Genomic DNA, 56,203 nt, shown 5'->3' on the forward strand with positions numbered 1-56,203 from the left:
AGATGCTGGCAGTCTCCTGCCAAATGACCGTTTACACAAAACTAATTACACCCCCTCTCCGACTTACGATCGTTGTTGTTATCTGCAGCGCGCGCGTCAATCGTTCACACACGAACACGCTTCCGGCACGCCCGACCTTTGCCCTCGGACGTACCGCTTTGTCGTAGCTGCTCAATTTTTCGGCTCAAGGCAACACGATACGTCTTTGCCCGCGGCCGCTGTGCGGGCGGAAGCGCGAGCACGCGTGCAGCCTTTGCAGCGGCTGCACGAACAGGGCCCAAGTAATTCGCACAACGCTTGAGATTTTCAACTACGCGGATTGGCCAGGCGCTAGCAACAAACAAAAGCCCCCTCGGAAATAGTCGTGACGAAACCTCCTATATCGATACGCTTGTCAACCCCGGGTCCTCACCTGGAATTGTTTGTCGTATGCTTAGGTCCTTTCCGTCGGGAGCAGTCTTGTGAAGGATCCCATGGTTCTTGGATTCGTGCTGGTCGTGGTGGACGTCGTGCTCTGGCGCGCCGCGTTTCCTCGCCACGACACCGTTCGTCTGCTGCTCAGATTGGTGATCTTCGCGCTGCTTAGCGCATTGTTGTTCGGGTCAGCGTTGAGTCCTTTCACGCCGGCGCCGTGGCCTGAATCTCCGGGCCGCCATCTCGCCGCTCAGATCCTCGAGGTTTCGTGGTGGCTCATCGGGGCGCGGCTCCTTACCCTGTCGCTGGATGCAGCGTTCCGATCGCGTCACTGGCACAGGGAGCGCCTTTTCCAGGACGTGCTGGGCGCGCTGGTCTTTCTCGCCGCCGTAGTTGCTTCGCTTGCATTCGTGCTGGGGCTACCGGTGACGGGACTGGTTGCGACGTCGGGCGCGCTCGCCATTGTCCTGGGCCTTGCAATACAGAGCACGCTTAGCGACGTGTTCGCCGGGATCGTGCTGAATACGACCGAGCCTTATCACATCGGGGACTGGGTATCGGTGGATGGCGTGGACGGCAAGGTACTGGAAATGAACTGGCGCGCAACGCACCTGCTCACTTCCCAAGGCAATATCGTCATTGTTCCAAACGCTGTCGCGGCCAAAACGAAAATCACGAACAGCAGTCGTCCCGTGGCGCTCCACGGCGTGTCCATCGCACTGCAGATATCGCCGGAAGAACGCCCGGCTACCGTGCTTGGCGCGTTGGAACGCGCGGTGACGGGAAGCAGCATGATGCTGCAAACCCCGGCCCCCAATATTCTCATCAAGAAGGCTTCGATCAATTCGATTGAATACGAAGTCACGGTTTATATCGACGACATGAGCAAGACAATTGCCGTCACGAACCAGCTTTACGATCTATGCCACCGTCATCTTGCTGCGGCCGGAATCGAGCTCTGGCCATTGGGTGTCCCGCGGCCGCCACGTCGCGACGCTGCCGACAACCGGCGACGGCTTCTGTCACAAGTCGATCTTTTCCGCGCCTTGCAAGGCGAAGAACTTGAAGCATTGTCCGGGAGACTGTCTCGTCATGAATACGAGGCCGATCAAGTGGTGGTCGAGTCCGATACGGTGACCGACTACCTGATGATCGTCGAGTCAGGTGTCGTCTCGGTGGTGGTTGCCGGACCCTCCCGTCCGGTCGAATCCGCGCGCTTGGGACCGGGGGATTCCATCGGTGAAGCAGGCGTGCTTGCGGGGCTGCCTGTTGAAGCACAAATCATCGCGTTGACACGTGCCGTGATTTACCGTCTCGATAAAGCGGACCTGACGCCTTTGTTGAAGAGCCGGCCGGAGATCGGCCAACAGATGTGCCAGCTTCTGTCGCAACAGCAAGACACCCTGCGCAAGCTGAGCGCCGAAGTACCTGTGCCTGCAGGCACAGAGCACACGGTGCTGGACTGGTTGCGCGAAGGCATGCGCAAGCTGCACGATTTGACCACCTAGCGTTTCTATTAAGTCTTGCCTTAAGAACAATTCAGGTCCTGCGCGCGTACGTCGCGCTGCCCGGAAAAAAACTAGAATCTCCACAGAGAACAGATGTTCGAACCAATCGATCAGGAGACAGCGTGGACCTTTTCATATCGATGGAAGCGTTCGTGCGCGCAGCCGAAGCGCAGAGCTTCGCTAACGCGGCACGCCAGCTTGGCGTCGCGAAATCGGTGGTGACGTCGCGCGTCAAGCAGCTTGAAGAGCATTTCAACGTCGCGCTCTTTCACCGCTCGACGCGCGCCGTGCGTCTGTCCGAAGTGGGTGAATCGTATTATCGCGACTGCGCCCAGCTCGTCAATAAAGTCCACGAACTGTCCGGCCGCACGAGCGCCGAAACGCATTCGCTCAGCGGCACGCTCAACGTTCACGTGCTGCCTGGTTTCGCGCTGGGTCATTTTTCGCACGCGCTGATTGCCTTTCGCGAGGCGCACCCGCGTATCGAGTTCGTGGTCACGGTTAACGATCGCGTGATCGATCCGGTGCAGGAAGGATTCGATCTGGCGCTGCAAATTTATCCGCCAGCGTCGAACCTGCTGGTCGAGCGCAAGCTCTTTCCGGTGCGCGGCGTCCTGTGCGCGGCGCCTGGTTACCTCAAGGAGGAACCTGTCATAGAAACGCCGCTGGACCTGGTGCGGCACGACTTCGCGCGTTATTCGTATTACCCGTGGGGCGACAAGTGGCCGCTCATGAAAGGCAACGAATGCTTCGAGATCGCGCTCAATCCAGTGCTTAAAACGAACAGCGTGCACCTGCTGCTCGAATTCGCGCGAGCCGGCGCCGGCGTCGCGTATCTGCCCACCATGGTCGCTGCCGCCGATCTGCTCGAACGGCGCCTCGAACGGGTGCTGCCCGAGTATGCTGCACCGCCGCTATGGCTCTCGGCGGTCTATCCGGCGTCCCACAGGTCGACCACAAAAGTGAAGGCCTTCGTCGATTTCCTGCGTGCGCGATATCTGCGCGAGCCGCAGTGGGACCGGGCGCTCGGCATCTCGCCGCCAGACGACGAAACCAGGAACGTCGACGACGAACTTGGCGATGCGTGAACCGCATAACCGGCTAACCGGCACGCGGCAACCGTCTCAGTACTTTCCCTAGCGTCTTTTGCGAGCACGCATGGTTCGCCAAACGCGAACCTCGATCCATTGCCGTGTTGCGCGCGCCGCCCTAATCTTCGTTCCAAGGCAACGCGATCACACACCGTATTTCACGGAGCAATGGAGACAGATATGCAAGAGACCTATCTCGGCAGCCTCGGCAATTACCGCAAGGGCTCCATCGAAATCATCAAGGGCAAACCCGGACATTACGCCATGTCCAATGTATTCGAGGTAGCGAGCCATGCTGCGCCGTACGAAAAAGTGGTGGTCGGCAAGAACCTCAAATATGTGATCGAGACGCTCCGGGCGGAAGGGTCATCGCCATGGTTCAGCGCATCGCACGACGAGTTCGCGGTGGTGCTCGACGGCGAGATCGACGTGCATTTCATCAAGCTATCTGACGGTTCGCTCGTCAATGCCAATACAGAGGGCAGCGTGCGTCTCGAAGGCGAACCCGCGGGCCAGCCGATGGGTTACGTGCGGCTGCGTCGCGGCCATCAGGCGCTGCTGCCCGCCGGCGCTGCGTATAAATTCGAGGCTCGTGAAACAGGCGTCCTGCTGATCCAGACCATCCTGGGTCCGTGTTCCATCGAGAAGTGGGCCGAGATCTGCATTCAGTGAGTGAGGCGCGAGCCGCCCTATCGACCCGATCAACCTTCCAGGAGTAAGTCATGGACCAGACAGCAGTGCTTCAAAGCGTCACCGCAACCGACCCGGACAAGACGAGTGGTTACCGCACGTTCACGCTAGGCGATTTCGAATTCAGCCGCGACGCTTATTTCGTTACGGTCAAATGGCCGTCAAAGGGCGAGAGCCGTTCCCACCAGATGCACGCCGACGACTTCCTGCGCGCCATGATGCGCGACGTGGCGTGGGGGTTTTTCTACGGCTGGGTCAACTTCGACGAAGTGATCGGCACGCGCAATCACTACGGTCGCGTGGACATGTATGCGGGTTCGTATAACGCGAGCTTCAAGGAAGCCGGCGTCGACTACACGCAGCAGTTCGAAACGCCGCTGATCATGGCGACTTTCAAGGCGATCCTGAAGGACTGGGTCAACGAAGGTTTTGATCCGTTCGCCGCTCCCGAAGAAACGGGCTCGGCATTCGGTATCAAGCACGGCGACAACATCGGTGCAATTGAGCGTACCCGCATTGCAACGAAGCGCATGCCGGGGATCGAAGGAGATTCGCCGTTACGCGATGACCTTCCTGTCAACCGTCAGTTCGCCGATGTCGCGCAGGACGAGCCGGAGATCCACGCCGAACCGGGTTTCGAACATGATCTGCATGCGTTCAGTCTCTTCAAGTACCTGTCGCGTTCGGACGTGACGTGGAATCCGTCGGTGACGTCCGTGTGCAAGCAAAGCCTCTTTTGCCCGACGACCGAGGAATTCGTGCTGCCGGTCTTTCACGGCAACGATCGTGTGGAGTGGTTCTTGCAACTCTCCGACCAGATCATCTGGGACGTCGGCGATAAAGACACCGGCGAACCGCGCGCCCGCATCACGATGAACGCTGGTGACATTGCGGCCATGCCCGCCGATATTCGCCACAAGGGATATTCGCAAAAACGCTCGATGCTGCTCGTCTGGGAGAACGCGACGCCTGATCTGCCCAAGCGTTATGAAAGCGGTGAACTGTCGCCGTATCCCGTGCCGCTCTAAATCCTCTTTCGCTTCTCTGAGCCCCTAGTGACGCCAGTCTCGCTGGCATCGCGGGCAGGGCTGTGTCTTCAGATTCTTTCAGGTAGGACCACCATGCAAACGCAACTGTTCATCAATGGCCGCTTCGTTCCCGCCGAGAGCGGCGAGACGCTGGCCTCGCTCAACCCGCACGACAACTCCGTGATCGCCAATGTATCGATGGCCGGGCACGCCGATATCGACCGCGCTGTGGCAGCGGCAAAAGCCGCGTTTCCGAAGTGGAGCAACATGGCGGCGATGGATCGAGGCCGTCTGCTGCTCAAGCTCGCCGATGCAATCGAAGCGAATGCGGATGAACTGGCCCGACTCGAGTCGCTGGATACGGGGCATCCGATTCGCGATACCCGCAATCTCGATGTGCCGCGCACGGCCGTCACGTTCCGCTATTTCGGCGGTATGGCCGACAAGTTCCAAGGTTCGGTGGTTCCGGTTGAAGCGGGTTTTCTAAACTATGTGACGCGCGAACCGGTCGGTGTTGTCGGCCAGGTGGTGCCATGGAATTTTCCGCTGATGTTCACGAGTTGGAAGATGGCGCCCGCGCTTGCCGCCGGCAATTGCGTGATCATGAAACCCGCCGAACTCACGCCGCTCTCCAGTCTTGCGATTGCCGAACTGATGGCCGAGGTCGGTTTTCCTGCAGGTGTGGTCAACATCGTGCCGGGTCTCGGTCAGGTGGCGGGGCAATATATCGCCGAGCATCCGGAGATCAGCAAGGTGGCGTTTACCGGATCGACAGCGGTCGGGCGCAAGGTCGTGCAGGCCTCGGCCGGTAATCTCAAGAAGGTGCAACTCGAACTGGGCGGCAAGGGCGCGAACGTCGTATTCGCCGACGCCAATCTCGACGCCGTTGTGCAAGGCTCCGCGTTTGGCATCTTTCATAACCAGGGGCAGGCGTGCATTGCGGCATCGCGGCTGATCGTGCATGAAGCGATAGCCGACGAACTGCTCGAACGTTTTATCACGCTTGCACGCTCCATCAAGATAGGAGATCCGCTCGATCCGGCGACGGAGATGGGACCGCTGACGTCGCGTCATCATCGTGACCGCGTGCTCTCCTATGTCGATGTCGCACGCGAGCAGGGTGGTCGCATTTTGTCGGGCGGCAAGGCGCCGGATATCGCTGCGCTTGCCGGCGGTTGTTACGTTGAACCCACCATTGTTGCGGCCAAACCGGGCGATCGCGTGTCGCAGGAAGAGGTGTTCGGGCCGTTCGTAACGGTGAGCACGTTCGGGAGCGACGAAGAAGCATTGGCGATTGCCAACGGCACGGAATACGGCCTCGGCGCGGGCATGTGGACACGCGATCTGCAGCGCGCGCATCTCTTTGCGCGTCAGTTGAAAAGCGGCATGGTCTGGATCAATTGCTACAAGCGCGTCAGTCCGGCGTCGCCGTTCGGCGGGGTAGGTTCAAGCGGTTATGGTCGCGAGATGGGCTTTGAAGTGATGCGCGAATACACGCAGGCGAAGTCGGTCTGGGTGAATGTCGACGCGAACATTCCGCCTTATTACCCGCGTTGATCATGGACGCATTCATCTACCAGGGCTTGCCCTCGCGCGTGGTGTTCGGTGCAGGCGGCATCGACCATCTCGAACGGGAAATCGATCTGCTCGGCGCGAAACGGGTCATTGTGCTGTCCACGCCTCAGCAGCGCGAGCAGGCCAAAGCGATAGCCGAGCGACTCGGGATGCGTGCCGTCGGCGTATTTGCCAAGGCGGTCATGCATGTGCCTGTCGAGACCGCGCAGGAGGCTCGTGACTACGCTGCGAGGCTCGGCGCCGACTGCGCAGTGGCAATCGGCGGCGGTTCCACGACCGGCCTTGGCAAGGCCATTGCACTGACTTCATCGCTGCCTGTCGTCGCGATTCCGACCACCTACGCAGGCTCGGAAATGACGCCTATCTACGGCCTCACCGACGCGGGTTTGAAGAAGACCGGCCGTGATCTGCGCGTGTTGCCGAGGACCGTGATCTACGATCCCGCGCTGACGCTGTCGCTGCCTGTCTCGCTATCCGTCACAAGTGGCATCAACGCGATTGCGCACGCGGCGGAAGGACTATACGCGCAGGACGCGAATCCGATTATCGGGCTGATGGCGGAGGAAGGCATTCGCGCGTTGGGACAGGGAATCGGACGCGTGGTCGCGCGCCCCGACGATATAGATGCGCGCGGCGATTGTCTCTACGGCGCATGGTTGTGCGGCGCGGTGCTCGGCAGTGTCGGCATGGCGTTGCATCACAAGCTGTGCCACACGCTCGGTGGCACCTTCAACTTGCCGCACGCCGAGACACATACGATCGTGTTGCCCCATGCACTTGCGTACAACCGCGAAGCCGCGCCGCATGCCATGCAGCGCATCGCACGTGCACTCGGGACGACAGACGCCGCGCAAGGGGTGTTCGATCTCGCCCGTGACAACGGCGCACCGACGGCGTTGAAGGATATCGGGCTGAAGGAACCGGACATCGACATTGCGCTGGATATTGCATTGAAGAACCCGTACTGGAATCCAAGGCCGCTTGAACGCGCGGCATTGCGGGCTTTGCTGGTGGCCGCTTACGAAGGGCGACGACCGGACTGAATACCTCTGAGCCAGGCACGCAAGAAGGCCGGCGCAGCACGATAAGAGACTGAAGGAGACAAGCATGGACGATCATTCCATCGACGGCGCTCGCCGTCATTTCGTGAGGCTCGCAGCGGGCGGTGCGCTTGTTGCAGCTTCACCTTTGCTCGCGCGCATCGCAAATGCTGCGGGCACACGCACGCTGAAGATCGGTTACGTGTCGCCGCAAACGGGGCCGCTCGCGCCGTTTGGCGAAGCCGATCGCTTTATCATCGAACAGATGCAGACCGCGCTTAAGGCCGGGATTGCGATCAACGGCAAGCAGTACGCCGTCGCGATAGTGGTCAAGGACAGCCAGTCGAATCCGAACCGCGCCGGCGAGGTAGCGAACGACCTGATCCTGAAGGACAAGGTCGACATCATGCTGGTTTCGGGCACGCCCGAAACGGCCAATCCCGTGAGCGACGCATGCGAGATCAACGAGATGCCGTGCGTCTCGACCGTCGTGCCGTGGCAACCGTGGTTCTTCGGCAGGAAGGGCGATCCGAAGAAGGGTTTTCGCTTCACGTATCACTTCTTCTGGGGCCTTGAAGACGTGATCGCCGTCTACACCGGCATGTGGCAGTCGGTGCAGACCAACAAGTCGGTAGGCGGACTCTTTCCAAACGACGGCGACGGCAACGCGTGGGGCGACGGCAAGCTCGGCTTTCCGCCGGTGCTCGCGCAAAAGGGTTTTACGCTGAAGGACCCCGGCCGTTTTCAGTCCATGACTCAGGACTTCTCCGCACAGATCGCCGCGTTCAAGCAGGGCGGCGCGCAGATCGTGACGGGCGTCGTGATTCCTCCTGACGCGAAGAACTTTCTGGTCCAGGCGCGCCAGCAGGGTTTCAAACCGAAGGTCATTTCTATCGGCAAGGCACTGCTGTTCCCGACTTCGATCGAAGCGCTGGGCGATCTCGGCGATGGCCTCTCGACGGAAGTGTGGTGGTCGCCCTCGCACCCGTTCAAGTCGTCGCTGACGGGGCAGTCGGCACGTCAATTGGCCGACGCCTACGAGAAGGCGACATCCAAGCAATGGACCCAGCCCATCGGCTTCGCGCATGCGCTTTTCGAGATTGCTGTCGATGCGCTCAAGCGCAGCAAGGACGTCGATTCAAACGAAGCGATTCGCGACGCAGTGGCTTCGACGAAGCTGGACACGGTCGTCGGTCACGTCGCGTGGGGCAGCGGACCGGTGAAGAACGTCGCAAAGACGCCGCTCGTTGGTGGTCAGTGGGTCAAAGGGCAGACGCATCGCTTCGACCTCGCGATCGTGAACAACCAGCTCGCGCCGAACGTGCCGTTGTCCGGCCCGCTCAAACTGATCGGGTAGAGGAGGCACGAGAATGAGCTGCGTTCTTAGATTGATGGGCGTGTCGAAGCGCTACGGCGCGCTGAAGGTCACCGACAACATCAGCTTCGCGATCGAGCAAGGCGAAACCTATGGGATCCTCGGACCGAACGGCGCGGGCAAGACCACGCTTTTCAACCTCATCAGCGGCGATACACGCCCGGACGCCGGTGCGATCGAATTCGACGGTGCGGATATCGCCGCGCTGGCGCCGCATCGCCGATGTATTGCGGGCATCGGCCGGTCGTATCAGGTGCCGCGTCCCTTCGGCGGGATGACGGTGTTCGAGAACCTCCTGGTCGGCGCGACTTTCGGCGGCGCGCTGAAGGAGCGCGAAGCCGCCGGGCTGTGCATCGACGTGCTGGAGCGCACCGGCCTTAAGCGCCGCGCGAACCAGTTGGCGAGCACACTCACGCTGCTCGACCGCAAGCGCCTCGAACTTGCTCGGGCGATGGCGACGCGGCCGAAACTCCTGCTGCTCGATGAAATCGCGGGCGGTCTCACGGAGCCGGAGACACACGAACTCGTCGATGAAATCCGGCGCGTCAAGGAGCAAGGCGTGACGATCGTATGGATCGAGCATGTGGTGCATGCATTGCTTGCTGTCGCCGACCGGCTGCTCGTCATTCACTTCGGCAAGCACCTCGCGGAAGGCTTACCTGCTGCCGTGATGGACAACCCTGAAGTCAAGCGAGTCTATCTCGGCCTGGAGGCTTGATCATGCCGGTCATTCTTGAAACTCACGGCCTGACTGCTTTTTACGGCGACTTCCAGGCGTTGTTCGGCATCGACGTAACAGTCAACCGTGGTGAAGTGATTGCGTTGATCGGTTCTAACGGGGCGGGTAAGTCAACCTTTCTGAAGGCGCTGGCGGGACTCTTGCGCGCGCCCGCGCAGCAGATTGTCTACAAGGGTGAGCCGGTCGGCGGCATGGCGGCTGCACGCATCGTTGGCAAGGGCATTGCACTCGTGCCGGAAGGGCGGCGGCTTTTCGCGAGTTTGTCGGTGGAAGAAAACCTGATGCTCGGCGCGTATTGTTCGCGGCCCGGTCGCTGGAGTCTCGATACCGTATACGCGCTTTTCCCTGTGCTGAAGGAGCGGCGGCATCATCCGGCAACTGCGCTGTCCGGTGGGCAGCAGCAGATGGTCGCACTTGGCCGTGCGTTGATGAGTAATCCGGAACTTCTCATGTGCGACGAACTTTCTCTCGGCCTCGCACCTGTGATTGTCAGGGAAATCTATGCCGCCCTGCCGTCGATTGTCGCCGACGGCATGAGCGCGATCGTCGTCGAGCAGGACGTGCAACTCGCGCGGCGCGTGTCGAAGCGCTTCTATTGCTTTCAGGAGGGTCGCGTGTCGTTGTCGGGTGCATCGGCCGAGGTCTCCGACGAGGCCATCACGCAAGCCTATTTCGGAGCGGTCTCATGAGTTCACTGATCAACATCCTCTTGCAGGGCGTCTTGCTCGGCGCGCTTTATGCGCTCTTCGCAATGGGCCAGTCACTGGTGTTCGGTGTCATGCGCCTGACCAATACCGCGCACGGCGACTTCATCGTGCTGCTGGTGTTCGTCCTGTTCGTCCTCACGAACTGGGCTCACATACCGCTTTGGGCCGCTGTGCCGCTGCTGATCGCAATCGCGTTCGGTGCGGGTTACGCGGTGCAATACACCATCCTCAATCGCGTAAGCGGCCGCGACCCCTTGCCATCTCTCGTGGTCACGTTCGGCCTCTCCATCGTGATCCAGAATGTGCTGCAAGAAGTGTTTTCCGCCGACCCGCGCTCGCTTGCGACAGGCGGTTTCGAATCGATGAGCATTGCGTTGCCAGGCGGCATCGCGCTCGGACTCCTGCCACTGCTGACGCTTGCCATCACGGTGGCGGCCACGCTCGGGCTGCAGTGGCTGTTCGGCCACACGCCGCTCGGTCGGGCCTTCCGCGCCACCTCCGACGACCGCGAGATCGTGCAACTGATGGGTGTCTCGCCGCGCAGGACCTTCGCCCTCGCGATGAGCATCGCCTTCGTGCTGATCGCGCTTGCCGCTACGCTTTATGCCATGCGTACCGCTGTCTCTCCCTCTGACGGCCCGGCATTGCTGCTGTATGCGTTCGAGGCGGTGATCATCGGCGGGATGGGGTCGTTCTGGGGCACGTTCCTAGGCGGAATCGCGCTTGGCATCGCTCAGCAGATCGGCTTCTATTTCGATCCTGGTTGGGGCATCTGGCTAGGTCATGTGCTGTTTCTTGCGCTGCTGACGGTACGGCCTCAGGGCCTGTTGCCCAAGACTGCGTGACACCCGCTGCGAGGTGAGCCAAATGAACGTGATGAATGTGATGAATGTGAGTAAGCGAAGTTTCGAAATCCGGCGGGCGACGCGTGCAAGCAGAGTGGCGGTGTTGGTCCTCTTGATCGTCGCTGTGCTGGTCGCAAGTTTCCCCTACTGGGCGGGTCGAGACACCTTGCGCGACTTCACTCAGATCGCCGCCTATCTGGTCTTCGCGATGATGTGGAACCTGCTCGCGGGTTACGGCGGTCTGGTGTCGATCGGACAGCAGGCGTATTTCGGCATTGGCGGGTACGCGATGCTGGTGCTCGCCAACTATGGCGGCGTATCGCCCTTTGTCGCTGTGCCGATTGCCGGCGCTATCGCCGTGCTGATCGCGGTGCCCGTATCGCTCATTGCGTTCCGGCTGGAAGGCGGGTACTTCGCCATAGGCACATGGGTGATCGCCGAGGTGTTCCGCTTGACGGTCGCGAACGTGTCCTGGCTTGGCGGCGGTTCAGGCACGAGCCTGACCGCGTTACAGGACGTGCCGCGCTCGCTGCGCGAATCGCTGACGTTGTGGCTGGCGCTTGCCATTGTCGCGGCTTCTATCGGCTTGCTGTACGTGTTCCTGCGCTCTAAACGCGGTCTTGCGCTTACCGCGATGCGCGACAACGCGGTGGCGGCGAACAGCCAGGGTGTCGATGTAAAACGTGCAAGACTCGGGGTTTATCTTGTGTCGGCAGGTGGCGCCGCGCTCGCGGGCGGGCTCTATTTCGTGGGCAATCTGCGTATTTCGCCCGACGCCGCGTTCTCCGTGAACTGGACTGCCTTCGCGATTTTCATCGTGATGATCGGCGGGCTGGGTACGCTCGAAGGGCCGATCATCGGTACCCTGATATTCTTCCTGCTGAACAAGTTCTTGTCGGATTTCGGCACCTGGTATCTGATCGGACTGGGCACGCTCGCGATCGTCGTCACGATGTTTTTCCCGCAGGGATTGTGGGGTTACGTATCGCGACGGTTCGGCCTGCAACTTTTTCCCGTCGGCCGGCGTGTCGTGTTCCTCGACACCGGACCCTCGGTTTCAGCCGCGCCTAAAGAATCCGCGGAATCCGCGGAATCCGCGGACCCCCTGCATGCTGCACCTTGAGGTAAGACGATGAAAGACCAGAACAGCGAGACCATCACCGAAACCGTGCTGCAGTCGTTCAGCGGCTGCACCAATCCTCGTACCAGGGAGATCATGACTGCGCTCGTGCGGCATCTGCACAACTTCGCTCGTGAAGTGCGGTTGACGCAAACGGAGTGGCGGCAAGGCATCGAATTCCTGACCGCGACAGGTAAGAAGTGCGATGGCATTCGCCAGGAGTTCATTCTGCTATCCGACACGCTCGGGCTGTCGATTCTGCTCGACGCCATTAACAACCGCCGTGAAGGGGAGTCGACGGAGAACAGCTTGCTCGGACCGTTCTATCGTGAAGGAGCGAAGGACGCCGCCTTCGGTGCGAACATTGCGCAAACCGAGGGTGAACCCGCGTTGTTTCATGGACGTCTTGTCGACATGCATGGAAAGCCGGTAGCCGGCGCACTCATCGAGGTATGGCAGACGGCTGCCAACGGCATGTACGAAGGGCAGGACCCCGAGCAGCCGGAGAGCAACCTGCGCGGCCGGTTCCACTCGAACGCGCAAGGCGAATATGCTTTTCGCGCGATCAAGCCCACCAGCTATCCGATACCCGACGACGGTCCGGTCGGCAAGATGCTCGCGGCTACCGGCCGCCATCCGATGCGCCCGGCGCATGTGCATTTCCTGATCGAAGCGCCGGGTTACGAGACCGTGACGACAGCCTTGTTCTCATCCGATGACAAGTACGTTGAATCGGATGCGGTCTTTGGTGTGAAGTCGTCGCTGGTCGTGGAGTACGTGCTCAGGGAAAACAAGGGAGCGGAGCCGTACTACGAGGTGGAGCGCGACTTCGTGCTGATCGCGAAGGAGTGAGAAACCATGGGCGATCGAGTAAGCGACAGCGCTCATCTCTGCACCCTCGACGACGTGCCGGACGGCGGAGGTTTTGAGGCGCGGGCTGAAGTGCTCGTGCTGCGCAGAGGAGACAGCGCATGGGCCTATCGCAATGTATGCCCGCACTTTTCGATCCCGTTGAACTACGAACCGAACACATTCTGCGCCTATGGCGGCGAGCTTCTCATGTGCGCCCATCACAGTGCGATGTTTCGGTTCGAGGACGGCGTGTGCGTGGATGGTCCGTGCCTTGGCGCGAGCCTGACACCCGTGCCGATCCGCATCGAGGACAGAAAAATATTGGTCGACGAACAAGGTCCTTGTTAGCCTTAAACAGAAAACCGTTCGTTACTCGAGCGAACTCAACGCTTCCTTGCGCTTAACGGCCTCGATGTCCCGATACCTCGCACCCGGATGCTCGGCCGGCAACAAACGCCCTCTGCCGAACAGCTTTTCGCGCAACGTGCCAGACGTATATTCCTTGCGATAGACGCCACGCCGCTGCAACTCCGGCACCAGATAATTGACGATGTCCTCGAAGGTCTCGTGCGCGACCGCATAAGCGAGATTGAAACCGTCGACACCGGTCTCTTCCACCCAGGTTTGCAGAATATCGGCAACAGTTGCCGCGGAACCGACGAAGACCGGCCCCATGCCGCCGATACCGCCCCATGCCGCGAGTTCGTCGATCGTCCACGACTTCGCGCCCCCCGCCAGATGTTCAATGGCCGAGACAATGGCGTTGGTCTCCACCTTCCTGACCAGATCGGTCGGCGCGTACTGGCCGAAGTCGACGCCGGTCCAACCCGACATGAACACGAGCGAGCCATCGTACGAGGTGTAGCGGCGGTACTCTTCGAACTTCGCCTGCGCCTTGGCATCCGTCTCGTCGACAATGACCGTGACCAGGTTATAGATCAGCAATCCGGCGGCGTCACGCCCGGCCCCCGCGGCCTGGTGGCGAACGTCTGCGACATAACTCTTCAACACCTCCTTCGTCGGGGCGGCGACGAATACGCACTCGGCGTGCTGAGCCGCGAACGCTTTACCCGAACCAGACGCGCCAGCCTGATAGAGCACCGGCGTGCGCTGAGGTGAGGGTTCGCAAAGATGGTAGCCGGGCACGTCGAAGTATTTTCCGTGGTGACCTATCTCATGGACCTTCTCGGGATGCGTAAAAACCCGGTTGTGACGGTCCCGGACCACGGCGTCCTCCTCCCAGCTTCCCTCGAAAAGCTTGTACAGCACCTCGATATATTCCGCCGCCACTTCATAGCGGTTCGCGTGCTTGCGCAAGCCGCCTTCGCTGATATTCTTCGCGCCGCTTTCCAGATACGACGTCACGATATTCCATCCAACGCGGCCTTTCGTATGGTGATCGGCAGTCGAGAGGCGGCGTGCGAATGTGTAAGGATGCTCGAAGGTCGTCGACGCCGTGATGCCGATGCCCAGGTGCTCGGTCACCATTGCGATGGGCGCCGCGAGTTGCAGCGGATCGTTGACCGGGATCTGCGCCGCCTGATGGATCGCGTGGTAGTTGCTGCCTTTGTAGACGTCGTAATAACCGATTACGTCGGCTATGAAGATGCCGTCGAAGAAACCCTTCTCGAGAATTTTTGCAAGATCGGTCCAGTATTTGAGGTCCTTGTATTGCGATGACCGGTCGCGTGGATGAGACCACAAGCCCGGCGACTGATGACCGACGCAGTTCATCTCGAACGCGTTGAAATGGATGGTTTTGCTCATGGCTGTCGATTGCTCGATTTTCTCTTTAATTTCTCTCTAAGAACCAGACAATGTAGTCGCCGAATCGATCGACCGCTCTAACGATTTCAGCTTTGCATATGTGCGTGGCTGTAAAGACGAGTGCATCGAGCGAACCCTTGCCGCAGATCATCGGTGCTTGCCCTTGAGCCGTTCATATCGAAAGAAAAACTTGTTCTTTGCCTGACACGATAGCTATCCGTATAAAGCTTCTTTGCCGTGGAACCCCATCAAGCAAGGAGGCGCATCTTGAGCACCGTCGACATTGAAACCGTCTTGCCTGCGTCATTGCCGATTGGATCGGCCAGTGACGTATCGCGCCTGATCAACAACAGCCGGTCGAAGAACACTCACGCTCGCGTGATTGTTATGCTCGCGTTAGGCGGTGTGTTTCTCGACGCTTACGATCTCACGACACTTTCATACGGCATTCAGGACGTCACGCGCGAATTCAATTTGACCCCTGCGCTAAGCGGGTTTGTCAGCTCATCGATCATGATCGGAACCATACTCGGCAGTCTTGCCGGAGGGTGGCTTACTGACAAAATCGGCCGCTACCAGGTCTTCATGGCCGACATGCTGTTCTTCGTTGTCGCAGCCATTGCAGCGGGGCTTGCGCCGAATGTCTGGGTACTGATTGCGGCACGCTTCGTGATGGGATTGGGCGTTGGCATCGACTTACCGGTGGCGATGGCGTTCCTTTCTGAATTCTCCAAGTTCAACGGGCGCGGGAACAAGGCGTCGCGGCTCGCGGCGTGGTGCCCGATGTGGTACGCGGCGTCGTCAGCGTGTTTTCTGATTGTGTTCGCGTTGTACTTTTTTCTGCCTGCTCAGCATGCAGACTGGCTCTGGCGGGCATCGCTCATCTTCGGGGCGGTGCCCGCGCTGGTCATCATCATGGTCCGCAGCAAGTTCATGAACGAGTCGCCGTTGTGGGCTGCGAACCAGGGCAATCTGAAAGAAGCGGTGCGTATCCTGCGCGAGTCGTACGGCATTCACGCACATGCCGTGGACGACGCGCAGGAACAGAAAGTGTCGAAGCAGCCGCCGGTCAAATTCCGCGTGTTGTTCCAGCGGCCTTATTTGCAACGCACGCTGGTCGCCAGCGTGATGAATCTCTGCATCCCGTTTGAATACACCGCGATCGCCTTTTTCCTGCCGTCGATACTGTCGCAATTCCTCGGCGCGGGTGTGTTCGAAACAATCGCAGCGTCGCTTGGGCTTAACCTGCTGTTTGCACTGACAGGTGGTTTGCTCGGCATGCGTCTCGCCTATAAATTCCCATCGCGGCATGTTGCAATAGCAGGCTTTGCGTTGCAATTCGTTTCGCTGATCGCGCTGGCGCTGATCGGACATCCGCAGGCGGCGCTGGGTATCGGACTCGCCGTCCTGATGTTGGGCACATGGTTGTTTGCTGAAGGTTTTGGCCCCGGCGCGCAAATGATGATTTATCCGGCGTTGTCTTATCCGACTTCGATTCGCGGCACGGGTGTAGGTTTCGGCCGGTCGCTTGCCGGTATCGGCAGTGCGTTGGCGTTGTTCGTATTGCCCATCCTCAAGGCGCGTTTTAGCACCGACATGTTCTGGATCGTAGCGTTGGCAGCCGTAATTCCGATCGTGTTCCTCGTGTTGATCCGCTATGAGCCGACCGCACATGATATCGACGACGAAGATGCGCCCACGCCAGGGACAACGGCCACGACCTCACGGCCGGCCTGCCAGTGTTAGTCGCGCGCTCGGTGTCGAAACGCTTCGGCCCGACCGTTGCGCTCGATCGATTCGATCTTTCGATAGCGGCAGGCGAAGTCGTCGCGTTGATGGGCGCTAACGGGGCGGGCAAGTCGACCATCGTCAAGATACTGAGTGGCGTGTATCCCGGTGACAGCGGCTCGCTTGAACTGGACGGCAAACCGTACGCACCGGCCTCACCGCAGGAAGCGAAGGCGCTGGGCGTAGCGACGATGCACCAATCGATCGCTGATACGGTCGTGCCGGCTCTGTCGGTTGCGGACAACCTCTTGCTCGATCGTTTCAACAACGCGGCCACGCCATGGTTCGTCGGGCCTACGGCGCGGCTGGAAGAGGCGCGTTCCATCGCCGCGCATGTTGGCCTCGATGTCGATCTGCGCGCGCCGCTCTATACGCTGTCGCTTGCGACGAGGCAGCTTGTCACGCTGGCCCGCGCCCTCGCAGACAAGCCGGCAGTCCTGATACTCGATGAACCGACGGCAAGTCTTTCATCTGCCGAAGCCGAACGTCTTTTTACGGCTCTCGATGCGTTGCGCAAGCGTGGTGTCGCGATGCTGCTGGTGTCGCATCGGCTCAGCGATCTGAGGCGAATGGCGGACCGCGTGGTGATCGTCCGGGATGGCCGCCTTGTCGCGAACCTTAAGCCTCCACTCGATTTCGATGGCGCCATCGAAACGATGATTGGCCGCGCGTTGCCGAAGACGCGAGAGCGTCGAACTGTACCCTCGACTGCGAATCAAGGGCTTCAGGTTCGAGGCTTGAAATTGTTCCCGGGTACGGATGGCCCGTCGATAGACTTCGATGCTGCCCGCGGCGAGATTGTCGCGTTCGCGGGGCCGGTGGGCGGCGGCAAGTCGCGGCTTGCCCGAACGCTCTTTGGTATCGAACCGGTTGTAGCCGGCACGATGACACTCGATGGCAAGCCATGGCAACCAAGCTCCGCCGGCGGGGCGATTCGCTCGGGCGTCTTCCTTGTTGGCGAGGACCGCTGGCATACGTCGCTCTTTCCTGACAGCGTGCCATTTGCATCGATTGAGGGCACGTTGAGTTTCCCGTTCCTGTCGCGCTGGTTCAAGGCCGGATGGATAAACAGGTCGCGCGAACGCCGGCAGGCCGAATCCGCAATCAAGCGCTTTTCCATTCGATGCAACGGCCCCGAGGATCGCGTGGTCAATCTCTCGGGCGGCAATCAGCAAAAGGTCGTGCTGGCGCGTTCGCATGCGGAACCCGCCCGCGTACTGCTGCTCGACGAGCCGTTCCAGGGTGTGGATGCTGGCGCTCGCGCGGACATCGGACGCGTTGCGCGCGAGTGCAGCGGGGCGGGTGACGCTGGTATTCGTCAGCGCCATCGAGGAGGCGTTCGAAGTGGCAGACCGTGTGCTGCGCTTCGATCGTTCGATTATTGAAACAAGCATTGAAGATCTTGCCGGAGCCTGACGTATGAAACTTGGCGCTTCTACCGAAGCAACATCCGCTGTTGGAACGGAGTTCAGGCGCACCAGCATCAGGACTCAGCTCGAACGCAGCGGGATCCTGTTGCTGCTCGTGATTTTGGGCACCGTGTTCACGTGGCGAGAGCCGGCATTCCTGAGCGTAGACAATCTGTTCAGCATCTTGCAGGCTGCATCGATAGTCGCGCTTCTGGCGGTCGGCGTCACCATAACGCTGGCGGTCGGCGGTTTCGATTTGTCCGTCGGCAGCACGGCCGCGACCGCCCAGATGGCCGCGAGCTACGTGCTGGTCGTGTGGCACGGCAACGCGTTCACAGCTATTGCGGCGTGTCTCGCACTAGGCGTCGGTGCAGGACTTTTTAACGGCTTGCTGATCACGCGTCTTCGTGTCCCCGATCAGCTCGCAACGCTCGGCACACTGTTCCTGCTGGCTGGACTGCAACTGATTCCAACGGGCGGGCGCTCGCTGGCTACAGGCACGATTCTGCCGGACGGCACGGAGACCACGGGATCGTTTCCCGCGGCCTTCCTGGCGCTCGGACGGGCTCGCTGGCTCGATGTCGTACCCGTGCCGGTGATCGCGCTCGCGGTGGTCACGCTGATTGCCGTTCTGGTCATGGAATTCACGCGATGGGGCCGCGTGGTCTATGCAACCGGCGGTAACGAAACGGCCGCGCGGCTAGCGGGTGCTCCAACCGCGCGTTATCGCGTAGCGGCGTATGTTGCATCGGGCGTGATCGCTTCGCTTGGCGGCGCGTTGATTGCCGCGCGCGTCGGGCGCGGCGACGTCGGTGCGGGCAATTCGCTTCTTCTGGATGCGGTAGCCGCCGCGCTGATCGGTTATGCGGTGTGGGGCGCCAAGCGTCCCAACGTGCTGGGCTCGGTTGTCGGCGCCGTGTTTGTCGGTGTGTTGCTTAACGGACTGACCATGCTCAATGCGCCTTACTACATGCAGGATTTTATCAAAGGCGCGCTGCTCGTAGGGGCGCTGGCATTTACGTTCAGCATCGGCAGGCAGGCTGCGCGTTGAATTTTCGCTAAGAAGAAATGGAGCTAAGCGTAGCAGCGTTGCGTTGATGTCCTTAGCGTTATCGTTCGGTTTGAACCCGGTTGAGGCGCTGCTAGATTGATGGCGGTCCTATACATAAAAGGGTAAGCATGTCAGCCATTCCGGAAGACACAGCAACGCGTCCTGCGAAGATTGATTCAGTACCAGTCCGCATCATCCGCGACGATGCCGAGGCCATTGTTGTCGCCCATGAAGTCGCGGCTCGTCTTGCTGAGCAGGCTAGTGAGCGCGATCGCGATCGCCGTTTGCCGCACGAGGAAATCGACTGGTTTTCGCAAGCCGGTTTGTGGGCAATCACGGTGCCGAAAGAATACGGCGGTGCCGGTGTGTCGTATGTGACGCTGACCGAAGTCATCGAGATCATTGCCGCCGCCGATCCGTCGCTTGCGCAATTGCCCCAGAATCATCTGGGACTTGTGGACATCATTGCGCTAACGGGAAGCGAGCCGCAAAAGCAATTTTTCTTCGGCGAGATACTGCGGGGCAAGCGCTTCGGCAACGGTTTTTCGGAGAAGGGCACGAAACACGTCCTCGACTTGAAGACACGCGTTACGGCCAAGGGTGACGAGTACGTCGTCCACGGCACGAAGTTCTATTCGACCGGTGCGTTGTTCGCGGACTACGTACCTATTTTGGGTCTCGACGACGAGCGCCGTGGTTGGCTTGCCTATATTCCCAAGGGTACGCAAGGGCTTCAGGTCATCGATGACTGGTCGGGTTTCGGCCAGCGCACGACGGCGAGCGGCACGGTTATCGCAGAGCAGGTGCGGGTGCAGGCATCTCACGTATTTCCCGCGCACCGGGTAACGGACTCGCCGACGCTCAATGGCCCGATCTCCCAGATCATCCAGGCTGCTATCGACGCGGGTATCGGGCGGGCGGCGGTGGATGACACGCTGAAATTCGTACGCGAACGCTCGCGGCCGTGGATCGATAGCGGCGTGGAGCGCGCAAGCGACGATCCGCTTGTCGTGCGCGAGGTGGGCCATCTTCACATCCAGTTGCACGCGGCCGAGGCGTTGCTCGAACGTGCGGCGCGGACGCTGGACGCAATCGCGGCGCAAGCAGAAGCGCCGAGCGAGGACGATATAGCCCGCGCGTCAGTAGCGGTCGGCGAAGCAAAAGTATTGACCACGGAGATTGCCTTGCTTGCCAGCGAAAAGCTGTTCGAATTGGCGGGTACTCAATCGACGTTAGCCGTGCACAACCTCGATCGCCACTGGCGCAATGCGCGCACGCATACGCTGCACGATCCGGTGCGCTGGAAATATCACCTCGTGGGCAACTACTACTTGAACGGCATCAAGCCGGCACGCCATCCGTGGAACTAAAGCCCGGTTTGTAATGAATAAAGCGGCTGCGCATATCCAGCCAAGTCGTGGCGCGCCATGTCGCTTCGATACTCTCACTCCACGGAAACTACCCTATATGTTTAAACCCATCGGCCGCGTATTTATCGCTGCATTGCTTGCCGGCAGCATCACCGCTTACGCGGCAGGCGGCTTGCCCAATGCGCCCGCACCGTTCAATAAGGGCGGCGTCAAGATCGCACTGGTCAACTATCTTTCTACTGGCGATTTTTTTCAGGCTTACGAGGCGGGCGCGCAAAAGCAGGCTAAGGCGCTGGGTGTCGACTTGCGTATTTACGAGGGCCGTCAAGATGCGGCTCAGCAACGTGACCAGATCCAGCAGGCGATCAATCTTGGCGTGTCGGCGATCATTGTGAATCATGGTTTGCCGGAGTCCTTGAAAGACGTAGTGCAGGCAGCACTGGATAAAGGCATCAAGGTGGTGGCTTTTGACGTCGATCTTGGCAATCCGAGGATTCCGCAGATCGAGCAGAGTGACCATGATCTTGCGACGTTATTGCTCGATCAGGCGGTTAAAGATAACGGCGATGCGTTCGCGGCCGCGTATGTCTATGTGCCCGGGTTTGCTCCGCTGGACCGGCGCGACGCGGTCTGGAAGGCTTTCAAGACCGCGCATCCGAAGATTACGGAAGCGGCGCGGTTTGGTACCGTGGACAATCCGATTGCGCAGTCGGTGGCGAACCAGGCTGCTGCGGCGTATCGGGCGCATCCTGACGTGCGCGTGGTCTTCGCTCCATACGACGAGTTCGCTCGAGGCGCGAAGCTTGCCGCGGACGAGGCGGGCATTGCTTCGAAGGTGCGGATCTACAGCGCCGACATATCGACGGCGGATATCGAGGCGATCCGGGCACCGGGAAGTCCGTGGGTCGCGACAGCTGCGACCAATCCGGCGGTGGTGGGTGCGGTTTCGGTGCGAGCGGCGGCGTTGCTCGTGGCGGGCCAGGACCCGGGGCATCGGATTGAAATCAAACCCGCATTGATCACGCGCAATGACCTGGTCAAGAACGATATCCGCACGATTGCGGATCTTGAGTCGAAGTTTGTGGATTTTCGACGGGCGGATGTGGCTAAGGCAGGGTGGATTCCCGAGGTTCGTGACTAGAGCGGCGGTCGCTTACTTGGTGCCGGCCTGGCCCAGTGTCTTCTGCGCTTCCGTTGCGTTGTCCTTGCTGACGAGAATCGACGGTACGTAAGTGGCCGGCGGCAACGTTCGATCGCCCGCCAGATAGCGTGCGGCATTGTCCACAGCGGTCTTTCCAATCAGGTAGGGCTGCTGTGCGACCACCGCCGCGGCGCTGGATTGCGGGTTCTTGACGAGTGCTACGAAGTCCGGGCTGCCATCGACTGCGTAGGTTTTGATCTCGGAACGATGTGCGGCGTCGACCGCTTGCGTCGCGCCGATCTGCGGCACGTCCCACGCGGCCCAGATGGCCTGCACGGTGCCCTTGGGATACTTGTCGAGCAACTTGCTGACCTGCGAGTAAGCATCCTGCACGGTGTTCGGAATGACGTCGCGCAACTCGGGCTGAATGATCTTGATCTTTGGATACCACTTCAGCACCGCACGCAACAGGTCGTAGCGGATCGCGATGACCGGCACGCCGTAGAAGCCGTTGAAGACAAGGATATTGCCTTCGCCATGCAGATCGTTCACGAGCTTCAACGCTAGTTGCTCGCCGATGTAGAAGTTATCGGAAGTCGTTACGTTGATGCTCGATGGGCTGGTGGTATCGACGGTGAAAAGCGGGATGCCTGCTTCGCGGATCTTCTGGAGCCACGGTTCGAGCACCGACGCCGTGCCAAGCTGTTCAATGATGGCATCAGGCTTTTGCGCGATCAGCGTCTGGAGTTGCGCGATCTGCTGACTATCTTTCCGGCCGCCGTCCAGCGCGATTGCAATTCCACCCAGCCGCTTCACTTCATCTATTTGTCCCTGATAGGCCCTCTGGTCCCAGTAATGCTCCGTGCCGGCGACGGATATGCCAATACGCTTGCCCGTGAGCGACGGCGTGTCGGCCGCTGCAGGAGCAGAAAACGCGGCAGTCGCGAGCAACGCGGCCAACACTGCAACTACGCGCGCGATAAGCGGCGTACGACCTTTTAGCAAAGCATGAGTCCGTTCGGTATTTTTCTTCCGATGCATATCGAATGAGAGTTTGGCGCAGTTAATGAAGGAATGAAGGGCGTAAAAACTAGCATGAATCTCGATTCGATCATTCTGTTTTCAGATTTCGCTTCGACACTGGAATGTACCAGCCCGGCGTCAAGACAGACTTGGCGTTGCCTTGGAAAGGCTTAGGGAAATATGCGTATCGAGCATGACAGATCGCGAGTTTCTGAACTATTGGTGTTGAAGCTTAGGGCTAATCAGGATCCCTTACATTGGTGAAAATTTAGAACCCGCTAAAGAAAAATCCCGCGCAAGGCTTGCCTTGCGCAGGATTTTGGTCAGGCGAATTGCGGCGTACCGTCGCCCGGTACGATCAGACCGTTGGCCCGGCGCGCCCGCGGCTAAAGAGCCGCAGAATGACTAGCAGGATCACGGCGCCGATCAGCGCGGTAATCAGCGAACCAATGATGCCGCCGCCTAGATGGATGCCGAGAACGCCACCCAGCCATCCACCGATGAACGCGCCGACAATGCCCACGATGATGTCAACAATGATGCCAAAGCCGCCGCCATCGACAATCCGGCCAGCGAGCGCGCCGGCAATTCCGCCAATGATCAGCCAGAAAATGATTCCGTGTGAAACAGGTTCCATAGCGTTCTCCGTCGGGTGAAATCCGCGTAGCGGGTTACCAGCATGGTGGTGACGATACTTCCGGGAGGCATCATTCGTGATGTGATTTCCATGGTCCCCCTGAATCAATGCGCTTACCGGTTGGAGCAAGCCATGTGCCTGAAAGGGGCAATGTGGCAAGAACGACCGATTCACCCAGCTTGCCGCTTAACGTTGTCAGCCGTCACCCGGCTATACCCGAACCCGAGTAGTCCCTCTAGGGACTTCCGATCCACTTTTGCTATCGGACCATCGAATAGTCGGATTGTTTTGCTATGAGAGCGCCCCTATAGTTCGTTCATTAGCGGCATTAAGCAGGCGCCGAATCAACAATCATCCTAAAAGACAAGGAGACACGATGAACCAGATCGATCTGGCCGGACGGACCGTGGTGATCACCGGCGGCGCGCGCGGCATTGGTTATGCGGTTGCGCAACGAGCGCTGGCGTCAGGGGCTGAAGTCGCGCTTTGGGACATCGATGCAGAACGCCTCGAGCGCGCGCGCGGCGAACTCGCGAAGGCTGGCAAGGTCAGCGTCGCCGTAGTCGAGCTGACCGAGGAAGCGTCGGTTGAACAGGCGGTGCGCTCGGCGCTGGAAGCTCATCGAAAGATTGACGTGCTGATCAACTGTGCGGGTATCACCGGCGGCAACGGCACGACCTGGGAACTGGCGCCGGACGTATGGCGCCGCGTGATCGACGTGAACCTGATCGGGCCATATCTTACGTGCCGTGCCGTGGTGCCGCATATGCTGAAGGAAGGTTACGGACGGATCGTGAATATTGCTTCGGTGGCGGGCAAGGAAGGCAATCCGAATGCGTCGCACTATAGCGCCTCGAAAGCCGGCCTGATCGGCCTCACGAAGTCATTGGGCAAGGAGCTCGCGACGCGTGGCATCTTGGTCAATGCAGTGACGCCGGCTGCAGCGAAGACCGAGATTTTCGATTCCATGTCGCAGCAGCATATTGACTACATGCTCTCCAAGATTCCGATGAACCGCTTCCTTCTGCCGGAAGAAGCAGCGTCGCTGATCCTGTGGCTCAGCTCGGAAGATTGCGCGTTCAGCACGGCATCCGTGTTCGATCTGTCCGGTGGCCGCGCGACGTACTGAAGCTGCCTGCTGAAACGATTCCGCGGGTCACACCCGCGACATAAGAATATCCGGAGACACGCATGAGCGATCACGCTACTGCGGAGGACACCGTCACCGCTCGAGTGATGCGTCGTCTGCTGCCGTTCCTGCTGTTGATGTACATGCTGGCATTTCTCGACCGAGCCAATATTGGCTTTGCTCAGAAAGCGTTACAGCACGATACGGGCTTGTCGAATGCCGCTTTTGCGTTCGGCGCGGGCGTATTTTTCGTGGGCTATGCGCTCTTCGAAGTGCCGAGCAACTTGCTGCTGCATCGCGTGGGTGCGAAGCTCTGGATGTGCCGGATCATGGTGACGTGGGGGCTCGTATCGGCGGCGATGGCGTTCGCGCACACGGCCACCACGTTCTACGCGTTGCGCTTCGCACTCGGCGTGGCCGAAGCAGGGTTCTTTCCCGGCATCGTCTATTACCTTACGCGATGGTTTCCACAATCGGCGCGGGCGAGAGCGCTGGGTGTGTTCTATTTCGGCGCGCCACTAGCGTTCATCTTCGGCAGTCCGCTGTCCGGCGCGTTGCTCGACCTGCATGGCGCGCTCGGTTTCGCGGGCTGGCAATGGCTCTTCCTGCTGGAAGGTTGTTTCGCTTCCGTAGTCGGCGTATGGGCGTTCTGGTATCTCGACAATGACCCCTCCAAAGCACGCTGGCTCGATGCCACACAACGTGACCTGCTGCTCTCGCGGCTGGCTCAGGACGCACACGTTGCGTCGGCGCATGGACCGCGTGGCGTGCTGGCCGTGTTGATCGATCCGCGTGTGCTGATCTTGTCGGCGGTGTATTTCCTGATCCAGATGTCCGTGTACGGCGTGATCTTTTATTTGCCGCAGCAAGTGGCTGCCTTGCTTGGGGAAAACGTGGGTGTGAAGGTCGGTTTCGTCACGGCCATCCCTTGGTTATGCGCGGTGCTTGTCACATGGACGGTGCCGCGTTATGCGGATCGTTTTGGTCAGCATCGATGGCTCGCCGTGGCGATGCTGGTCGTAGCCGGCGGGGGGATCGCGGTGTCAGGGCTCGCGGGTCAACCGATCGTCTCGCTGATCGCGCTGTGCTTCGCGGCTAGCGGTCTGATCGCAGCGCAACCGCTGTTCTGGACCTTTCCCACCCAATACCTCACCGGTGCAGCCGCGGCCGGAGCCATCGCACTGATCAATTCGCTGGGCAGTCTCGGCGGTTTCGTGGCGCCGATGGTGCGCACGAGCGCGGAGCGTTTCTATGCATCGACGAGTGCCGGCCTTGTGTTGCTCGGACTCGTTGCCGCGCTCGCCGCGATCGCAATCATCATGTTCGTGCGGCCTGAGCGGATATCCGCTTATACGCATGGCGAGCGCGCCAAAACGTCCTGAACATTAGAACCACCAGAACCATTACGGAGTCCGATCATGTCCATGCCCACCATTCGTCACGTTCGTGCGTTCACCGTTCGCGGCGGCGGTGCCGATTATCACGACCAGGGCGCCGATCACTGGATCGACGACCATATCTCCACGCCAATGGCGCGTTACCCTGAGTATCGGCAAAGCCGCCAGTCGTTCGGCATCAATGTCCTCGGTTCGCTCGTCGTTGAAATTGAAGCGAGTGACGGGACGGTCGGCTTCGCGGTGACCACGGGCGGCGAGATTGGCGCTTTTATAGTGGAGAAACATCTGGCGCGGTTTCTCGAAGGGCAGCGTGTGACCGACATCGAGAAGATGTGGGACCAGATGTATTTCGCCACGCTCTATTACGGGCGCAAAGGTATCGTGCTGAATGCGATTTCGGGCGTCGATCTTGCGCTATGGGACCTGCTCGCAAAGGTTCGTAAAGAGCCGGTGTTCCATCTGTTAGGCGGCCCTGTACGCGACGAGCTGCAGTTCTACGCGACCGGTGCACGCCCCGATCTGGCGAAGGAGATGGGTTTTATCGGTGGCAAGATGCCGTTGCAGCACGGACCGGCTGAAGGCGAGGAAGGGCTCGCGAAGAACATCGCGAAGCTCGCCGATATGCGCGCCAAGGTAGGCGACGATTTCTGGCTAATGTTCGACTGCTGGATGAGCCTCGACCTGAACTACGCAACGCGTCTCGCGCATGCGGCGAAGGAGCATGGTCTGAAGTGGCTTGAAGAGGCGTTGCCGCCCGATGACTATTGGGGTTACGCCGAACTGCGACGCTCGGTGCCGCGCGGCATGATGGTGACGACCGGCGAACATGAAGCCACGCGCTGGGGTTTCCGCATGCTGTTCGAAATGGGCTGCGCTGATCTGGTCCAGCCGGATGTGGGCTGGTGCGGCGGCATCACGGAACTGATCAAGATATCCGCGCTCGCCGACGCCCATAACGTGCTCGTCGTGCCACATGGTTCATCGGTTTATAGCTATCACTTTGTGGTGACACGGCACAACTCGCCGTTCGCGGAATTCCTGATGATGGCGCCGAAAGCCGACGAAGTCGTGCCGATGTTCAACCCGCTGCTGCTCGACGAACCCGTGCCGGTGAACGGACGAATGAAGGTGCCCGAGACGCCGGGCTTCGGCGTGCGGCTCAATCCTGAATGCACCCTTGTGCGTCCCTATACACACTGAAACATTGAGGTTTATCGTGCTGCTCGACAACAAAGTGGTGATCGTCACCGGCGGATCGCGAGGCATTGGCCGCGCGATTGCCGTGGCTTGTGCGAAGGAAGGTGCGGACGTCGTGCTCAACTATTGGGGCGACAACGACCGCTCGTATGGACGCTTGTCGGCGGTGCAGGAAGTGGTTGGCGAGATAGAAACACTCGGCCGGCGCGTGATCGCCGTCGAAGGAAACGTGGCGCAGCGCGAGACGGGACTGGAACTCGTGAAGCAGGCTGTCGACGCGTTCGGTCATGTCGATGTCCTCGCCAGCAATGCCGGCATCTGTCCATTCCATACATTTCTCGACATGCCGGCGTCGGTGTACGAAGCCACCGTCGGCGTGAATCTGAACGGCGCGTTTTATGTGACCCAGGCCGTCGCGAACCAGATGAAATCGCAGGGAACCGGCGGTGCGATTGTCGCGACGAGTTCGATCAGCGCACTCGTCGGCGGCGCCATGCAGACGCATTACACGCCGACCAAAGCGGGCGTTCATTCGCTGATGCAGTCGTGCGCGATCGCTCTGGGACCTTACGGCATCCGTTGCAATTCGGTGATGCCTGGCACCATCGCGACGGACCTGAACGCGGAAGATCTCGCCGACACCGAAAAGCGCGCGTACTTCGAAAAACGCATTCCGCTGGGACGCCTGGGCGAACCCGACGACGTCGCGCAGTGCGTGACGTTCCTTGCATCGGATCGGGCGCGATATGTGACGGGCGCGTCGCTCCTGGTGGATGGCGGCCTGTTCGTCAACCTTCAGTGAATGAGCCGGCCGAGTATTTGCGCAGCAACGCGATGCAGTATTCGGCGGGTTCGCTGAGCGTTTCATGTTTGCGCCGCAGCAAGCCGAAACCCGAGAGGCTTTTGCCGATCTCGATGGGCAGTTCGATCAGCAATTGCGCGCGCAGATAATCGCGCACGACGGATTCCGGCAGCATGGCGACCGCGTCGCTGTTTTGAAGAAGCTGAAGCGTGGCGAAGATCGACGCGCATTCGACCACGTTGGACGGCGAAGCGAGTCCTGCCCGAGCGAGCTCGTCTTCGAACAACGCGCGCGCCGGGCTGGTGATCGGTTGCAGGATCCAGGGCCAGGAGATCAGCGCGTCGAGTGAGAGCGAGGTTTCATGGGCGAGCGGATGCGCAGCGCGCACGACCAGCCGCATGGCCTCGCGCGAAAGCGGTTCGAAGTCGAAGTCGTTGTGCTGGAGCGGCGTGGTGAGACGGCCGAGCGCGAGATCCACTTCCCGGCGATGCAGCAATTGCACTACCTGGTCGCTGGTCTCGCCAAGAATGCGCACGTTGAGCAATGGCCGCTCGCTTTTGAGTTCGGCGATGGCCATGGCGAGCACATCGGGCGCGGCGCCCATGATCGCGCCGACGGTCAGTTGGCCATGACCGCCGCGCCGCTTGCTTTCGAGATCGGCGGCGAAGCGGGTCAGGTCGGCCAGCGACCGCCGCGCATAGGCGAGCGTGGCGACGCCGAGCGGCGTGGGCTGCATGCCGCGCGCGTTGCGCTCGAACAGCAGGAAGCCGAACGCTTCCTCTATGTCGCTGAGCATCCGGCTGGCGCTGGGCTGCGCGACATTGATGGTCTCGGCGGCCTGGTGCAGGTTGCGGGCGTCGTCGAGGGCGACAAGCAGCGCCAGATGCTTGAATTTCAGGCGGTTGACGAGGGCAATCTGGGAGACGTTCTGGTTCATCGGGCGTCCTCTTGTGTCCACTAAGCGATTCGGTTTTGCGATCGGCTGATCCTCACTTCGGATTGTCATGTTATCAGTAGACGAACTATAGTCGTAGCGCAAAAGCCGCAAGTCAGACTATGACTCAACCGGTTTCAACACCTATAAAAGGCAAGCCGCAATGGAGACGATTGCGTTCAGGATGACCCTTAAACCGGGCCAGCGCGATGAATACGAGCGGCGTCATCGCGATCTCTGGCCTGAGCTGGCCGAGGCGTTACGCAAGGCCGGGATTCGCGATTACTGGATTTTCCTCGACGAAACCAGCGGGCACCTGTTCGCCACGCTCAAGCGTGAGCGCAACCACACCATGGACGCCTTGCCCGATCTGCCCATCATGCGCAAATGGTGGGACAGCATGGCCGACCTGATGGAAACGAACCCTGACCGCTCACCGATGCAATACGCGCTCGCGCCGGTTTTCCATCTTCCCTGACGCGCTTTTCGCGAGTTTTAGCGGCACGAGGACATATCCATGCAGGTTGTCGATCCGCACATTCATCTTTGGGATTTGAAGACGCATCACTATCCGTGGCTGGCGAACCCGGGTACGTCGTTTGTCGGCGATGCACGCGATCTGAAACATGACTATCTGATCACTGATTTGCTGCGCGATGCCGAGCCGGTGCAGGTGTTGAAGCTCGTGCATGTGGACGCCAATCACGATCCCGCGGATCCGGTGGAAGAAACTCGCTGGCTGCAACATGTCGCCGATAACGAAGGCCACGGTATGCCGAATGCGATCGTGGCGGGCGCGGATTTATCGGCATCGGCGGAAAAGGTGCATGAAGTGCTTGAAGGGCATGCTGCGTTCGCCAACACGCGAGGCATCCGGCAAATCCTCAATGTGCATGCCAATCCGCTCTATGACTACGTGGGCCGGCACTACATGCGTGAACCGCAATGGCGCAAGAACTTTGCGTTGCTGAAGAAGTATTCGCTCTCGTTCGATCTTCAACTTTACCCGTCGCAGATGAGTGAGGCGGTTGCACTTGCACAGGAGCATCCCGACACGCAGTTCATCGTGAATCATGCGGGGATGTTTGTGGACCGTTCGTCGGTCGAGGGTTTTCGTGCATGGCGCGACGGTTTGCGAGCACTCGCTGCGTGTCCGAATGTGGCGGTGAAGATCAGCGGCCTTGCCATGTTCGATCACCAGTGGAGCGTTGAAAGCTTTCGTCCGTATGTGCTGGAGACCATCGATGCGTTCGGCTGCGACCGCGCCATGTTTGCATCGAACTTTCCGGTCGACCGGTTGTTCGCGACCTATGAAGGATTGTGGAACGCGTACGCGTCCATCGTAGAAGACTTGAGCGGTACAGAAAAAGATGCGCTTTTCATAAGCAACGCAGAGCGGATCTATCGCATCTGAAGGAGACAGGAATGGGCATTAACAATCCGCCTCGGCTGGAGCTAAGGCACGCGAGCAAATCGTTCGGCCGCGTGCGTGCGCTCGGTGACGGCAGCCTCGCGTTGTGGCCGGGTGAAGTGCATGCGTTGCTAGGCGAAAACGGCGCGGGCAAGTCGACTCTGGTCAAGCTGCTTGCGGGTGTCTATCAACCGGACTCGGGCGAATTGCTCGTCGATGGACGGGCTCGCAGATTTGCGAATCCTGCTGAGGCACGCGACGCCGGGCTCGCCGTGATCTATCAGGAACCCACGTTGTTCGCGGATCTGTCCATCGCGGAAAACATCTACATGGGACGTCAGCCGCGCGATCGGCTAGGCCGGATTCGCTACGACGAAATGAATCGCGAAGTGGATACGCTGCTGCAGTCGCTGGGTGTCAATTTGCGCGCGGAGCGCCTGGTGCGCGGCTTGTCCATCGCGGATCAGCAAGTGGTCGAGATTGCCAAAGCGCTGTCGCTGAACGCGAACGTGCTGATCATGGATGAGCCGACGGCGGCGTTGTCGCTGACCGAAGTCGAACGCCTGTTCGCGATCGTGCGCTCATTGCGTGAACGCAATGCCGCCATTCTCTTCATCACGCACCGGCTGGACGAAGTGTTCGCGCTGACGCAACGTTTGACGATCATGCGCGATGGCCTGAAGGTCTTCGACGCAATGACCGCTGACATGACCATCGATTCGATCGTGAGCAAGATGGTCGGGCGCGATCTCGATACCTTCTATCCGAAAGCGGATGTTGCGCCCGGCGAGGTACGTCTTTCAGTCCGTGGCCTGACGCGCGATGGTGTGTTCAAGAACGTCTCGTTCGAGGTCCGCGCGGGCGAGATCGTGGCGTTGGCGGGGCTCGTTGGCGCGGGCCGCAGTGAAGTGGCGCGTGCGATCTTCGGCATTGATCCTGTGGATGCGGGTGAAGTCAGGATCGCGGACAAGCCTTTGCAACTCGGCCGGCCGCAAGCGGCAGTTCGCGCGGGCCTCGCGCTGGTGCCCGAGGACCGGCGTGCGCAAGGTCTTGCGCTGGAACTGAGCATTGCGCGCAATGCGTCGATGACGGTGCTCGGACGCCTCGTTAAACATGGGTTGATATCGTCACGCAGCGAAAACACGCTTGCCGCCGACTGGGGCCGCCGTCTGCGACTCAAAGCGAGCGATCTCGATGCGCCCGTAGGCACACTGTCGGGCGGCAATCAGCAGAAGGTCGTGCTCGGAAAGTGGCTTGCCACAGGGCCTAAGGTGCTCATCATCGACGAACCGACGCGCGGTATCGACGTCGGCGCCAAGGCGGAGGTGTATCGAACGCTCGCGGAACTGGTGCGTGAAGGCATGGCGGTCCTGATGATTTCCAGCGAGCTGCCCGAAGTGCTCGGCATGGCCGATCGCATTCTTGTCATGCACGAAGGCCGCATCAGCGCGGACATCGCGCGCGCCGATGCAAACGAAGAGCGCGTGATGAGCGCGGCTCTCGGTGCATCGCCGTCAACGCTGGGGAAGGCCGCATGATGACCCGACATTCTCCTGCGATGCCCGCGGTGCACGCGCCTAAGCCCAAGCGCCGCAACCTGCTGACGGACCTCGTTCGCAGCCGCGAGGCGACGTTGTTTGTCGTGCTGATCGCGCTGGTTGCGGCCACCGCTGCGGTAAAACCCGAGTTCCTCAATCTGCAGAATCTGCGCGACGTTCTGCTCAACGTGTCGATCATCGGCTTGCTCACCGCCGGCATGACGGTCGTGATGCTGATGCGGCATATCGACCTGTCGGTGGCGTCGGTTGTCGGCGTCAGCGCATATTCGGTCGGCAGTCTCTTCGTGATGTTCCCGCACATGCCGATAGTCGTCGCGATGCTCGCGGGCATCGCAATTGGTCTCGTGATCGGCGCAGTGAACGGCACGCTCGTGACGTTCGGGCGCGTGCCTTCGCTGGTGGCGACCTTATCGACGCTCTATATCGTGCGCGGCGCCGATTACGCCTGGGTCCACGGCGGCCAGATCAACGCGACCAGCCTTCCCGATGCGTTCTCGCGTATCGCCACGGGTTCGCTGCTCGGCTTGCCGAACCTGGTGCTGATAGCGGTGGTGGTGCTGGTCGCGATTGGCGTTTATCTCAAGCAATATCGCGGCGGGCGCGAGCACTATGCGATTGGTTCAAACCCGGAAGCAGCGCGGCTTGCGGGTATTCGCGTGGAGCGCCGCGTGATGATCGGCTTCCTGTTGTCGGGCGCGATCGCGGGCCTCGCGGGCGTGCTGTGGCTGGCCCGTTTCGGCACCGTTGAAGCGAGCACGGCGAAGGGTATCGAATTGCAGGTGGTGGCTGCGGCCGTGGTGGGCAGCGTGGCAATTACGGGTGGCGTCGGCACCATACTCGGCGCGACACTCGGCGCGCTCGTGCTCGGTGTCATCAACATTGCGCTGGTGGTCCTGCGCGTGTCGCCGTTCTGGCAGCAGGCCATCCAGGGAGCGTTGATCGTCGCGGCGATCACGCTCGACACACTGCTGGCGCGCTCCGTCGCGCGTCGCATGATGAGGAAACGCGATCATGGCTAAACCCGATTCCGCACTCACGCTGACAAAACGCCGGCATGTCTCGTGGGAAACCATGCTCGTGGTCGTGCTTGTGCTTGGCGTGATCCTCGGACGCGTCTTATCGCCGATGTTCCTCTCAAGCGCGAACCTCTCGAACATGCTCGCCGACTTCACCGAGATCGCGCTGATCGCCTTGCCGATGACGTTGATCATTGTCGCGGCCGAGATCGATTTGTCGGTGGCGTCGGTGCTTGGTGCATCGAGTGCGCTGATGGGCGTGCTCTGGCACATGGGTTTGCCCATGCCGCTCGTGATCGCCATTGTGTTGGTTGCAGGGACGCTCGCCGGCCTGTTCAACGGCCTCGTCATCGTGCGCTTCAATCTACCCTCGCTTGCCGTGACTATCGGCACGCTCGCGCTGTTTCGCGGTCTCGCGTACGTGCTGCTGGGCGATCAGGCTGTCGCTGACTTTCCCGCGTCCTACACGGCATTCGGTATCGACACGATCGCCGCATTCCTGCCGATGCCGTTCGTGCTTGTGATCATCGGCGCGATTATTTTCACGGTGCTGCTGCAGGCCACGCCGTTCGGGCGCAGCCTCTACGCGACCGGCGCGAATCCGGTTGCCGCGCAGTTCTCGGGCATCGACGTGGCGCGCACGAAACTCAAGCTTTTCATGCTGTCCGGCGCGATGAGCGCGCTTGCGGGCGTGGTCTATACGCTGCGCTTCACCAGCGCACGCGGTGACAACGGCGAGGGTTTCGAGTTGTCGGTGATCGCGGCCGTGCTGTTCGGCGGCGTGAGTATCTTCGGTGGACGCGGATCGATGATCGGCGTGCTGCTGTCGTTGCTGATCATCGGCGTGTTGCGCAATGCGTTGACGCTCTCGGATGTATCGAGCGAGACGCTGACCATTGTTACCGGTGGTTTGTTGTTGTCGTCGGTGCTGATTCCGAATCTTGTTGCACGTTGGCGTGTCATGCGTGAAAAGCGCTTGATGACGCAGACGCTTTCGTGAAAGTTGGGCTTTTTTAAAAACCAGCGTGAAGACTCCAGAAAAATCGGAGCGGCGCGCGACATCAGGAGACACAAGCATGTTCAAACCCTTCCAGTTAATTCGCGGTCCGGCGTTATGCGCCGCATTGATCGCGGTGTCCGTCGCAGCGGTGATTCCGATCAGCGCGAACGCCGCGGATCTGAAAAAGGACCTGAAAATAGCGTTCTTGCCGAAGCAGATCAACAACCCGTACGAAGTCATCGCCGATGACGGCGGGCTGGCGGCCATCAAGGAGATGGGCGGTCAGGGGAAGGTTGTGGGCCCCTCGGATGCGGGTGCGTCGTCGCAGGTCCAGTACATCAATACGCTGATCACGCAGCGCCAGGACGCGATTGTGATCGCCGCCAACGATGCGAACGCGGTTGTGCCGTACCTGAAGAAAGCCATGTCGCAAGGCATAAAAGTCGTCACCTTCGACTCCGATACCGCGCCCGACGGCCGGCAGATTTTCGTCAACCAGGCGAACTCGGAATCGATCGGAAGGGGACAGGTGCAGTTATTGTCGAAACTGGTGGGCGGCGAGGGCGAGTTCGCTATCCTCTCGGCCACGCCGAACGCCACGAACCAGAACACCTGGATCAAGTGGATGCAGGAGGAGCTCAAGAAGCCGGAATATTCGAAGCTCAAGCTGGTGAAGATTGCCTACGGTAACGACGACGACCAGAAATCGTTCGTCGAAACGCAGGGCTTGTTGCAGGCGTATCCGAACCTGAAGGGCATCATTTCTCCCACGACCGTGGGTATTGCAGCGGCGGCGCGTTATATCTCGACGTCACCGGCAAAGGGCAAAGTCATGGTCACCGGGCTCGGCACGCCGAACCAGATGCGCGCGTTCATCAAGAACGGCACCGTGAAGGCGTTCCAGTTGTGGGATCCGGGTCAACTAGGCTACCTCGCCGCGTACGCAGCGGCTAACCTCGCGTCGGGCACGATCACGGGCAAGGAAGGCGACAGCTTCGACGCGGGCAAGCTGGGCAAACGCACGGTGGGCAAGAGCGGCGAAGTCGTGCTTGGACCGCCGACCACGTTCGATTCTTCGAATATCGACAACTTCAATTTCTAAAGCGGTCGACGTTCGGCGTAGTGATTGCCTATGTGACAAAGAACGCCCTGCGGGGCGTTCTTTATTTCAGGGAGCGCTACGTACGCTTGGCATGCACGCCGCACGCAAATGGAAGGGCGGATACGTCATGGTCACGCAATGCCCGGATATCGGCCAAGTCGAGTGCCGCGCCGGCACCCACGCCCAAAGCCCGCAAGTCATGCAGGGCGCCGATATTTGCATAAGCGGTCCCACCAGACGAGTGGCTTTAAACCCGGTAAAACTCGATATCCTGCCCTGCATGCACAGCGCGCTTGAGCCACTCTGGCATGTCACCTACACCGTCCCACGTATCGCCGCTTGCGTTTCTGAATACCGGCGTAGCGCCATTGGCATTCTCAGGCATTTGAGGCATGGACGGCAGTGCGCGCTTGGACGCCGCGCTCGAACCGTTCGTCATGGGAGGAGGGGTGACGGAAACGGGCACGTCGGCCAATGCTTCGGCCAGAGCCGTTTCGGTAATGCCAAACTCAGCCATTCGGCTGCGCAAATAGGCAATGATGCTGTCTCGCTTTCTTTCGTCCACGGCTGTCCTGATTCAGCTTTTACTTTCTTGAAGGCGAGCCATCTGCCCGCGCGGACCGGGGCGGCTCGAGGAATGTGTGGGTTGACTAAAATCGTGTCGCGCCGAGTGACGCGCGTCAATTAGTGTAATACCGCAAATTACCGCTTTAACCCGCAGCACCCGATATTCGGGCTTCTGCGAGCGCGGCTCGACAAACTGGTTACTGTGTTTGAGACCGGTGCGAGATGCGTAAGCCGCCGCATCAGCGGCTGTAGCTCCGACCAGATCGGTGCACGGCTGGCGGCTGCTCATGTTTCAAATGCACCATGCATGCAGCCGCTAATTTCAACAATTTGTCCAGACAACCGCGGGCGCCACGAGGAAATGATAGCGCCGAATACCGCTATTGTATGCCTAAATCATTTTACCGATTATGTTGCTCGCCCGGCAATTCTGCACCGTGCGCGCGAATCGCTGCAATCAGTTCTGCCGGCGTGATTTCATAACGCACCTCGCGATGAATACCAGCCTTCCTTTCGTCGATCTCGATCAGGAGGACGGCCTTGCCATCGGCTGCAGGTTCGAGGCGCAACGTCCGCACTTCCTGACCGGTGGCTTCATCGCGCTCCGTCAGCAAGGTCATGGATCCTGTGGCGGGACTTCTGGTCATTCATTTTCTCCCTTGCGATATCCAACATCTTTCTTGTTGAGACCCTTCGAACGGCTTACCCGTCACGGCCCTTCACAAAAAGGCACCAGAAGCGGGCGCAGGACGGCGGATCTCAAAGCCGCCGACCTCATTATTGCTTGTCAAAACGATACCCGTCCAGCATCTGAATGCGTGTTCGCCGCGCCGCTTAACAATTGACATTCAGTTGACATACGGGAGGGGACGCCGCTTCTTTATGCCGCCAGCGTCGCGCGGGCTTGCGCAGTGATCTCGAACGAGCGCAGACGGGCGGCGTGATCGTAGATTTGCGCAGTCACCATCAACTCGTCCGGCTGGGTTTGTTCGATCAGCGAGGCAAGTCCGGCTTCCACCTGGCGTTGATCGCCGATCACCGAGCACGCCAGCGAATGCTCCACGCCCGCGCGTTCCGCTTCGTTCCACGCAATCTGCTCGACGGGCGGCGGCAACTGGCCCGGCGTGCCACGTCGCAGATTAATAAATTGCTGTTGTAGCGATGTGAACAGAAACTCCGCCTCGGCCGAGGTGTCGGCGGCAAAAACGTTGACGCCGACCATCGCGTAAGGGCGCTCGAGTTGTTTCGACGGCCGGAATTGGCTCCGGTAAACCTGCAGCGCGCTCAGCAGGTAGTCTGGCGCGAAATGCGAGGCGAAGGCGAACGGCAGGCCGAGCGCAGCGGCGAGCTGGGCGCTAAAGGTGGACGAGCCGAGCAGCCAGATCGGCACGTTCAGCCCGGCGCCCGGCACGGCGCGTACGCGCTGGCCTTCCACCGGATCGGCGAAATAGCGCTGCAATTCCACGACGTCGTCGGGGAAATTATCCGCGCTGCCCTGCAGGTCGCGACGCAGCGCGCGGGCGGTCGTCTGGTCGGTGCCGGGCGCGCGGCCGAGGCCCAGATCGATTCGTCCAGGAAACAGCGACTCGAGCGTGCCGAACTGCTCGGCGATTACGAGCGGCGCGTGATTCGGCAGCATCACGCCGCCCGAGCCGACGCGGATCGTGCTCGTCCCTGCGGCAACGTGTCCTATCACCACGGAAGTCGCAGCGCTGGCAATGCCGGTCATGTTGTGATGCTCGGCTAGCCAGAAGCGCAGGTAGCCAAGTTTTTCGACGTGCTGGGCCAGTTCGCGTGAGTGGCGGAAGGCGTCGGCGGCGGTCGATCCGGCGGGAATGGGGGATAAATCGAGAACTGAAAACGGGATCATTGCGGCTTCCATGACTTCGTGCAGCGGCGGCGCGAGTATTGGCGATTCGGCTTCCGGGAAGCGATATGCCGGGCAAAAATCCAAAACGCACCATGCACGCGTGGGTAAAAGCCGATTGTGCCGAAAGTCAGGAAAGTCTGCCGTGTCCACCCTCAGGCAAGGCGTGGATAACCGCGCTTCACGGCGTCCGTTTCAATGTCGAGAATGCTGGCGTAGTCGTCGAGTGGACGCTTGGCGAAACCATCGAGCTTGAGCCGTTTTGCCAGCGGACGATCTTCCGCGATGGTATCGGCGAGTGCGGTCGCCAACGCCTCAATGCCGTCCGGCGGCACCCGTTTCGATGCAATCAGCGGTAAGCCGGGCGCGCTTTGCGTCGTGCCGATTTCAACCACGCCGCGGCCGAGATGGGGAAGCTGGTCGAGCACAAATGCGAAGGTCACGCAGTCGATGGCGGCGACATCGGCGCGGTCGTCCAGCAGGGCCTGCAGCGACGCCAGGTGCCCGCCCGTTTCTATCACCGACGCGAAGAACGGACTCCCGCCGGCAAGCGGCGCAACGGCGCTGCGCAGCAGGTTCATACCGCTATTCGAGTCGGGATTGTTGAACGCCGCGCGCAGTCCGCGGCATGCGGCGAGCGACCTGACATCCGCCGCAGTCCTGGCCACCAGAACGCTGCGATAGTCGCTGCCCGCGCAGCCATCGACGGAAAAAACGGGCGCGGCGACAAGCTGCACGCGTCCTGCGAGCGCTTTCACCAGCGGATAGCCACATGTCTGCGACAGCAGCAGGTCCTCACGCAGCCAGAATTCGTCCAGGGATGTCTCGGTGTCGACGATGGCGAGCGTGTCGCCGCGTGCCTCGAGCCAGGGCCGCAAACGGCGGTGAACATGGTCGAGCAAAACGCGCCAGTCGCCGGCGAGTGCCGGCGTGACGTTGTACATCGGTAACGCGGCCACCCAGTTCATGCAGGTTCTTTCCCATTCCGCCGACGAAAACCTCGTCGGAGAGATACATCAGACAGGCTGCGCAGCATCGCCGCCAAGCGTTGTGGACCCGGCCGCGGAAGCTAGAGCCTGCGTAATTTGATCGGCTCGCGCATTAAGCGCGTGAAGCGGATGCAATGCGGGTGCAACCGGTTGCACCACATGCAGCACCAGCCATTCCCGATAACCGCGCACAATAAAGCCGCCATTGCGCTGCAGATACGCGTCGCGGCGCTCATGATAAACGTTCGCCAGCGCGAACCAGGGCACGCTCGGCAAGTCGTGATGAACTGAGTGAAAGTTGTTGTTGAGGAACAGGAGACGCCAGACCCAAGATGCTTCGTTGATGACCGTGCGTTCGGGGGTGTTATCGGTGGCGCGATGTTCCTGGAACGAACGGATCGCACTCAACGCAAGCGCCGGATAACCGACGCCGAGTATGAAGAGCGCCGGGCTGATGCCGCATCGGCGGTCGAGCCAGGCCGCGAGCAGTCCGAGCAGGACGAGATGCAGGGCCCAGGCGCCGGCGATACGGCTATTCCCTCGCGCAATTTGGGTGACTGCTGACATCATTGTTTTCACGATGGAAAACCACGGGCCAAGCACGATACGCCCGAAGAACGTGTTGCGGATAACGAGCAGGAACCGCATTGCCACTCCGGCACTGCGCCAGCGTTCGGCGGAGACGAACCACGTTTCCGGATCGAGATCGGGATCGGTGAGATGAGCGTCGTTGTGATGGCGCAGATGCGATTCGCGATACACCGCGTAGGGGAACCAGACCGCGAGCGGGGCGACACCGAGCAGTGCGTTAAACAGGGGAAAGCGCGTCGGATGACCATGCAGCAGTTCATGCTGCAAGGACAGATACAGGCACGACAGCACAGCCAGGATGCTTACCGCCAGGGGCATTCCCATCGAGCGCGCGTTGAGCGCCGTCGCGAACCAGCCGCCATACACGGCCACAATCAGAAACCAGGTCGGCCACTCGCTGCGCCAGCGCCAGGACGCGCGTAGCTGATGGATCCGATGGCGTTGAGCATCGTCGATATAAAGGCTCATGGCAATTCTGTGACGGAACGAGCCACGATCTTAGCGGCGCGGCGCTGCCCGCCAAACCAAGCATTCCCGCTAAGCTTGTTCCCGTGTGAAGAATCGGCGTGCCTGAGTCACCCGCTGGGAACCAGCCTGCCTTTTACTATGGGTATGGGCGATCGGACGCGCCCCATTATTGGCGGTCAGACAAATCACGCTATGCTTGAATCCTTCCTGACCCTTTGCCATTCCCCAGCTTGCACAGAATGACTAAACCGCCCGCGCCGACATCTTCGAATGCCCGTCCAGACCCATCCTCCCGCCGGGGAATATTCACGACAAAAACACTCTGGATGCTCGGTGCGCTTGGCGGTTTCAACGTGCTTGCGTGGGTCTGGGCATTCGTCGCATTCCACACTTATCCGATGCTGCTCGGCACCGCGCTGCTCGCTTATTCGCTGGGCTTGCGGCATGCGGTTGACGCCGACCACATCGCGGCTATCGACAACGTCACGCGCAAGCTCATGCAGCAGGGACAACGCCCGCTTGGCGTGGGCTTTTTCTTCTCGCTTGGCCACTCCACCGTGGTGGTGCTCGCCACAGCGCTGATCGCGGTCACGGCGCTGGCAATGCAGGGCAGCCTGGCGTCATTCAAGGAGATTGGCGGCGTGATCGGCACGGTGGTGTCCGCGCTGTTCCTGTTCGCGATCGCGGTCATGAACCTGTTCGTTCTGCATGGCGTATGGCGTGCGTTCAGGCGCGTGCGGCGCGGCGAGCCCTATCAGGAAGAGGATCTTGATCTGTTGATCGGCAACCGCGGTTTGATCGCCAGGCTGCTGAAACCGTTGTTCCGCCTGATTACGCGCAGCTGGCACATGTACCCGTTGGGTTTGCTGTTCGGCCTCGGTTTCGATACCGCCACGGAGATCGGCTTGATGGGTATTACTGCTGCCGAAGCTGCGCGCGGCATGCCGCTGTGGTCTATTCTCGTGTTCCCGGTCCTGTTCACAGCAGGCATGTCGCTCATCGATACCGCCGACAGCATGCTGATGCTCGGCGCCTACGGCTGGGCCTTCATGAAGCCGATCCGCAAGCTCTACTACAACCTCACGGTGACGCTGATCTCGGTGGTTATCGCGGTGCTCGTGGGCGGTATCGAGACGCTCGGGCTGATTGCGGACAAACTGCAACTGAAGGGCGGTATCTGGGATTTCGCGGGCGCGTTATCCGATCATTTCGGCACGCTCGGTTATGTGATCGTGGGCGTGTTTGTCATGACCTGGCTGTTCTCCGCATTGATATACAAATGGCGCGGCTATGACGCGCTCGATCGCGAGGCTGCACGCTGAAACGCGAGGGCCGCCGCAAGCTTCTTAATAAACCGTTGAACCCACGATCGATAAACACACCTGATCGTTTTACTTTGAACACGACTTCGGGCGACTCGAAAGCCGCGCTCAATTACGCGCGCGATGCGCGATGGCGAAAGCGCCGTAGTTACGCCGCTTTCGCCCAAAGCCTGTTGGTCGTTCTTTTGCGCCCCGAGGTGGGGTCGCCCTGCGGTTGCGAAAGGGAATTCAGCACCTTGCGTAGCGCCTCGATACGGCGCCGTTGCGCCGGCACCAGCACGTAGCCGGTAGAGACTGCGGTCAGACGTTCGTGCCAGTATTCGACGTTCAACGTGCCGGCCGCTTTCTGACTCATCGCCCGCAACTGGCCGATTGCTCGTTCGATGTGTTGAAGTTCCGCGTCGGCCTGTGTCGACGTTCCTGGACCTTCCGAGGTCGGACATCTTTTGGCTTTCATCTGCGCCCCCATTCTTGCCGGCGTTCTTCAGACCACGCTGTCGATTCTCTCGATGACTGGCGTGGACGTTGTGGCGTCCGGCTATACCCCTTCGCCTGCGCGTTTATGTGCGCGTCGGGCGGCCCCCGGTTTGATGCGACCGTTGATGCATGGTCGCAAGCGCCGGATACGCGCACCGTCTGAAATCGCACATTGAAGGCCATCGATAACCATGCGAAGACGCAAAGCGCGTGAATGCACGGGCAATGCAAACGTTTTCGGTGCGCTGGCACACCAAGGGGATACGCCGAACAACGCTATTGTCCGGCGGCGCAATGCTTGAGGTTGGAGGGTAGGGGGAAGATCGAACCGGGTTTTCCTAACCAAGGCCGGTTGACGATTGGCGCTGTTTCAGGGCATCGAATCAGATGCTTGAAAGCGCATCACTCGTCGCCCGAAGTCCTCGACTTGCCGCTGCGTTTGATCTGCTCGTCCATCGCCAGGTCGAGCTTGCTGACGCGTCGCGGTTTCTCGGGCTTGAGCCCGTTCACAAACGCCACGAAATCGTCCATGGTCTGCGGTGCGGAAAGTTTCTGCTCACCGCTTGCCGCCCGGTCGACGAGATAAAAAAGCCCGCCGCTCAGGCTGACCGCGGCATAGTGCGGGTTGCCGGAGCGTGTCTTGAGACGCTCGACGGCGTTAATGGCTTTAGTCGAACGCACGATCAGCCGGCCAAAAAAGGTCGTGCCGCGAACGGGCCATTAAGCACCTCATCAAAACACCTCATCAAACGCCTCATCAAACGCCTCAAGGCGCGCATTTCTTGCTCGCACCTTCAAGCCACAGATTCGACAGATGGCGCTCGCCGGGATAAAACCGATACGACGTTTCGCCGTTATCGAAGCGAACCTTGATCACGTTGGAGTCGCCGAATTCGAGCATCGTGCCCTGGGGAATCGGTGTTTTCTTGAACGTCGCGTTGTGTTTCTGCGCTTCGTCCGTCAGGCACTGAACAATGCTCGTCACCGACGCGTTGGGCGCCGTTTCCACTTCGGGCTGGCCGGCATCGGGGTTGTGAAACTGAGCACAGGCTTGCAGCAGGAACAGGGGAAGCGCGAGAGCGCCGACAATCTTTTTCATGGTGTCCTTCAAAGTTTTCGACTGACTTTTCAGCCAATTTCTCGTCGAATTTCGGCTAAGGCAATCTGACATTACATCACAGCGGCCTTACGTTTTCCGTCCGCGCGGACCCTGAGCAACCGTGACGAAAACTCGCCGGCGCTCACGCATCCGGCGGCACGCCGAGAAGCTGCATCGTGCCGCCGACCACGCCCGAGAACACCGGCCCGGCGACGGTGCCGCCATAGTAAGCACCCGCCGTGGGCTCATCGATCATCACGGCAACGATCACTTGCGGATCGCTCATCGGCGCCATGCCGACGAACGACGCGCGATACTTGTTCGCCGCATACGTGCGTCCGACCTGCTTGCGCGCCGTCCCCGTCTTCCCGCCCACGCGGTACCCGTCTACTGCTGCCGCACGTCCCGTGCCACGGGGTCCCATTGCGAGTTCGAGCATGTCGCGCACGGCCGCCGCCGTCGCGGGTTTCGTCACCTGTACTGGGTCAGGCGTGGCCTGGCCGCGAATCAGCGTCGACTGCCGGAACTCGCCGGTTCCCGCGTAAGCCGTATAAACCTGTGCGATCTGCAATAGTGACAACGAGAGGCCGTAGCCGTAGGCCATGGTTGCCTGCTCGATCGGCCGCCAGCGTTCATACGCCCGCAAGCGCCCAGTTGCGGCGCCCGGGAAGGTCAGGTCCGGCGCACGGCCGATGCCATATTCGCGATACTTGTCCCACACCGTTTGCGGGCGAAGCTTGAGCGAGAGTTTGGTCAACGCGATATTGCTCGACATCTGCACGGCTTCCGAGACCGTGATGACACCGTGGTTCGACGTATCGTGGATCACGTTCGGCCCGAGCTTGAAGGTGCCCGGCGAGGTATCAATACGCGTGTCCGGCCGCACATGCCCCATGTCGATAGCGAGCGCTGCCACCAACGGCTTGATGGTCGAGCCCGGCTCGAACGTGTCGGTCAGCGCGCGGTTGCGCAACTGCTCGCCGGTCAGCCGCGCGCGGTCGTTCGGATCGAAGGTGGGATAGTTCGCGAGGGCAAGGATCTCGCCGTTCTTCGCGTCGAGCACTACCACGCTGCCCGCACGTGCGCGATGTTTAGTGATCGCCGCCGCCAGTTGCGTGTGCGCAAGCTGCTGGATACGGCGGTCGATGGTCAGATGAATCGTCTCGCCATTCTCCGGCAACTCGACTTCGCCAATCTCCGACACCACCCGCCCGAGCCGGTCGTGAATCACCTCGCGCTGGCCGTGTTCGCCCGTCAACCGGTCGTTCGCCGCGAGTTCGATGCCTTCCTGGCCCTTGTCCTCGTTATCGGTGAAACCGACCACGTGAGCCGCCGATTCCCCTTCGGGATAGAAGCGTTTTGTGTCGGCCACGAGCGTCACGCCCGCCAGCCCGGTTTCGGCGATACGCGCGGCGGTGTCGGCATCCACTTGCCGTTTCAGCAGCACGAACGAGCGCTCCGTGCCCAGGCGGCGCGCCAGTTCTTTCTCTGGCATGCCAAGCAGGCTGGCGACAGGCGGCCGAGTCTGCGGATCGAAGCGTGACGGCGTTGCCCAGATGGCGTAGGTTGCGAGGCTCACGGCCAGCATCGCGCCGTTGCGGTCGACAATGCGCCCGCGCGTCGCGCTGAGTTCCAGCGTGCGTTGATAGCGCTTTTGCCCCTCGCCGATATAAAAATCCTGGTTGACGACCTGCACCCACAGCGCGCGCGCCGCGAGCGACGCAAACGCGCCGAACATCAGCAGCACGACCAGCGTGGAGCGCCACTGCGGCAACCGGCTTTCGAGCACTGCATTTTTCACGGGCGTCCGATAAGATTCATGGGCTCGCTTGGCGGTTTTACGCATCGTGACGAATCAGGACGGGGTGGAAACGGACGACCGGACGATGCGATCGAGCATGGTGTCGAGTCCGCCGGCCGGGGTTGAGGTTGCCGTCGAGGTTTCGTTATCGGTCAGCGCGAGCCCGAATACGTCTTGCAGTACGCCGCGCAGTTCGGCGGCCGTTGTCAGTTCGCGCTTGGCTTCGAAACCAGCGGTATCGCCGCGTCGCGTCAGGGTCGTGTCGAACAAGGTCCGGCGCTCACCCGGCATCACGCGCGCCACGATCAGGCGGTTCAGGAATATCGACTCGGGAAAGGTCGATACATAATGGTTCGCCATCGCGTAATCGGCGGGAAATTGAGGTTCGAGGTCGAAACGATAGATCGGCTTCCAGGCATCGCCGAGTTTCACCTGTAGCAGGAAATCGCCGCGCTCGATCAGGTCGATGCGAAACGTTTCGTGCGGTGTCGCCTGTTCGCGGCCGGTGTCGAACAGCAGCGGGGCGCTCAGCGTCATGCTGCCGAAGCCGACGTCCGCCAGCCAGGTTTCATCGGGCGTTTCGACAAGTAGCATCATGTGGGTACGCGGCGGCATCGCGACCGGGTCGCTCCATACCACGCGCGCGGCAAGGCCGGTGGTTTCGAAGCCGAGCGTGTTGAGTACCGCGCGAAACAGCAGGTTGTGTTCATAGCAATAACCGCCGCGCCGCGCCGTCACGAGCTTCGCGAACACCGACTCCAGGTCGAGACGCGGCGTGCGCCCGAGCAGCGCGTCGAGGTTTTCGAACGGAATGACCTGCGGGTGCAGCCGATGCAGCGCGTGCAGGGTGTCGGAGGTGGCCTGGTGAGGCCCGCGATCTGGCGTGATATAGCCGATGCGGTCGAAATAGGCGGCGAGTTGCGCCGGGGAGAGTGTTTGATTCATGTGTAACTCCTGCCCTGATAAGGGAAACGAGGCCGGGCGAGCCGCCGTGAGGTGCCGACATTCTACGGCACCGCCCCTGCGCTGATTACATATTGCATACGCCGGATGGCATAAGCAGGCCAGTTGGCCAGGATTTTGAACTGTGAAGCGGCCAACATGGTCTTTAATAGGCAGTGCGTTCAACTCTTCTTTCAAAGAACCCTATGTCGACCTCACTCGCTACCGCAACCTCCTCGCCGCCGCCACTGGCCAAGCATCCCGCCCCGCCGTGCACGCTGGTTATCTTCGGTGCAGCCGGGGATCTGACCAAACGGCTGCTGATGCCGGCGCTGTACAACCTGTCGTCGGATGGCCTGCTCGACGACGGGATGAAGATCATCGGCGTGAACCACGGCGAACTCGAAACGAGCGTGTGGCGCGGCCAACTAACTGATTCGCTTAAAAAATTCGCCGCCGATAAAGCCGGAGCCTTCCATACCTCGAAACTCGACGAGAAAGCGTGGAACTGGGTCGCGGACCGCCTGCAATATGTGGCTGGCGAGTTTGAGACCGACGACGTATTTAACAAGCTGAAGCAGACGCTGGGCGACAACGGAAATGTCATTTTTTATCTCGCCGTCAGTTCGCGCTTCTTCAAGCCGATCGTCGAGCGGCTCGGCAAGGTCGGATTGTTGAAAGAGAGCGAGCAGGGCTTCCGGCGCGTGGTGATCGAAAAGCCGTTCGGGCACGACTATGCCTCGGCGAAAGATCTCAACGCGAGCATTCTCAAGTTCGCCGGCGAAAACCAGATTTATCGCATCGATCACTTTCTCGGCAAGGACACGGTTCAGAGCATTCTCGCCGTGCGCTTCGCCAACGCGCTGTTCGAGCCGATTTTCCGGCGTGAATACATCGATCACGTGCAGATCACGGCGGCGGAAACCATTGGCGTGGAAGGGCGCGGCGGGTTTTACGAACAGACCGGCGCTTTCCGCGACATGCTCCCGAACCACTTGTTCCAGCTGCTCGGCATGGTCGCCATGGAACCGCCGAATTCATTCGACGCCGAAGCCGTGCGCGACAAGAAAGCGGAAATCTTCGAAGCGATCCAGCCGCTGAAACCCAGCGACGTCGTGCTCGGGCAATACGAGAAATCGCCGACGATGGCGGGGTATCGCGAGGAAGCCGACGTCGCGCCGGACAGCCAGACGGAGACGTATGCGGCGGCGCGGGTGTTTGTCGAAAACTGGCGCTGGGCCGGCGTGCCGTTCTATCTGCGCACCGGCAAGCGGATGACGGCGCGGCGCACGGAGATATCGGTGCAACTGAAAGCAGTGCCGTTCCTGTTGTTCCGCGATACACCCGTCGATAAGCTTGTGCCGAACGTGCTGACCTTGCGCATCGACCCGGAACACGGCACCACCTTCGATTTCAACGTGAAGGTTCCAGGGCCGGTGATGCAGATCGGGGCGGTCAAGTCATCGTTCAAATATGGCGATTTTTTCGCTGAGAGACCGAACGTCGGATACGAAACGCTGCTATACGACTGTATGCTCGGCGACGAAACGCTGTTCCAGCGCGCCGACAGCATTGAAACAAGCTGGGCGGCGGTTGACAGCGTGTTGCATCCCGAAGGCGGTCCGTTGCCGGTACATGGCTACACCGCCGGCAGCGCGGGACCGAAGGAAGCCGACGCGCTGCTGAATGCCGACGGCCGCGCGTGGCGCCCGCTGGCAGACGAACACACTCAAGACGACAAGAACTAAGGAGAACAGCATGGGGACGGCAGCGCGCAAGACAGCAGTGAAAAAGACAGCCGCAAGCAAGACAGCAAAACGCAAGATCGCGAAAGAACGGATTCTAGCCATCGATGTGGGCGGGACCGGTCTGAAGGCCGCCATCATCGACGCACACGGGAAGATGGAAACCGAGCGGCTGAAAGTGGCCACGCCGCATCCGTGCCCGCCGGACGTGCTGGTGGAGAAACTGATGGAGCTGGTCGGACCGCTGATAAAGCCGCTGCCGCCCACGCAGATCTCGATCGGTTTTCCGGGCGTGGTACGCGACAACCATGTGCTGACCGCACCGAATCTCGGCAACGAATACTGGCGCAACGTGCCGCTCGCGCAGATGCTCGCCGAGCATTTGGGCAACCTGCCGGTGCGCATCATCAACGACGCCGAAATGCAGGGGCTTGCTGCTATCGACGGTAAAGGTATCGAGCTCGTGCTGACGCTCGGCACGGGCGCCGGCACCGCGCTTTTCCGCGATGGCGAACTGATGCCGCATCTCGAACTGGCGCACCATCCTGTGAGCAAGAACAAGACGTACGACGAATATATCGGCAACGCGGCGCGCGACAAGGCGGGCAACAAGCGCTGGAATCGTCGCGTGGAAAAGATCATCGGTATCCTGAGTTCGCTGGTGAACTACGACCGGCTGTGGATCGGCGGCGGCAATGCGGCCAATCTCAATTTCGAACTACCGGGTAACGTGAAGGTTGTGTCGAACGAGGCGGGTATTGAAGGCGGCGCGAGGCTCTGGCACCCGCGCTCCGTGCGCGAGACGCGGCAATTGCCCGCGGGAGCGTTCGAATGACAGCCATTGGTGCGACGGGTTTGAAGCTCAGTCCCGGTCATGGCAGCCCGGAACAGGCCTTGGCCGCGTTGGCCAAGGTCGAACTCGTGATCTCCGATTGCGACGGCACGCTGCTCTACACGGACAAGTCGCTCGGTGAGGCCGCGAAGGAAGCTGTGCGCAATCTCGCCGCCGCGGGCGTCCAATTTACGGTGGCGAGCAGCCGGCCGGGAAAGGGCATGCATTCAATCGTGGAAACGCTGGGGATCAAGACGCCGTTTGCCGCTTTCAACGGCGGCAAGCTCGTCGATCCCGCCGGCTGGAAAACGTTGAGCGCTCATTGGCTGCCGCGTGACGCGGCGCAAACCGCGCTGCAAAGCCTGGAGCGCGACGGGATCGACGCGTGGGTGTTCATCGACGACCAGTGGTACATCACGAATCCCGGCGGTGAATACGTGCCGCTGGAGCGCCGGACGGTGGGATATGACGCTGTGGTGGTCAAGCGTTTCGACGATATCGATCTGAATTCGATCGAAAAGATTGTCGCGTCGACGAAGGACGCGGCGCTGCTTCAGCGCAAGGAAGCCGAGTTCCAGGACACGCTCAAAGGCCGCGCGATGGCGATGCGCTCACAAACCTATTACCTCGACATCACGCATCCGCTCGCGAACAAGGGCGAAGGCGTGCGCGAACTGGCGCGGCTTGCGGGCGTTGCGATGGAAAATGTGGCGGTGCTGGGGGACATGGGCAACGACGTCGCCATGTTCGATGTGGCGGGCGTGTCCATTGTGATGGGGCAGGCGTCGGCGGAAGTACAGTCGCACGCGACGTTTGTGTCAGCTACGAACGACGACGACGGCTTCGCCGCGGGCCTCAACGGATTGCTGGCGGCCCAAACGGGACGTTGATTTGTTTTGAATAAAAACAACGCGCCTTGAAGAACAAAGAGAATAAAGCAGAATAAAGCGCGTGAGAGAGCGGCATCGGCGCCATGCGATGCTGACTGGCAGCATCCAGCGGCGGCGCCGACGAAGCTTGGCTCTCGACTCTGACGTACGGGACTGTGCAGGGCTCGCTTTAACGGCGCGCCACAACAGTTTTTTTTCCTAGCGGCGACGCATTTGCGGACGCTGACCACCACCGCCTGTCGCGCGTTCGTCCTTGTGCCGGAAGTTGATCCGGCCTTTCGTCAGGTCATACACCGACAATTCCAGCGTCACGCGGTCGCCCGCGAGAATCCGGATGTGGTTCTTGCGCATGCGACCCGATGCGTATGCGCCCACGACCACGCCGTTGTCCAGCGTCACGCGGTAGCGGCTGTCGGGAAGCACTTCGTCAACAATGCCGTCCAGCTCGAGTAACTCTTCTTTCGCCATATAAAGCTCCTTAATTCATCGATTCGTTGCGATTGTATGCGAGACCGGCCCGACCCCGCGATGCCTTTTGATGCTTAACCGTCGCGCCTAGTCACAGATCCGCAACAGTCTGGCCGTCGATCTGGCCGTCGATCAGCTTTTCCGCATGCAGCAAGCACGCCCGGCGAGCCTGGCCGCCGTTTTCGAACGATCCCGTCTGCGCGATCCGGAACACGCGGCTTTCGCCCGTTGCTTCCTCGCCCGCCGGCGGCGCGCGGCGGATGCGCACCGACGCCTCATAGCCGGTATCCGCTGCACGGACTGCTGCGCCGCCGTCGCGTGCGCCACGGGGGTAGATCAACGGATGGATTTCATAACCCTTGTACGTCTTAAGCGGCTTGACCAGTTCTTTCATGTTTCCTGAATTCCTGTATTACGCCCGCTCAGGCATCGAAATGAGGCGGTCGATGCCTTAAAAACCACACCGGCGACCGGTCCGGGCCCCTTTGGCACGTGCGGTCGACAGGCGATCCGAGCAAAAAATGGCGCGCGGCGCACACATGGCGCAGCCGCTCGCTGGGCTGTAGGTGTTGAAGAACGTCGCGGTAACACGTGCGCTGCCCATGCATTACCCGTGCAACCATGCGCGGTATAACGCCTGGAAACAAGCAACCGTCGACGTCGCTGCTGTTTAAACTTTGAAGACGAATGTAGGGCCGCGACCGTTTGCGGAGCCCACACTGCCGGGGCGATGACATTCAGCCGGAGAGTTGCGCTGAAATGTTGGTGGATCGCTGTTGCCGTGGCGAACACGCTGCGCCAAAAAGCGCACTATGTAAGATTAGACAGCAAATCAGAAAAAAGTTCCGCTGTCGCCGGAGGCCCCGCCTCTCGATGCTGCAATGCTGACATGTCCGTCGACGGTCGCAGCGGCTTCCGTCGAATCGTTTTCCGTCATCCAACCGCTTTCCAGCGGCATCGAAGCTTCTATTATAACCATCATAGCCATCCTGCCTTGCGGAACCGCCAGTAAAGGCCAATGTCCACCAGGAGCATCACGCTGATGCATGCCGGATAGCCATAGACCCAGTCCAGTTCCGGGATGCGGTGGAAGTTCATGCCGTAGATCCCCGCGATCATGGTGGGCACGGCGAACAGCGCGGCGAAGGAGCCGAGCCGTTTGGTCACTTCGCTTTCCGCCAGGGAAATCATGCCCAGATTGACCTGGATCGCGGTCACGATCATTTCGCGGCGACCCTCGATCGTTTTTACGATACGCAGCAGGTGGTCGTAGACATCGCGGAAATAGTCGTGCATGCCGGTACAAATGCCCGGTGCGCGGCCGCCATACAGCTTGCTGACCGCTTCCAGCAGCGGCGCGGTGTGATGCAGCAGCAGCACCAGGCGGCGCTTCAGGGAATACAGATCTTCGATGATCTCACGCGACGCCGCCGACCCGTTGCGCTCGAAAATGCGTTCCTCGAGTTCGTCGAGTTCCGCACCGAGCGTCTCCAGAATGGGGAAATAGCGGTCCACTACGTTGTCGATCAGCGCATACATCACGAATGCCGGACCGTGTTCCAGCAAATGCGGCTCGCGTTCGCAGCGGGTGCGCACGTCCTGAAACCCCTGGCTCGTCCGGTTGCGGACCGACAGCACGTAATTGCTGCCCACAAACACGTCGATTTCGCCGACCACCAGTTCGTTGTCGGCATCGAGTTCCACGGTGTGGAGCACGCAAAACAGCGAGTCCGCGTATTCCTCGATCTTCGGACGCTGATGGCCGTTCTGGGCGTCTTCCACAGCGAGCTCGTGCAACCCGAACTGATGCGACATATGCGCGAGCTCGCCGGGCCCGGGTTCTTTAAGCGCGACCCATACGAAGCAGTCGGGGACGTCGCGATAGGCGGAAATATCGTCGATAGCGACGTCGGCGAGCTTGCGGCCGTTCTGGTAAGCCGCACAATTGACCAGCATGGATTCCTACCCTCGCACATGGTGAAGGAACCGGCGCATGCCGCTTTTCGCGACGACGGGCAGCGCGTAACGGGGGCATGGCCGGGCTTGCAGCGAATCTTAGCGGATTTGCCTGGCGGCGATGGCGCCCAGCGCGAGTCTCCCGTCTTGCCGTGCCGCCGCCGGGCTGGTCACGTCTCGCTGTGCGTATAGTCCGACGTCAGTTCGGAACTGAGCCGCGGCATCTCTGCCTGTGCCACCGTGTTGTCGCGTTTCGTGAGTTTTCCCTCCACCGACGCCCCCACGTCCATGCGCAGTTGCTGGTAATAGATGTTGCCGTTCACGTGCGCATTCGACTGCAATTCGACGAAATGTTCCACCGTTACGTCGCCGTTGATGGTCCCGTTGATCACGATGTCGTATGCATTGACGTTGCCCGTGATCGAACCCTGGTCGCTGACGACCAGCAGCGTTTGCTCGCCCGCACGGCCAGTCACGTTGCCCTTGACGTGGCCGTCCATGCGCAGGCCGTCGCTGAACTCGAGATTGCCCGCTATCTGCACATCGTGAGCGATCAGCGTAGCTAGCTTGGCTTGACTGACGCCGGGAGATTTTTTCTTGAACATGGGAAGACCCCTTCTGGTCTCGATTACAAAATCGATGCCGGCATGAGTAGCGAGATGTGCCGGCGAATAGGTTTGTTCTGGTTCCGCGCTAGTTGGACTTGTCGTGCTGACGTTTGAGGAACGTCAGGTCGGTACGCATCCGATGAATCTCCGCCAGACTCTCGGACGCTTGCTGCTCCATCACAAGCCGCGTCGCGACTTCATGGTCGAGCGCGATTCGAGCCTTCGCAAGCTGCTCGCGGATATCGCGTTCTGACACGGGCGGTGCGCACAAGGCGTCGGCTTTCTTGCTGTTGTCGCGCGACGTGACAAGCGCAAAACCGGCCGCCGCGATCGCCGCTGCCGCGCAGGCCGCGGCGATCGTGCCGAGCACGAGCATGGGCCAGGTCGGACCGCGTCGCGAAGTCAGGGAATAGGTGCGGCGCGTGAGACGGTGCGTCGGCCGGTTTCGGTCAGCTTGCGGCATTGGATTTCGGCTTGAAGAGCGCGAGATACGATGCGGGATCGACCTGCGTGCCGTCGATGATCACCTCGAAGTGCAAATGCGGCCCGGTCGAGCGTCCGGTCGATCCGACCTCGGCAATCTTCTGGCCGGGCATGACGAGATCGCCCGCCTTCACAAACATTTTCGATGTTTGCGCGTAGCGCGTGATCACGCCGGTGCTGTGCTGGATGTCGATGGCATTGCCGTAACCGCCGTGCGGTCCCGCGTGCACCACGCGGCCACCGGCGCTCGCGAAGATTGCCGTACCGGTCGGCGCGACGAGATCCGCGCCCGGATGAAAGTTCAGGTGCTGGTTGAATGGGTCGATGCGGTTGCCGAAGGGCGAGCCGAAACGCGCGCCGGGCGCCGGCTGGCGGCCCGGAAACGCCATGTACGACGCGTAGTGCGCGAGCACGGCGTCGTCGAGTATGCCGAGGGTTGCATCGAGACAATCCAGCGCGCTTTGCGTGTGCTTCAGGCGTTGGGGCGCGGAACCGGTTTGCGCGGCGTGCTGTGCATCGCAGAGCCGGGGCGGCAGGGACGGACTGCCCGAGGCGCTATCGAGCGGCGATTCATCGTCGTTCTCGGGTAGCGGCGGAACAATGTGGATATCAGGCCGCTCGGCGGCACGTCGAGACGCCTTCAACTGTGCTTCGAAGTCCTGAAGTTCGTTCACTTGCGACACGAGTTCGACCACGCGCGGCTCGATATGCGTGAGGGTCGCGCTGATCTTGCCGAGCTCGTCGATCTCGTAGGAGCGCCGTTCCGTTTGCGCCTTCTCTTCGGCGGCGTGCGTGTTGCCCATCGCGGCGCCGATCACCATGCCGAGCGCCAGCGCGGCCAGGATCATCGCGATCACGGCGACGATCACCATCGTGCGGACGGTGCGCGCTTCGACAAAACGCACACGCTGATGCGACACGGTCCGCCGTGACCAGATGACGAACGCCATCAGTGCACCGGGCGCGGCAAACGCGAGGGCAAGAAAGGGCGCGCTGGCGGCGAGTTGCCGGCGTATCTGCGAGTACTGAAAATGAGATGGATAAAGATCACGTCCATGTGAAAACGCCGCAGCAGGGCTACGGCGGAAAGCCTTATGGGCGGACGATTATGCACCCGTTACGCGAATCCGTATCTAATATATAAGGGGAACTGAACAAACGCGAAATTCAAGGCTTCGGCGTTTCACTCCACAGCATTTCGCCGCTCTCGCCCATCAGCAGCGGACGGTTCATTTCGGCCACTGTGCGCAGGAAGTCCCACACCGCCGTGATGCGTTTCAATTTGCGCAAATCTTCGCGGCAGGACAGATAAAACGCGCGCGTGACGACGATGTCATCGGGGAGAACGGGTACGAGGCGAGGGTCCTGTGCAGCGATGAAACACGGCAGGATCGCAAGCGAGCGCCCTTGCAGCGTGGCGTGATATTGCGCAATCACGCTCGTGCTGCGCCAGCGCGACACAGCGCCCGGAACAGCACGTTCGAGATACAGCAGTTCGTAGCTGAAGGCGAGGTCGTCGATATAACTCGCAAAGCGATGCGTGGTCAGGTCTTCTACCGTGCGCACCGGTTCGTGCTGGTCGAGATAGCCGCGCGTGGCGTAGAGCCGCAAGCGGTAATCGCAGAGTTTGGTGTACACGGTCTGGCCGTGTTCCGGGCGCTCCAGCGTCACCGCGATATCGGCCTCCCGTTTGGACAAGCTGACGAAGTGCGGCACCGGCAATAAGTCGATGGAAATCTGCCTGTGCGCGTCCTGGAAGCGCGCGAGTTGGGGCGCGAGAAAGAAGCAGCCGAAACCTTCGGTCGATCCCACTCGAACATGTCCCGAGAGCGCGTGTCCTGAATTTGCGATGTGCTCGGTTGCCGACTGGACCGTGGTCTCCATGGCGTCCACATACGCGAGCAGGCGCTGCCCTTCGGCGGTCAGGATGAAACCGCCGCTGCGGGATTTGTCGAAGAGCAGGGTGCCCAGCGCGTCTTCGAGCGCCCGCACACGGCGCGCGACAGTCGTGTAATCGACTCCCAGACGCTTCGCCGCGCCGCTTGCACGCTGGGTTCGCGCGACTTCCAGGAAGTACCGGAGGTCGTCCCAGTTCAGGTTGCTGATGCCCGGAGCCGTGCTTTTTTGCATATTGGATGGGTATTTGTATCGATACTTCGTAGAGATTTGCATAACTATACTGAACCATGTGGACTCGCTGCGTGATCTTTGCGATTGATGAGCCGACAACATTCAAATAATCCGGAGACGACAATTCCCCTTTGCGACCTGCGCGGTATCCGCGTGCGTCCGCGTCTCCGCATCCCGTTCCAGTCAGGAACGTTCTCGTTTTCAAGGAGCCTTTCTCATGAATACCGCTGCTGACCGTCCGGCGCTGGCCGAACAATCTAACGCCGGCGTGCGCACGGCCAAATTGCTGATCGACGGCAAGTTCGTGGAGTCGACGACGAAAGAGTGGCGCGACATCGTGAATCCCGCGACCCAGGAGTTGGTCGGCCGCGTACCGTTCGCGACGAAAGAAGAGGTCGATGCCGCCGTGGCGTCGGCCGCGAAAGCGTTCCAGGCGTGGCGCCTGACGTCGCTCGGCACGCGCATGCGCATCATGCTCAGATTCCAGGATCTGGTGCGCCAGAACATGAAACGCATCGCGCAGACGCTGACCGCCGAGCAGGGCAAGACGCTGCCCGATGCCGAAGGCGATGTCTTCCGCGGGCTGGAAGTGGTCGAGCATGCGTGTTCGATCGGCACGTTGCAGCAAGGCGAATTCTCGGAGAACGTTGCGGGCGGGGTGGACACGTACACGCTGCGCCAGCCGATAGGCGTCTGTGCCGGCATCACGCCGTTCAACTTCCCCGCGATGATCCCGCTCTGGATGTTCCCGATGGCGATCGTCTGCGGCAATACGTTCTTGCTGAAGCCGTCGGAGCAAGATCCGCTGTCGACCATGGAGCTGGTTGAACTGGCGCTCGAGGCTGGCATTCCCGCGGGCGTGCTGAACGTCGTGCACGGCGGCAAGGATGTGGTCGATGCCATCTGCACACATCCCGACATCAAGGCGATTTCGTTCGTCGGATCGACGCATGTGGGCACGCACGTGTACAACCTTGGCAGCCAGCACGGCAAGCGCGTGCAAGCCATGATGGGCGCGAAGAATCATGCCGTCGTGCTACCCGATGCAAACCGCGAGCAGACGTTGAACGCACTTGCCGGCGCAGGTTTTGGCGCGGCAGGGCAGCGTTGCATGGCGACGTCGGTGGTGGTGTTCGTAGGGGCATCGAAGGACTGGTTGCCGGAGCTGGTCGAGCGGGCGCGCGGCTTGACCGTGAACGGCGGCACGGAGGCGAATACGGATGTCGGTCCGGTCGTTTCGCGCGCGGCCAAGGAGCGGATTCTCGGGTTGATCGAAAAGGGCGTGAGCGAAGGCGCGACCTTGTCGCTGGATGGCCGCGACGTGCAAGTGAAGGGTTATGAGAAGGGCAACTTCATCGGCCCGACGGTCTTCTCGGGCGTTACCACTGACATGACCATCTACAAGCAGGAGATCTTCGGCCCGGTGATCTGCGTGCTGGAGGCCGCGACGCTCGATGATGCCATCGCCCTGGTCAACCGCAATCCGATGGGCAACGGTGTGGGCTTGTTCACGCAAAGCGGGGCGGCCGCGCGCAAGTTCCAGAGCGAGATCGATGTCGGTCAGGTCGGCATCAACATCCCCATCCCCGTGCCTGTGCCGTATTTCAGCTTTACCGGCTCACGGGGTTCGAAGCTCGGCGATCTGGGACCATACGGAAAACAGGTCGTGCAGTTCTATACGCAAACGAAAACGGTCACGTCGCGCTGGTTTGACGACGCGACCGTCAACGACGGCGTGAACACCACTATCTCGCTGCGCTAAGCCGGTTGCCCGGTGAAATAAAAAGGAGACAAGCAATGGAAATCGGCTTTATCGGACTGGGCAACATGGGCGGACCCATGGCCGCTAACTTGCTGAAAGCGGGGCATTCGCTGACGGTGTTCGATTTATCGGAGAAGGCGTTGCAGGCGGCTGTCGATGCGGGCGCACGGACCGCGGCATCGCCCCGTGAAGCGGCGCTTAAGAGTGAAGTGGTGGTTACCATGCTGCCGGCCGCCGCGCACGTCAAGGCCGTCTATTTGAACACCGATGGCGTGCTCGCGGGCGTTCGTCCGGGGGTGCCGCTGATCGACAGCAGTACGATCGATCCGGCGACCGCGCGATTGATCGGCGAGAGTGCGTCAAAGCAGGGCAACCCGTTCGCCGATGCCCCCGTATCCGGCGGCACGGGCGGCGCGCAGGCGGGTACGCTGACGTTCATGGTCGGCGCCGATGCAGCGCTGTTCGAAACGCTCAAACCCGTGCTCGCCG

The 56,203-nt window shown here is 60.6% G+C and carries 54 protein-coding genes and 1 pseudogene (1 of these 55 cut by a window edge); 34 read left to right on the forward strand and 21 right to left on the reverse strand.

The genetic code is table 11. The features are described 5' to 3' along the window. The first annotated feature begins 473 nt into the window (after positions 1-473). The 13 genes from M0D69_RS27640 to M0D69_RS27700 all read left to right on the forward strand — a co-directional run bounded on the left by M0D69_RS27640 (position 474) and on the right by M0D69_RS27700 (position 13,332). Positions 474-1,922: a mechanosensitive ion channel family protein gene (locus M0D69_RS27640; protein WP_301785046.1), complete on the forward strand. Its 1,449-nt coding sequence runs from the start codon at positions 474-476 to the stop codon at positions 1,920-1,922. Positions 1,923-2,044: 122 nt separating this feature from the next. Beyond that, positions 2,045-3,010: a LysR family transcriptional regulator gene (locus M0D69_RS27645; RefSeq protein WP_301785047.1), complete on the forward strand. Its 966-nt coding sequence runs from the start codon at positions 2,045-2,047 to the stop codon at positions 3,008-3,010. Positions 3,011-3,193: 183 nt separating this feature from the next. Then, positions 3,194-3,685, forward strand: coding sequence for a hydroxyquinol 1,2-dioxygenase (locus M0D69_RS27650; protein ID WP_301785048.1), 492 nt, complete (start codon positions 3,194-3,196; stop codon positions 3,683-3,685). A gap of 50 nt (positions 3,686-3,735) precedes the next feature. Continuing rightward, positions 3,736-4,731, forward strand: coding sequence for a hydroxyquinol 1,2-dioxygenase (locus tag M0D69_RS27655; protein ID WP_301785049.1), 996 nt, complete (start codon positions 3,736-3,738; stop codon positions 4,729-4,731). A 93-nt stretch (positions 4,732-4,824) separates the two neighbouring features. Further along, positions 4,825-6,288 (forward strand): aldehyde dehydrogenase family protein, encoded by a 1,464-nt coding sequence (locus tag M0D69_RS27660; RefSeq protein ID WP_301785050.1) that lies wholly within the window; start codon positions 4,825-4,827, stop codon positions 6,286-6,288. A 2-nt stretch (positions 6,289-6,290) separates the two neighbouring features. After that, on the forward strand, positions 6,291-7,349 hold the full coding sequence (locus M0D69_RS27665; RefSeq protein ID WP_301785051.1) for a maleylacetate reductase: 1,059 nt from the start codon (positions 6,291-6,293) through the stop codon (positions 7,347-7,349). Between the two features lie 64 nt (positions 7,350-7,413). After that, on the forward strand, positions 7,414-8,703 hold the full coding sequence (locus M0D69_RS27670; protein ID WP_301785052.1) for an ABC transporter substrate-binding protein: 1,290 nt from the start codon (positions 7,414-7,416) through the stop codon (positions 8,701-8,703). Between the two features lie 13 nt (positions 8,704-8,716). Next, positions 8,717-9,439: an ABC transporter ATP-binding protein gene (locus M0D69_RS27675; RefSeq protein ID WP_301785053.1), complete on the forward strand. Its 723-nt coding sequence runs from the start codon at positions 8,717-8,719 to the stop codon at positions 9,437-9,439. 2 nt (positions 9,440-9,441) lie between these two features. After that, positions 9,442-10,149, forward strand: coding sequence for an ABC transporter ATP-binding protein (locus M0D69_RS27680; RefSeq protein ID WP_301785054.1), 708 nt, complete (start codon positions 9,442-9,444; stop codon positions 10,147-10,149). Then, the gene (locus tag M0D69_RS27685; RefSeq protein WP_301785055.1) at positions 10,146-11,012 is read left to right on the forward strand and encodes a branched-chain amino acid ABC transporter permease; all 867 of its coding nucleotides are present in this window, start codon (positions 10,146-10,148) and stop codon (positions 11,010-11,012) included. The genes M0D69_RS27680 and M0D69_RS27685 overlap by 4 nt, the downstream gene beginning before the upstream one ends. 22 nt (positions 11,013-11,034) lie before the next feature. Then, positions 11,035-12,135: a branched-chain amino acid ABC transporter permease gene (locus M0D69_RS27690; RefSeq protein ID WP_301785056.1), complete on the forward strand. Its 1,101-nt coding sequence runs from the start codon at positions 11,035-11,037 to the stop codon at positions 12,133-12,135. A 9-nt stretch (positions 12,136-12,144) separates the two neighbouring features. Continuing rightward, positions 12,145-12,984, forward strand: a complete 840-nt coding sequence (locus M0D69_RS27695; RefSeq protein ID WP_301785057.1) for an intradiol ring-cleavage dioxygenase — start codon at positions 12,145-12,147, stop codon at positions 12,982-12,984. Positions 12,985-12,990: 6 nt separating this feature from the next. Further along, positions 12,991-13,332 (forward strand): Rieske 2Fe-2S domain-containing protein, encoded by a 342-nt coding sequence (locus M0D69_RS27700; protein WP_301785058.1) that lies wholly within the window; start codon positions 12,991-12,993, stop codon positions 13,330-13,332. Between the two features lie 21 nt (positions 13,333-13,353). Here the strand turns inward: M0D69_RS27700 and M0D69_RS27705 are convergent, their stop codons facing one another. Further along, entirely contained in the window at positions 13,354-14,751 is a 1,398-nt protein-coding gene (locus M0D69_RS27705) for an LLM class flavin-dependent oxidoreductase (protein WP_301785059.1), read from the reverse strand. A 267-nt stretch (positions 14,752-15,018) separates the two neighbouring features. On the opposite strand from M0D69_RS27705, the gene M0D69_RS27710 reads away from it, so the two are divergent. The 5 genes and pseudogenes from M0D69_RS27710 to M0D69_RS27730 all read left to right on the forward strand — a co-directional run bounded on the left by M0D69_RS27710 (position 15,019) and on the right by M0D69_RS27730 (position 21,510). Next, the gene (locus tag M0D69_RS27710; protein ID WP_301785060.1) at positions 15,019-16,497 is read left to right on the forward strand and encodes an MFS transporter; all 1,479 of its coding nucleotides are present in this window, start codon (positions 15,019-15,021) and stop codon (positions 16,495-16,497) included. After that, positions 16,485-17,955 (forward strand): annotated as a pseudogene (locus tag M0D69_RS27715) (sugar ABC transporter ATP-binding protein). The gene M0D69_RS27710 and the pseudogene M0D69_RS27715 overlap by 13 nt, the downstream one beginning before the upstream one ends. 3 nt (positions 17,956-17,958) lie before the next feature. Beyond that, positions 17,959-18,999: an ABC transporter permease gene (locus M0D69_RS27720; protein WP_301785061.1), complete on the forward strand. Its 1,041-nt coding sequence runs from the start codon at positions 17,959-17,961 to the stop codon at positions 18,997-18,999. A 128-nt stretch (positions 19,000-19,127) separates the two neighbouring features. Continuing rightward, positions 19,128-20,369 (forward strand): SfnB family sulfur acquisition oxidoreductase, encoded by a 1,242-nt coding sequence (locus tag M0D69_RS27725; protein ID WP_301785062.1) that lies wholly within the window; start codon positions 19,128-19,130, stop codon positions 20,367-20,369. Between the two features lie 97 nt (positions 20,370-20,466). Beyond that, positions 20,467-21,510 carry a substrate-binding domain-containing protein gene (locus tag M0D69_RS27730; RefSeq protein WP_301785063.1) on the forward strand — a complete coding sequence of 348 codons (1,044 nt, stop codon included), beginning with the start codon at positions 20,467-20,469 and terminating at the stop codon, positions 21,508-21,510. Between the two features lie 12 nt (positions 21,511-21,522). Here M0D69_RS27730 and M0D69_RS27735 read toward each other — a convergent pair whose 3' ends face one another. Both M0D69_RS27735 and M0D69_RS27740 read right to left on the reverse strand, forming a co-directional pair. Further along, complete coding sequence (locus tag M0D69_RS27735; protein ID WP_301785102.1) at positions 21,523-22,470, reverse strand: sugar ABC transporter substrate-binding protein; 948 nt, start codon at positions 22,468-22,470, stop codon at positions 21,523-21,525. A 421-nt stretch (positions 22,471-22,891) separates the two neighbouring features. Then, on the reverse strand, positions 22,892-23,170 hold the full coding sequence (locus M0D69_RS27740; RefSeq protein ID WP_047846783.1) for a GlsB/YeaQ/YmgE family stress response membrane protein: 279 nt from the start codon (positions 23,168-23,170) through the stop codon (positions 22,892-22,894). 376 nt (positions 23,171-23,546) lie between these two features. Between M0D69_RS27740 and M0D69_RS27745 the strand changes: the two genes are divergently transcribed. The 4 genes from M0D69_RS27745 to M0D69_RS27760 all read left to right on the forward strand — a co-directional run bounded on the left by M0D69_RS27745 (position 23,547) and on the right by M0D69_RS27760 (position 27,695). Further along, a complete protein-coding gene (locus tag M0D69_RS27745) occupies positions 23,547-24,299 on the forward strand; it encodes an SDR family NAD(P)-dependent oxidoreductase (protein WP_301785064.1) in 753 nt (250 codons plus the stop codon). 62 nt (positions 24,300-24,361) lie between these two features. Then, the gene (locus M0D69_RS27750; RefSeq protein ID WP_301785065.1) at positions 24,362-25,681 is read left to right on the forward strand and encodes an MFS transporter; all 1,320 of its coding nucleotides are present in this window, start codon (positions 24,362-24,364) and stop codon (positions 25,679-25,681) included. Between the two features lie 36 nt (positions 25,682-25,717). Further along, entirely contained in the window at positions 25,718-26,896 is a 1,179-nt protein-coding gene (gene rhmD / locus M0D69_RS27755) for an L-rhamnonate dehydratase (protein ID WP_047846780.1), read from the forward strand. Between the two features lie 16 nt (positions 26,897-26,912). Next, positions 26,913-27,695, forward strand: a complete 783-nt coding sequence (locus tag M0D69_RS27760; protein WP_301785066.1) for an SDR family NAD(P)-dependent oxidoreductase — start codon at positions 26,913-26,915, stop codon at positions 27,693-27,695. Here M0D69_RS27760 and M0D69_RS27765 read toward each other — a convergent pair. Beyond that, a complete protein-coding gene (locus M0D69_RS27765; RefSeq protein ID WP_301785067.1) occupies positions 27,682-28,632 on the reverse strand; it encodes a LysR family transcriptional regulator in 951 nt (316 codons plus the stop codon). The two genes, M0D69_RS27760 and M0D69_RS27765, sit on opposite strands and share 14 nt — an antisense overlap. 160 nt (positions 28,633-28,792) lie before the next feature. Here M0D69_RS27765 and rhaM point away from each other — a divergent pair, with 160 nt between their 5' ends. From rhaM to rhaS, 6 genes are all read left to right on the forward strand, one after another. Further along, on the forward strand, positions 28,793-29,107 hold the full coding sequence (rhaM, locus tag M0D69_RS27770) for an L-rhamnose mutarotase (protein ID WP_301785068.1): 315 nt from the start codon (positions 28,793-28,795) through the stop codon (positions 29,105-29,107). A 39-nt stretch (positions 29,108-29,146) separates the two neighbouring features. After that, positions 29,147-30,043 carry an amidohydrolase gene (locus M0D69_RS27775; RefSeq protein WP_301785069.1) on the forward strand — a complete coding sequence of 299 codons (897 nt, stop codon included), beginning with the start codon at positions 29,147-29,149 and terminating at the stop codon, positions 30,041-30,043. An 11-nt stretch (positions 30,044-30,054) separates the two neighbouring features. Next, positions 30,055-31,578: a sugar ABC transporter ATP-binding protein gene (locus M0D69_RS27780; RefSeq protein WP_301785070.1), complete on the forward strand. Its 1,524-nt coding sequence runs from the start codon at positions 30,055-30,057 to the stop codon at positions 31,576-31,578. Between the two features lie 20 nt (positions 31,579-31,598). Continuing rightward, positions 31,599-32,618, forward strand: coding sequence for an ABC transporter permease (locus M0D69_RS27785; RefSeq protein ID WP_301785103.1), 1,020 nt, complete (start codon positions 31,599-31,601; stop codon positions 32,616-32,618). After that, entirely contained in the window at positions 32,611-33,615 is a 1,005-nt protein-coding gene (locus M0D69_RS27790; protein WP_301785071.1) for an ABC transporter permease, read from the forward strand. The genes M0D69_RS27785 and M0D69_RS27790 overlap by 8 nt, the downstream gene beginning before the upstream one ends. Before the next feature lie 76 nt (positions 33,616-33,691). Beyond that, positions 33,692-34,717, forward strand: coding sequence for a rhamnose ABC transporter substrate-binding protein (gene rhaS, locus M0D69_RS27795; protein ID WP_301785072.1), 1,026 nt, complete (start codon positions 33,692-33,694; stop codon positions 34,715-34,717). Positions 34,718-34,964: 247 nt separating this feature from the next. On the opposite strand, the gene M0D69_RS27800 is transcribed toward rhaS, so the two are convergent. The 5 genes from M0D69_RS27800 to M0D69_RS27820 all read right to left on the reverse strand — a co-directional run bounded on the left by M0D69_RS27800 (position 34,965) and on the right by M0D69_RS27820 (position 39,199). Continuing rightward, positions 34,965-35,282, reverse strand: a complete 318-nt coding sequence (locus M0D69_RS27800; RefSeq protein WP_301785073.1) for an H-NS family nucleoid-associated regulatory protein — start codon at positions 35,280-35,282, stop codon at positions 34,965-34,967. A 403-nt stretch (positions 35,283-35,685) separates the two neighbouring features. Continuing rightward, entirely contained in the window at positions 35,686-35,931 is a 246-nt protein-coding gene (locus M0D69_RS27805) for a hypothetical protein (RefSeq protein WP_047846771.1), read from the reverse strand. 233 nt (positions 35,932-36,164) lie between these two features. Beyond that, the gene (locus tag M0D69_RS27810) at positions 36,165-37,154 is read right to left on the reverse strand and encodes an LLM class flavin-dependent oxidoreductase (RefSeq protein ID WP_301785074.1); all 990 of its coding nucleotides are present in this window, start codon (positions 37,152-37,154) and stop codon (positions 36,165-36,167) included. A 152-nt stretch (positions 37,155-37,306) separates the two neighbouring features. Beyond that, the gene (locus M0D69_RS27815; protein WP_301785075.1) at positions 37,307-38,119 is read right to left on the reverse strand and encodes a phosphate/phosphite/phosphonate ABC transporter substrate-binding protein; all 813 of its coding nucleotides are present in this window, start codon (positions 38,117-38,119) and stop codon (positions 37,307-37,309) included. A gap of 48 nt (positions 38,120-38,167) precedes the next feature. Then, complete coding sequence (locus M0D69_RS27820) at positions 38,168-39,199, reverse strand: fatty acid desaturase (RefSeq protein ID WP_301785076.1); 1,032 nt, start codon at positions 39,197-39,199, stop codon at positions 38,168-38,170. Positions 39,200-39,525: 326 nt separating this feature from the next. On the opposite strand from M0D69_RS27820, the gene M0D69_RS27825 reads away from it, so the two are divergent. Then, on the forward strand, positions 39,526-40,521 hold the full coding sequence (locus M0D69_RS27825; RefSeq protein WP_301785077.1) for a HoxN/HupN/NixA family nickel/cobalt transporter: 996 nt from the start codon (positions 39,526-39,528) through the stop codon (positions 40,519-40,521). A 148-nt stretch (positions 40,522-40,669) separates the two neighbouring features. On the opposite strand, the gene M0D69_RS27830 is transcribed toward M0D69_RS27825, so the two are convergent. The 5 genes from M0D69_RS27830 to M0D69_RS27850 all read right to left on the reverse strand — a co-directional run bounded on the left by M0D69_RS27830 (position 40,670) and on the right by M0D69_RS27850 (position 44,843). Further along, on the reverse strand, positions 40,670-40,978 hold the full coding sequence (locus M0D69_RS27830; RefSeq protein ID WP_301785078.1) for a hypothetical protein: 309 nt from the start codon (positions 40,976-40,978) through the stop codon (positions 40,670-40,672). 422 nt (positions 40,979-41,400) lie between these two features. After that, positions 41,401-41,679 (reverse strand): hypothetical protein, encoded by a 279-nt coding sequence (locus tag M0D69_RS27835; RefSeq protein ID WP_301785079.1) that lies wholly within the window; start codon positions 41,677-41,679, stop codon positions 41,401-41,403. An 85-nt stretch (positions 41,680-41,764) separates the two neighbouring features. Then, the gene (locus tag M0D69_RS27840) at positions 41,765-42,097 is read right to left on the reverse strand and encodes a hypothetical protein (protein WP_301785080.1); all 333 of its coding nucleotides are present in this window, start codon (positions 42,095-42,097) and stop codon (positions 41,765-41,767) included. Between the two features lie 142 nt (positions 42,098-42,239). Next, on the reverse strand, positions 42,240-43,943 hold the full coding sequence (locus tag M0D69_RS27845) for a penicillin-binding protein 2 (RefSeq protein WP_301785081.1): 1,704 nt from the start codon (positions 43,941-43,943) through the stop codon (positions 42,240-42,242). A 9-nt stretch (positions 43,944-43,952) separates the two neighbouring features. Then, the gene (locus tag M0D69_RS27850) at positions 43,953-44,843 is read right to left on the reverse strand and encodes an arylamine N-acetyltransferase (protein WP_301785082.1); all 891 of its coding nucleotides are present in this window, start codon (positions 44,841-44,843) and stop codon (positions 43,953-43,955) included. Between the two features lie 203 nt (positions 44,844-45,046). Between M0D69_RS27850 and zwf the strand changes: the two genes are divergently transcribed. Genes zwf through M0D69_RS27865 form a run of 3 tightly spaced genes read left to right on the forward strand, consistent with a single transcriptional unit; the run spans position 45,047 to position 48,307 of the window. Next, entirely contained in the window at positions 45,047-46,588 is a 1,542-nt protein-coding gene (gene zwf / locus M0D69_RS27855) for a glucose-6-phosphate dehydrogenase (protein WP_301785083.1), read from the forward strand. A gap of 10 nt (positions 46,589-46,598) precedes the next feature. Then, positions 46,599-47,420, forward strand: a complete 822-nt coding sequence (locus M0D69_RS27860; protein ID WP_301785084.1) for an ROK family protein — start codon at positions 46,599-46,601, stop codon at positions 47,418-47,420. Continuing rightward, on the forward strand, positions 47,417-48,307 hold the full coding sequence (locus M0D69_RS27865; RefSeq protein ID WP_301785085.1) for an HAD family hydrolase: 891 nt from the start codon (positions 47,417-47,419) through the stop codon (positions 48,305-48,307). Before M0D69_RS27860 ends, M0D69_RS27865 begins: the two co-directional genes overlap by 4 nt. Before the next feature lie 198 nt (positions 48,308-48,505). Here the strand turns inward: M0D69_RS27865 and infA are convergent, their stop codons facing one another. From infA to M0D69_RS27900, 7 genes are all read right to left on the reverse strand, one after another. Further along, positions 48,506-48,775, reverse strand: coding sequence for a translation initiation factor IF-1 (infA, locus tag M0D69_RS27870; protein WP_047846762.1), 270 nt, complete (start codon positions 48,773-48,775; stop codon positions 48,506-48,508). Between the two features lie 91 nt (positions 48,776-48,866). Continuing rightward, the gene (locus M0D69_RS27875; protein WP_183146196.1) at positions 48,867-49,160 is read right to left on the reverse strand and encodes a hypothetical protein; all 294 of its coding nucleotides are present in this window, start codon (positions 49,158-49,160) and stop codon (positions 48,867-48,869) included. Positions 49,161-49,753: 593 nt separating this feature from the next. Then, positions 49,754-50,731 (reverse strand): magnesium/cobalt transporter CorA, encoded by a 978-nt coding sequence (corA, locus tag M0D69_RS27880; RefSeq protein ID WP_301785086.1) that lies wholly within the window; start codon positions 50,729-50,731, stop codon positions 49,754-49,756. A 170-nt stretch (positions 50,732-50,901) separates the two neighbouring features. Next, a complete protein-coding gene (locus M0D69_RS27885) occupies positions 50,902-51,336 on the reverse strand; it encodes a polymer-forming cytoskeletal protein (RefSeq protein ID WP_301785087.1) in 435 nt (144 codons plus the stop codon). Between the two features lie 88 nt (positions 51,337-51,424). Next, positions 51,425-51,802: a hypothetical protein gene (locus M0D69_RS27890; protein WP_301785088.1), complete on the reverse strand. Its 378-nt coding sequence runs from the start codon at positions 51,800-51,802 to the stop codon at positions 51,425-51,427. Next, complete coding sequence (locus M0D69_RS27895; RefSeq protein ID WP_301785089.1) at positions 51,789-52,772, reverse strand: M23 family metallopeptidase; 984 nt, start codon at positions 52,770-52,772, stop codon at positions 51,789-51,791. Before M0D69_RS27895 ends, M0D69_RS27890 begins: the two co-directional genes overlap by 14 nt. Before the next feature lie 217 nt (positions 52,773-52,989). Beyond that, positions 52,990-53,952, reverse strand: a complete 963-nt coding sequence (locus M0D69_RS27900; RefSeq protein ID WP_301785090.1) for a LysR family transcriptional regulator — start codon at positions 53,950-53,952, stop codon at positions 52,990-52,992. Positions 53,953-54,169: 217 nt separating this feature from the next. On the opposite strand from M0D69_RS27900, the gene M0D69_RS27905 reads away from it, so the two are divergent. Together M0D69_RS27905 and mmsB are read left to right on the forward strand one after the other, a co-directional pair. Continuing rightward, complete coding sequence (locus M0D69_RS27905) at positions 54,170-55,714, forward strand: CoA-acylating methylmalonate-semialdehyde dehydrogenase (RefSeq protein ID WP_301785091.1); 1,545 nt, start codon at positions 54,170-54,172, stop codon at positions 55,712-55,714. A 35-nt stretch (positions 55,715-55,749) separates the two neighbouring features. Next, positions 55,750-56,203: the 5' portion of a 3-hydroxyisobutyrate dehydrogenase gene (gene mmsB, locus M0D69_RS27910; RefSeq protein WP_301785092.1), read on the forward strand. The gene runs 437 nt beyond the window's last position; 454 of the gene's 891 nt are visible here — the first part of the coding sequence; the start codon lies at positions 55,750-55,752; its stop codon lies off the right edge, out of view.

The sequence above is a fragment of the Caballeronia sp. SEWSISQ10-4 2 genome (genome assembly GCF_030464885.1).
Taxonomy (GTDB): domain Bacteria; phylum Pseudomonadota; class Gammaproteobacteria; order Burkholderiales; family Burkholderiaceae; genus Caballeronia.

What these genes read in the sequence shown, in the direction of transcription:
- M0D69_RS27640 (WP_301785046.1), top strand. Translation starts at nt 474, where the DNA reads ATGGTTCTTGGATTCGTGCTGGTCGTGGTGGACGTCGTGCTCTGGCGC.
- M0D69_RS27650 (WP_301785048.1), top strand. Translation starts at nt 3,194, where the DNA reads ATGCAAGAGACCTATCTCGGCAGCCTCGGCAATTACCGCAAGGGCTCC.
- M0D69_RS27655 (WP_301785049.1), top strand. Translation starts at nt 3,736, where the DNA reads ATGGACCAGACAGCAGTGCTTCAAAGCGTCACCGCAACCGACCCGGAC.
- M0D69_RS27660 (WP_301785050.1), top strand. Translation starts at nt 4,825, where the DNA reads ATGCAAACGCAACTGTTCATCAATGGCCGCTTCGTTCCCGCCGAGAGC.
- M0D69_RS27665 (WP_301785051.1), top strand. Translation starts at nt 6,291, where the DNA reads ATGGACGCATTCATCTACCAGGGCTTGCCCTCGCGCGTGGTGTTCGGT.
- M0D69_RS27670 (WP_301785052.1), top strand. Translation starts at nt 7,414, where the DNA reads ATGGACGATCATTCCATCGACGGCGCTCGCCGTCATTTCGTGAGGCTC.
- M0D69_RS27675 (WP_301785053.1), top strand. Translation starts at nt 8,717, where the DNA reads ATGAGCTGCGTTCTTAGATTGATGGGCGTGTCGAAGCGCTACGGCGCG.
- M0D69_RS27680 (WP_301785054.1), top strand. Translation starts at nt 9,442, where the DNA reads ATGCCGGTCATTCTTGAAACTCACGGCCTGACTGCTTTTTACGGCGAC.
- M0D69_RS27685 (WP_301785055.1), top strand. Translation starts at nt 10,146, where the DNA reads ATGAGTTCACTGATCAACATCCTCTTGCAGGGCGTCTTGCTCGGCGCG.
- M0D69_RS27690 (WP_301785056.1), top strand. Translation starts at nt 11,035, where the DNA reads ATGAACGTGATGAATGTGATGAATGTGAGTAAGCGAAGTTTCGAAATC.
- M0D69_RS27695 (WP_301785057.1), top strand. Translation starts at nt 12,145, where the DNA reads ATGAAAGACCAGAACAGCGAGACCATCACCGAAACCGTGCTGCAGTCG.
- M0D69_RS27700 (WP_301785058.1), top strand. Translation starts at nt 12,991, where the DNA reads ATGGGCGATCGAGTAAGCGACAGCGCTCATCTCTGCACCCTCGACGAC.
- M0D69_RS27705 (WP_301785059.1), bottom strand. Translation starts at nt 14,751, where the DNA reads ATGAGCAAAACCATCCATTTCAACGCGTTCGAGATGAACTGCGTCGGT.
- M0D69_RS27720 (WP_301785061.1), top strand. Translation starts at nt 17,959, where the DNA reads ATGAAACTTGGCGCTTCTACCGAAGCAACATCCGCTGTTGGAACGGAG.
- M0D69_RS27725 (WP_301785062.1), top strand. Translation starts at nt 19,128, where the DNA reads ATGTCAGCCATTCCGGAAGACACAGCAACGCGTCCTGCGAAGATTGAT.
- M0D69_RS27730 (WP_301785063.1), top strand. Translation starts at nt 20,467, where the DNA reads ATGTTTAAACCCATCGGCCGCGTATTTATCGCTGCATTGCTTGCCGGC.
- M0D69_RS27740 (WP_047846783.1), bottom strand. Translation starts at nt 23,170, where the DNA reads ATGGAACCTGTTTCACACGGAATCATTTTCTGGCTGATCATTGGCGGA.
- M0D69_RS27745 (WP_301785064.1), top strand. Translation starts at nt 23,547, where the DNA reads ATGAACCAGATCGATCTGGCCGGACGGACCGTGGTGATCACCGGCGGC.
- M0D69_RS27750 (WP_301785065.1), top strand. Translation starts at nt 24,362, where the DNA reads ATGAGCGATCACGCTACTGCGGAGGACACCGTCACCGCTCGAGTGATG.
- rhmD (WP_047846780.1), top strand. Translation starts at nt 25,718, where the DNA reads ATGTCCATGCCCACCATTCGTCACGTTCGTGCGTTCACCGTTCGCGGC.
- M0D69_RS27765 (WP_301785067.1), bottom strand. Translation starts at nt 28,632, where the DNA reads ATGAACCAGAACGTCTCCCAGATTGCCCTCGTCAACCGCCTGAAATTC.
- rhaM (WP_301785068.1), top strand. Translation starts at nt 28,793, where the DNA reads ATGGAGACGATTGCGTTCAGGATGACCCTTAAACCGGGCCAGCGCGAT.
- M0D69_RS27775 (WP_301785069.1), top strand. Translation starts at nt 29,147, where the DNA reads ATGCAGGTTGTCGATCCGCACATTCATCTTTGGGATTTGAAGACGCAT.
- M0D69_RS27780 (WP_301785070.1), top strand. Translation starts at nt 30,055, where the DNA reads ATGGGCATTAACAATCCGCCTCGGCTGGAGCTAAGGCACGCGAGCAAA.
- M0D69_RS27785 (WP_301785103.1), top strand. Translation starts at nt 31,599, where the DNA reads ATGCCCGCGGTGCACGCGCCTAAGCCCAAGCGCCGCAACCTGCTGACG.
- M0D69_RS27790 (WP_301785071.1), top strand. Translation starts at nt 32,611, where the DNA reads ATGGCTAAACCCGATTCCGCACTCACGCTGACAAAACGCCGGCATGTC.
- rhaS (WP_301785072.1), top strand. Translation starts at nt 33,692, where the DNA reads ATGTTCAAACCCTTCCAGTTAATTCGCGGTCCGGCGTTATGCGCCGCA.
- M0D69_RS27805 (WP_047846771.1), bottom strand. Translation starts at nt 35,931, where the DNA reads ATGACCAGAAGTCCCGCCACAGGATCCATGACCTTGCTGACGGAGCGC.
- M0D69_RS27810 (WP_301785074.1), bottom strand. Translation starts at nt 37,154, where the DNA reads ATGATCCCGTTTTCAGTTCTCGATTTATCCCCCATTCCCGCCGGATCG.
- M0D69_RS27815 (WP_301785075.1), bottom strand. Translation starts at nt 38,119, where the DNA reads ATGAACTGGGTGGCCGCGTTACCGATGTACAACGTCACGCCGGCACTC.
- M0D69_RS27820 (WP_301785076.1), bottom strand. Translation starts at nt 39,199, where the DNA reads ATGAGCCTTTATATCGACGATGCTCAACGCCATCGGATCCATCAGCTA.
- M0D69_RS27825 (WP_301785077.1), top strand. Translation starts at nt 39,526, where the DNA reads ATGCTCGGTGCGCTTGGCGGTTTCAACGTGCTTGCGTGGGTCTGGGCA.
- M0D69_RS27830 (WP_301785078.1), bottom strand. Translation starts at nt 40,978, where the DNA reads ATGAAAGCCAAAAGATGTCCGACCTCGGAAGGTCCAGGAACGTCGACA.
- M0D69_RS27840 (WP_301785080.1), bottom strand. Translation starts at nt 42,097, where the DNA reads ATGAAAAAGATTGTCGGCGCTCTCGCGCTTCCCCTGTTCCTGCTGCAA.
- M0D69_RS27845 (WP_301785081.1), bottom strand. Translation starts at nt 43,943, where the DNA reads ATGCGTAAAACCGCCAAGCGAGCCCATGAATCTTATCGGACGCCCGTG.
- M0D69_RS27850 (WP_301785082.1), bottom strand. Translation starts at nt 44,843, where the DNA reads ATGAATCAAACACTCTCCCCGGCGCAACTCGCCGCCTATTTCGACCGC.
- zwf (WP_301785083.1), top strand. Translation starts at nt 45,047, where the DNA reads ATGTCGACCTCACTCGCTACCGCAACCTCCTCGCCGCCGCCACTGGCC.
- M0D69_RS27860 (WP_301785084.1), top strand. Translation starts at nt 46,599, where the DNA reads ATGGGGACGGCAGCGCGCAAGACAGCAGTGAAAAAGACAGCCGCAAGC.
- M0D69_RS27865 (WP_301785085.1), top strand. Translation starts at nt 47,417, where the DNA reads ATGACAGCCATTGGTGCGACGGGTTTGAAGCTCAGTCCCGGTCATGGC.
- infA (WP_047846762.1), bottom strand. Translation starts at nt 48,775, where the DNA reads ATGGCGAAAGAAGAGTTACTCGAGCTGGACGGCATTGTTGACGAAGTG.
- corA (WP_301785086.1), bottom strand. Translation starts at nt 50,731, where the DNA reads ATGCTGGTCAATTGTGCGGCTTACCAGAACGGCCGCAAGCTCGCCGAC.
- M0D69_RS27885 (WP_301785087.1), bottom strand. Translation starts at nt 51,336, where the DNA reads ATGTTCAAGAAAAAATCTCCCGGCGTCAGTCAAGCCAAGCTAGCTACG.
- M0D69_RS27890 (WP_301785088.1), bottom strand. Translation starts at nt 51,802, where the DNA reads ATGCCGCAAGCTGACCGAAACCGGCCGACGCACCGTCTCACGCGCCGC.
- M0D69_RS27895 (WP_301785089.1), bottom strand. Translation starts at nt 52,772, where the DNA reads ATGGCGTTCGTCATCTGGTCACGGCGGACCGTGTCGCATCAGCGTGTG.
- M0D69_RS27900 (WP_301785090.1), bottom strand. Translation starts at nt 53,952, where the DNA reads ATGCAAAAAAGCACGGCTCCGGGCATCAGCAACCTGAACTGGGACGAC.
- M0D69_RS27905 (WP_301785091.1), top strand. Translation starts at nt 54,170, where the DNA reads ATGAATACCGCTGCTGACCGTCCGGCGCTGGCCGAACAATCTAACGCC.